This is a genomic window from Acinetobacter sp. S-1 (assembly GCF_059579785.1).
The window spans coordinates 1786135-1843326 of sequence record NZ_CM184207.1 but is presented as its reverse complement, the minus strand read 5'-3'; the positions used below and the strand labels follow the sequence as shown (position 1 = coordinate 1843326).

The 57192-nt window shown below is 37.2% G+C and carries 61 protein-coding genes (1 of these 61 only partly in view); 23 read left to right on the top strand and 38 right to left on the bottom strand.

All coding sequences use genetic code 11. The features are described 5' to 3' along the window. From AC52J8_RS08800 to gorA, 4 genes are all read left to right on the top strand, one after another. On the top strand, nt 1-314 hold the 3' portion of the coding sequence (locus AC52J8_RS08800) for an OsmC family protein (RefSeq protein WP_068556605.1). Its footprint begins 241 nt before the window's first position; 314 of the gene's 555 nt are visible here — the last part of the coding sequence; its start codon lies off the left edge, out of view; it ends in the stop codon at nt 312-314. A 96-nt stretch (nt 315-410) separates the two neighbouring features. Beyond that, on the top strand, nt 411-974 hold the full coding sequence (locus AC52J8_RS08795; RefSeq protein WP_086398747.1) for a TetR/AcrR family transcriptional regulator: 564 nt from the start codon (nt 411-413) through the stop codon (nt 972-974). A 238-nt stretch (nt 975-1212) separates the two neighbouring features. Further along, entirely contained in the window at nt 1213-2427 is a 1215-nt protein-coding gene (locus tag AC52J8_RS08790) for an MFS transporter (RefSeq protein WP_086398773.1), read from the top strand. Next, a complete protein-coding gene (gene gorA / locus AC52J8_RS08785) occupies nt 2420-3772 on the top strand; it encodes a glutathione-disulfide reductase (protein ID WP_086611558.1) in 1353 nt (450 codons plus the stop codon). The genes AC52J8_RS08790 and gorA overlap by 8 nt, the downstream gene beginning before the upstream one ends. A 128-nt stretch (nt 3773-3900) precedes the next feature. Here the strand turns inward: gorA and AC52J8_RS08780 are convergent, their stop codons facing one another. Beyond that, nucleotides 3901-4953, bottom strand: a complete 1053-nt coding sequence (locus AC52J8_RS08780; RefSeq protein ID WP_086398749.1) for an NAD(P)-dependent alcohol dehydrogenase — start codon at nt 4951-4953, stop codon at nt 3901-3903. 288 nt (nt 4954-5241) lie between these two features. Between AC52J8_RS08780 and AC52J8_RS08775 the strand changes: the two genes are divergently transcribed. Next, a complete protein-coding gene (locus AC52J8_RS08775) occupies nt 5242-6129 on the top strand; it encodes an AraC family transcriptional regulator (RefSeq protein WP_086398750.1) in 888 nt (295 codons plus the stop codon). A gap of 111 nt (nt 6130-6240) precedes the next feature. Here AC52J8_RS08775 and AC52J8_RS08770 read toward each other — a convergent pair whose 3' ends face one another. Further along, complete coding sequence (locus AC52J8_RS08770) at nt 6241-6468, bottom strand: tautomerase family protein (protein ID WP_004642882.1); 228 nt, start codon at nt 6466-6468, stop codon at nt 6241-6243. A 62-nt stretch (nt 6469-6530) separates the two neighbouring features. On the opposite strand from AC52J8_RS08770, the gene AC52J8_RS08765 reads away from it, so the two are divergent. Next, a complete protein-coding gene (locus tag AC52J8_RS08765) occupies nt 6531-7013 on the top strand; it encodes a winged helix-turn-helix transcriptional regulator (protein WP_086398751.1) in 483 nt (160 codons plus the stop codon). A gap of 42 nt (nt 7014-7055) precedes the next feature. Here AC52J8_RS08765 and AC52J8_RS08760 read toward each other — a convergent pair whose 3' ends face one another. From AC52J8_RS08760 to AC52J8_RS08750, 3 genes are all read right to left on the bottom strand, one after another. After that, nucleotides 7056-7265 carry a cold-shock protein gene (locus tag AC52J8_RS08760; protein ID WP_005040451.1) on the bottom strand — a complete coding sequence of 70 codons (210 nt, stop codon included), beginning with the start codon at nt 7263-7265 and terminating at the stop codon, nt 7056-7058. A 340-nt stretch (nt 7266-7605) separates the two neighbouring features. Beyond that, nucleotides 7606-8142, bottom strand: coding sequence for a DUF4468 domain-containing protein (locus AC52J8_RS08755; protein ID WP_086398752.1), 537 nt, complete (start codon nt 8140-8142; stop codon nt 7606-7608). A gap of 289 nt (nt 8143-8431) precedes the next feature. Continuing rightward, a complete protein-coding gene (locus AC52J8_RS08750) occupies nt 8432-9058 on the bottom strand; it encodes a TetR/AcrR family transcriptional regulator (protein ID WP_086398753.1) in 627 nt (208 codons plus the stop codon). Between the two features lie 166 nt (nt 9059-9224). Between AC52J8_RS08750 and AC52J8_RS08745 the strand changes: the two genes are divergently transcribed. After that, nucleotides 9225-10802 (top strand): MFS transporter, encoded by a 1578-nt coding sequence (locus AC52J8_RS08745; protein ID WP_086398754.1) that lies wholly within the window; start codon nt 9225-9227, stop codon nt 10800-10802. Then, a complete protein-coding gene (locus tag AC52J8_RS08740; RefSeq protein WP_086398755.1) occupies nt 10799-11884 on the top strand; it encodes an HlyD family secretion protein in 1086 nt (361 codons plus the stop codon). The genes AC52J8_RS08745 and AC52J8_RS08740 overlap by 4 nt, the downstream gene beginning before the upstream one ends. A gap of 78 nt (nt 11885-11962) precedes the next feature. On the opposite strand, the gene AC52J8_RS08735 is transcribed toward AC52J8_RS08740, so the two are convergent. The 6 genes from AC52J8_RS08735 to AC52J8_RS08710 all read right to left on the bottom strand — a co-directional run bounded on the left by AC52J8_RS08735 (nt 11963) and on the right by AC52J8_RS08710 (nt 18407). Continuing rightward, nucleotides 11963-13219, bottom strand: a complete 1257-nt coding sequence (locus AC52J8_RS08735) for an OprD family outer membrane porin (protein WP_086398756.1) — start codon at nt 13217-13219, stop codon at nt 11963-11965. Between the two features lie 78 nt (nt 13220-13297). Beyond that, on the bottom strand, nt 13298-14641 hold the full coding sequence (locus AC52J8_RS08730; protein WP_057075160.1) for an MFS transporter: 1344 nt from the start codon (nt 14639-14641) through the stop codon (nt 13298-13300). 111 nt (nt 14642-14752) lie between these two features. Then, a complete protein-coding gene (locus AC52J8_RS08725) occupies nt 14753-15454 on the bottom strand; it encodes a fumarylacetoacetate hydrolase family protein (protein WP_057075159.1) in 702 nt (233 codons plus the stop codon). A 32-nt stretch (nt 15455-15486) separates the two neighbouring features. After that, a complete protein-coding gene (gene maiA, locus AC52J8_RS08720) occupies nt 15487-16125 on the bottom strand; it encodes a maleylacetoacetate isomerase (protein ID WP_086398757.1) in 639 nt (212 codons plus the stop codon). Next, on the bottom strand, nt 16122-17342 hold the full coding sequence (locus AC52J8_RS08715; RefSeq protein WP_013197795.1) for a 3-hydroxybenzoate 6-monooxygenase: 1221 nt from the start codon (nt 17340-17342) through the stop codon (nt 16122-16124). Before AC52J8_RS08715 ends, maiA begins: the two co-directional genes overlap by 4 nt. Before the next feature lie 27 nt (nt 17343-17369). Beyond that, entirely contained in the window at nt 17370-18407 is a 1038-nt protein-coding gene (locus tag AC52J8_RS08710; protein WP_061875142.1) for a cupin domain-containing protein, read from the bottom strand. A gap of 154 nt (nt 18408-18561) precedes the next feature. On the opposite strand from AC52J8_RS08710, the gene AC52J8_RS08705 reads away from it, so the two are divergent. Next, the gene (locus tag AC52J8_RS08705; protein WP_086398758.1) at nt 18562-19455 is read left to right on the top strand and encodes a LysR family transcriptional regulator; all 894 of its coding nucleotides are present in this window, start codon (nt 18562-18564) and stop codon (nt 19453-19455) included. A gap of 100 nt (nt 19456-19555) precedes the next feature. Here AC52J8_RS08705 and AC52J8_RS08700 read toward each other — a convergent pair whose 3' ends face one another. From AC52J8_RS08700 to aptA, 3 genes are all read right to left on the bottom strand, one after another. Next, a complete protein-coding gene (locus AC52J8_RS08700) occupies nt 19556-20947 on the bottom strand; it encodes an amino acid permease (protein WP_086398759.1) in 1392 nt (463 codons plus the stop codon). 104 nt (nt 20948-21051) lie between these two features. Continuing rightward, nucleotides 21052-22620 (bottom strand): CoA-acylating methylmalonate-semialdehyde dehydrogenase, encoded by a 1569-nt coding sequence (locus tag AC52J8_RS08695; protein WP_024433626.1) that lies wholly within the window; start codon nt 22618-22620, stop codon nt 21052-21054. A gap of 110 nt (nt 22621-22730) precedes the next feature. Next, a complete protein-coding gene (aptA, locus tag AC52J8_RS08690; protein ID WP_086398760.1) occupies nt 22731-24113 on the bottom strand; it encodes an omega-aminotransferase AptA in 1383 nt (460 codons plus the stop codon). A 97-nt stretch (nt 24114-24210) separates the two neighbouring features. Here aptA and AC52J8_RS08685 point away from each other — a divergent pair, with 97 nt between their 5' ends. Next, nucleotides 24211-25128 (top strand): LysR family transcriptional regulator, encoded by a 918-nt coding sequence (locus AC52J8_RS08685; RefSeq protein WP_069035717.1) that lies wholly within the window; start codon nt 24211-24213, stop codon nt 25126-25128. On the opposite strand, the gene AC52J8_RS08680 is transcribed toward AC52J8_RS08685, so the two are convergent. From AC52J8_RS08680 to AC52J8_RS08670, 3 genes are all read right to left on the bottom strand, one after another. Next, a complete protein-coding gene (locus tag AC52J8_RS08680; protein WP_000435195.1) occupies nt 25125-25313 on the bottom strand; it encodes a type II toxin-antitoxin system Phd/YefM family antitoxin in 189 nt (62 codons plus the stop codon). The genes AC52J8_RS08685 and AC52J8_RS08680 overlap by 4 nt on opposite strands. Before the next feature lie 61 nt (nt 25314-25374). Further along, on the bottom strand, nt 25375-26643 hold the full coding sequence (locus AC52J8_RS08675) for a DcaP family trimeric outer membrane transporter (protein ID WP_069035716.1): 1269 nt from the start codon (nt 26641-26643) through the stop codon (nt 25375-25377). A 156-nt stretch (nt 26644-26799) separates the two neighbouring features. Next, entirely contained in the window at nt 26800-27477 is a 678-nt protein-coding gene (locus tag AC52J8_RS08670; RefSeq protein WP_086398761.1) for an RraA family protein, read from the bottom strand. Nucleotides 27478-27674: 197 nt separating this feature from the next. On the opposite strand from AC52J8_RS08670, the gene AC52J8_RS08665 reads away from it, so the two are divergent. After that, entirely contained in the window at nt 27675-28664 is a 990-nt protein-coding gene (locus tag AC52J8_RS08665) for a hydroxyacid dehydrogenase (protein WP_081310847.1), read from the top strand. Nucleotides 28665-28739: 75 nt separating this feature from the next. Then, complete coding sequence (locus tag AC52J8_RS08660; RefSeq protein WP_086398762.1) at nt 28740-30059, top strand: MFS transporter; 1320 nt, start codon at nt 28740-28742, stop codon at nt 30057-30059. Between the two features lie 59 nt (nt 30060-30118). Here the strand turns inward: AC52J8_RS08660 and AC52J8_RS08655 are convergent, their stop codons facing one another. The 3 genes from AC52J8_RS08655 to AC52J8_RS08645 all read right to left on the bottom strand — a co-directional run bounded on the left by AC52J8_RS08655 (nt 30119) and on the right by AC52J8_RS08645 (nt 31923). Then, entirely contained in the window at nt 30119-30817 is a 699-nt protein-coding gene (locus AC52J8_RS08655) for an IclR family transcriptional regulator (RefSeq protein WP_002113797.1), read from the bottom strand. A 203-nt stretch (nt 30818-31020) separates the two neighbouring features. Beyond that, the gene (locus AC52J8_RS08650) at nt 31021-31479 is read right to left on the bottom strand and encodes a DMT family transporter (protein ID WP_086398763.1); all 459 of its coding nucleotides are present in this window, start codon (nt 31477-31479) and stop codon (nt 31021-31023) included. Nucleotides 31480-31488: 9 nt separating this feature from the next. Beyond that, nucleotides 31489-31923, bottom strand: coding sequence for a DMT family transporter (locus AC52J8_RS08645; RefSeq protein ID WP_032063377.1), 435 nt, complete (start codon nt 31921-31923; stop codon nt 31489-31491). 99 nt (nt 31924-32022) lie between these two features. Between AC52J8_RS08645 and AC52J8_RS08640 the strand changes: the two genes are divergently transcribed. Continuing rightward, nucleotides 32023-32955 carry a LysR family transcriptional regulator gene (locus AC52J8_RS08640; RefSeq protein ID WP_086398764.1) on the top strand — a complete coding sequence of 311 codons (933 nt, stop codon included), beginning with the start codon at nt 32023-32025 and terminating at the stop codon, nt 32953-32955. A 29-nt stretch (nt 32956-32984) separates the two neighbouring features. Here the strand turns inward: AC52J8_RS08640 and AC52J8_RS08635 are convergent, their stop codons facing one another. Further along, entirely contained in the window at nt 32985-33344 is a 360-nt protein-coding gene (locus AC52J8_RS08635) for a hypothetical protein (RefSeq protein ID WP_171293751.1), read from the bottom strand. Nucleotides 33345-33588: 244 nt separating this feature from the next. Between AC52J8_RS08635 and AC52J8_RS08630 the strand changes: the two genes are divergently transcribed. Beyond that, nucleotides 33589-34053 (top strand): DoxX family protein, encoded by a 465-nt coding sequence (locus AC52J8_RS08630; protein ID WP_086398765.1) that lies wholly within the window; start codon nt 33589-33591, stop codon nt 34051-34053. A gap of 127 nt (nt 34054-34180) precedes the next feature. Here AC52J8_RS08630 and AC52J8_RS08625 read toward each other — a convergent pair whose 3' ends face one another. Next, nucleotides 34181-34396 carry a hypothetical protein gene (locus tag AC52J8_RS08625; RefSeq protein WP_068526816.1) on the bottom strand — a complete coding sequence of 72 codons (216 nt, stop codon included), beginning with the start codon at nt 34394-34396 and terminating at the stop codon, nt 34181-34183. Between the two features lie 351 nt (nt 34397-34747). On the opposite strand from AC52J8_RS08625, the gene AC52J8_RS08620 reads away from it, so the two are divergent. Continuing rightward, the gene (locus AC52J8_RS08620) at nt 34748-34924 is read left to right on the top strand and encodes a hypothetical protein (RefSeq protein ID WP_171071502.1); all 177 of its coding nucleotides are present in this window, start codon (nt 34748-34750) and stop codon (nt 34922-34924) included. A 254-nt stretch (nt 34925-35178) separates the two neighbouring features. Here the strand turns inward: AC52J8_RS08620 and AC52J8_RS08615 are convergent, their stop codons facing one another. From AC52J8_RS08615 to AC52J8_RS08605, 3 genes are all read right to left on the bottom strand, one after another. Beyond that, nucleotides 35179-35415, bottom strand: a complete 237-nt coding sequence (locus AC52J8_RS08615; protein WP_061875132.1) for a hypothetical protein — start codon at nt 35413-35415, stop codon at nt 35179-35181. Nucleotides 35416-35585: 170 nt separating this feature from the next. Then, entirely contained in the window at nt 35586-36299 is a 714-nt protein-coding gene (locus AC52J8_RS08610) for a DUF2314 domain-containing protein (RefSeq protein WP_086398775.1), read from the bottom strand. 91 nt (nt 36300-36390) lie between these two features. Next, the gene (locus AC52J8_RS08605) at nt 36391-36504 is read right to left on the bottom strand and encodes a hypothetical protein (protein ID WP_014206862.1); all 114 of its coding nucleotides are present in this window, start codon (nt 36502-36504) and stop codon (nt 36391-36393) included. Between the two features lie 83 nt (nt 36505-36587). Between AC52J8_RS08605 and AC52J8_RS08600 the strand changes: the two genes are divergently transcribed. After that, entirely contained in the window at nt 36588-36983 is a 396-nt protein-coding gene (locus tag AC52J8_RS08600) for a putative four-helix membrane protein (RefSeq protein WP_329958953.1), read from the top strand. Nucleotides 36984-37075: 92 nt separating this feature from the next. On the opposite strand, the gene AC52J8_RS08595 is transcribed toward AC52J8_RS08600, so the two are convergent. Continuing rightward, entirely contained in the window at nt 37076-37522 is a 447-nt protein-coding gene (locus tag AC52J8_RS08595; protein WP_057075146.1) for a hypothetical protein, read from the bottom strand. A 128-nt stretch (nt 37523-37650) separates the two neighbouring features. Then, entirely contained in the window at nt 37651-37791 is a 141-nt protein-coding gene (locus AC52J8_RS08590; RefSeq protein WP_000770264.1) for a hypothetical protein, read from the bottom strand. A 352-nt stretch (nt 37792-38143) separates the two neighbouring features. On the opposite strand from AC52J8_RS08590, the gene AC52J8_RS08585 reads away from it, so the two are divergent. From AC52J8_RS08585 to AC52J8_RS08570, 4 genes are read left to right on the top strand one after another with little or no spacing between them, the layout of a single operon-like run. Beyond that, nucleotides 38144-38878, top strand: a complete 735-nt coding sequence (locus AC52J8_RS08585; RefSeq protein ID WP_086398767.1) for a hypothetical protein — start codon at nt 38144-38146, stop codon at nt 38876-38878. A gap of 22 nt (nt 38879-38900) precedes the next feature. Then, a complete protein-coding gene (locus tag AC52J8_RS08580; protein ID WP_014206865.1) occupies nt 38901-39434 on the top strand; it encodes a PAAR domain-containing protein in 534 nt (177 codons plus the stop codon). 5 nt (nt 39435-39439) lie between these two features. Further along, the gene (locus AC52J8_RS08575) at nt 39440-40051 is read left to right on the top strand and encodes a hypothetical protein (RefSeq protein ID WP_014206866.1); all 612 of its coding nucleotides are present in this window, start codon (nt 39440-39442) and stop codon (nt 40049-40051) included. A gap of 1 nt (nt 40052) precedes the next feature. After that, nucleotides 40053-40523 carry a putative periplasmic lipoprotein gene (locus tag AC52J8_RS08570; RefSeq protein ID WP_086398768.1) on the top strand — a complete coding sequence of 157 codons (471 nt, stop codon included), beginning with the start codon at nt 40053-40055 and terminating at the stop codon, nt 40521-40523. A gap of 388 nt (nt 40524-40911) precedes the next feature. Here the strand turns inward: AC52J8_RS08570 and AC52J8_RS08565 are convergent, their stop codons facing one another. From AC52J8_RS08565 to AC52J8_RS08515, 11 genes are all read right to left on the bottom strand, one after another. After that, nucleotides 40912-41604, bottom strand: a complete 693-nt coding sequence (locus AC52J8_RS08565; RefSeq protein WP_086398776.1) for a DUF2290 domain-containing protein — start codon at nt 41602-41604, stop codon at nt 40912-40914. Further along, on the bottom strand, nt 41597-43696 hold the full coding sequence (locus AC52J8_RS08560) for a DEAD/DEAH box helicase (protein WP_086398769.1): 2100 nt from the start codon (nt 43694-43696) through the stop codon (nt 41597-41599). The genes AC52J8_RS08565 and AC52J8_RS08560 overlap by 8 nt, the downstream gene beginning before the upstream one ends. 128 nt (nt 43697-43824) lie before the next feature. Further along, nucleotides 43825-44391: a TetR/AcrR family transcriptional regulator gene (locus tag AC52J8_RS08555; RefSeq protein WP_214285113.1), complete on the bottom strand. Its 567-nt coding sequence runs from the start codon at nt 44389-44391 to the stop codon at nt 43825-43827. Nucleotides 44392-45156: 765 nt separating this feature from the next. After that, nucleotides 45157-46059 (bottom strand): bile acid:sodium symporter family protein, encoded by a 903-nt coding sequence (locus AC52J8_RS08550; RefSeq protein ID WP_014206870.1) that lies wholly within the window; start codon nt 46057-46059, stop codon nt 45157-45159. A gap of 74 nt (nt 46060-46133) precedes the next feature. After that, nucleotides 46134-47774, bottom strand: coding sequence for an AMP-binding protein (locus AC52J8_RS08545; protein WP_208753274.1), 1641 nt, complete (start codon nt 47772-47774; stop codon nt 46134-46136). Nucleotides 47775-47911: 137 nt separating this feature from the next. Further along, nucleotides 47912-49285, bottom strand: coding sequence for an outer membrane protein transport protein (locus AC52J8_RS08540; RefSeq protein WP_130172573.1), 1374 nt, complete (start codon nt 49283-49285; stop codon nt 47912-47914). Between the two features lie 156 nt (nt 49286-49441). After that, nucleotides 49442-51265: an acyl-CoA dehydrogenase gene (locus AC52J8_RS08535; RefSeq protein WP_208753275.1), complete on the bottom strand. Its 1824-nt coding sequence runs from the start codon at nt 51263-51265 to the stop codon at nt 49442-49444. Nucleotides 51266-51274: 9 nt separating this feature from the next. Further along, nucleotides 51275-51736, bottom strand: a complete 462-nt coding sequence (locus AC52J8_RS08530) for a MaoC family dehydratase (protein ID WP_336015683.1) — start codon at nt 51734-51736, stop codon at nt 51275-51277. 2 nt (nt 51737-51738) lie between these two features. Next, a complete protein-coding gene (locus AC52J8_RS08525; RefSeq protein ID WP_208753276.1) occupies nt 51739-52650 on the bottom strand; it encodes an SDR family NAD(P)-dependent oxidoreductase in 912 nt (303 codons plus the stop codon). Nucleotides 52651-52694: 44 nt separating this feature from the next. Continuing rightward, nucleotides 52695-53450 carry an SDR family NAD(P)-dependent oxidoreductase gene (locus AC52J8_RS08520; RefSeq protein ID WP_199993339.1) on the bottom strand — a complete coding sequence of 252 codons (756 nt, stop codon included), beginning with the start codon at nt 53448-53450 and terminating at the stop codon, nt 52695-52697. Nucleotides 53451-53462: 12 nt separating this feature from the next. Continuing rightward, nucleotides 53463-54227: an SDR family oxidoreductase gene (locus AC52J8_RS08515; protein ID WP_000190710.1), complete on the bottom strand. Its 765-nt coding sequence runs from the start codon at nt 54225-54227 to the stop codon at nt 53463-53465. Between the two features lie 179 nt (nt 54228-54406). On the opposite strand from AC52J8_RS08515, the gene AC52J8_RS08510 reads away from it, so the two are divergent. The 3 genes from AC52J8_RS08510 (at nt 54407) to AC52J8_RS08500 (ending at nt 57165) form a co-directional block, all read left to right on the top strand. Next, complete coding sequence (locus tag AC52J8_RS08510) at nt 54407-55342, top strand: LysR family transcriptional regulator (protein ID WP_208753277.1); 936 nt, start codon at nt 54407-54409, stop codon at nt 55340-55342. 93 nt (nt 55343-55435) lie between these two features. After that, on the top strand, nt 55436-56005 hold the full coding sequence (locus AC52J8_RS08505) for a TetR/AcrR family transcriptional regulator (RefSeq protein ID WP_101663354.1): 570 nt from the start codon (nt 55436-55438) through the stop codon (nt 56003-56005). A gap of 140 nt (nt 56006-56145) precedes the next feature. Beyond that, a complete protein-coding gene (locus AC52J8_RS08500; protein WP_208753278.1) occupies nt 56146-57165 on the top strand; it encodes an MBL fold metallo-hydrolase in 1020 nt (339 codons plus the stop codon). Nucleotides 57166-57192 lie beyond the last annotated feature (27 nt).

The following is a 57192-nucleotide window of genomic DNA, read 5'->3' as shown; positions in this document are numbered from 1 at the left end:
AAGAATTATTGATGGCTGCACTTAATGCATGTCTTACAGTTGCTTATGTAGCTATTGCTGCTACTAAAGGTGTCAAGATTAATTCATTAGAAATTGATACTTCTGGAGAGCTTGATCTTAGAGGTTTCTTAGGCTTAGATGAAAAAATTAATCCTGGATATGATGAAGTCCAATACACTGTAGTTATTGATACGGATGGGACACAAGAACAATTGGATGAAATCCATAGTGCTGTTCTAAAAACCTCACCAAATTTCGCCAATTTTTCACGATCAATTCGAATGAAACCGCAATTAGTGATTGCAAACAAATAATATGTGATGGGTGGCATACTTGTTTACCAGATGATTCATCTTTAACAACAATGCTATAGTATGCCGCCAAATCTCTCTAGTCTGGGAACTACGAATATGACCATTGATACTCGCCAAAGTTTAATTAACTCAGCAGAGCTTATGTTGAGATCAAGAGGTTATGCTGCTTTTAGTTATGCTGATTTAGAGAAGATTGTTGGTATTAAAAAAGCCAGTATTCATCATTATTTTCCCAAAAAAGAAGATTTAGGAATTTTAATAGTCGAAACATATATTGAACAGACTATTCAAGATTTTGAAAAAATTGAACGTGATTTTCCTAATGCATTCGGACGTCTTTGTGCCTTTGCTTCCTTATTTAGAAGCTCAATGTCTGAAGGAATGTTACCGTTATGTGGAGCTCTTGCTGCTGAAATGGCTGTTTTACCAGAGAGCATGCAAGAGTTGACCCGTAAATATTTTGAAATCCAATTATCTTGGATAGAAAAAATTATCCATTTAGGAGTAGAAAATGGAGAACTTGCCGAAGGTGATGAAAATCAGAAAGCCTTTCAATTATTAAGTTTAATGGAAGGAAGTAGTTTTGTAAGATGGGCAATGAATAATGGAACAGAACTTGATCCTAAGGTAATAGGAAAAATTGTTGGCGTGCGTTCTTAAGATTGGCTCGGATATTTAAATATTTCTAAACTCAAATATCTAATCTATTTCTAATAAAAGAAAATATAGGAATGCTTTAAATAAAGCATTCCCTTTATATTCGTCCATGTATAGCACCCACTATGACCATCTCAACAAAATTAGTTTAATTTTTATGTCAGGTGAAATATCCATCGGACAACCTCTAATTTTACGGTAGTACTTTAAATAGGTATCTACCTAAATGGGAGTGCCTTACATGGTAGGTTACAACATTCAAAATAATAAAAAAATTTATGGCTTACATGCCACTACTATTATTAGTTTGGCTCAACTATTAGGCACATCCTTGTGGTTTAGTGCAAATAGTGCAGCAATAGATTTAATGCAACAATGGCAGATAACAGTTGCAGATATTGGCTGGATTACCAACGCTGTTCAGGCTGGATTTATCATTGGAACTTTTGTATTTGCTTATACAGAAATAGCAGACCGCTTTAAAGCCAGTCATATTTTTGTTTGTTCAGCACTATTAGGCGCCTTTTTTAATTTCTGCTTTGCATGGTTCGCTCATGGACTTATGGATGCCCTTATATATCGTTTTCTCGTGGGATTATGTCTTGCAGGAATCTATCCAATCGGAATGAAACTTATCGTTCTATGGGCACCTCATCAGGCTGGGCGAGCACTAGCAAAATTAGTTGCTATGCTGACATTAGGCACGGCTCTTCCCTATTTTATTAATAGTTTCCCCACTCATTTTGCATGGCAAACAGTCATGATCTGTTCTTCAAGTCTTGCATTGATTGCAGCCTTGTTAATTTACCAGCTAGGAGACCCAACAGTCTCGCCAAAATCACAAAATATAGTGTCATCAGGTGGTACTTTTCAGGTTTTCAAAATTCGAAAATTTCGTGCAGCTGCTATAGGCTATTTTGGTCATATGTGGGAATTATATGCCTTTTGGACGATTATTCCTTTATTTATTGCTAAATCAGGTATTCCAGAAAAATTGGGATACAACAACATTTCGCTCCTTACTTTTTTTGTAATGGCATGTGGAGCAATTGGTTGCTTGGTGGGCGGATATCTTTCTAAATATATAGGTAATAGATATGTTGCTATAGGATCTTTATCTATCTCAGGTTTTAGTTGCTTGGTATTTGCTCTAGGCTGGCGTTTTTTACCTGCGTGGTTCTTATTGGTTTTATTTGCGATCTGGGGAGCATCTGTTATTGCAGACTCACCGCAATTCTCTGCGCTTTCCGCCCAATCTTGTCCCTCCGAAAAAGTTGGTGCGGCATTAGCTATTCAAAATTCAATTGGTTTTACACTGACTATCATATCTATTGCATTGACAACCTATGCCTTTGAAATAATTGGCTTGGATTCAGCATGGATATTATTGATTGGCCCCATTCTAGGTGTTGCTGGATTCTACTATTCAGCAAATAAAGGAGTTATCCATGTCTAAACATTACGATTATATTGCAATTGGTGGAGGTAGTGGCGGTATAGCCTCTGTAAATCGAGCAGCCATGTATGGAAAAAAATGTGCATTAATTGAAGCGGGAGATATTGGTGGCACATGCGTTAATGTTGGCTGTGTCCCTAAAAAAGTGATGTGGTACGCTGCTCATATTAGTGATGCAATTCGTCAATATGCGCCATCATATGGTTTTACTACGGAAGTAAAATCATTTGATTGGCAGAAACTCATTAGAAATAGACAGGCATATATCGAAAGAATTCATACCTCTTATAACAATGTCCTCAGTAAAAATAATGTTGATGTCATACATGGGTTTGCAAAATTTATTGATAAAAACACAATTGAAGTAAACGGAGATTTATTAACAGCTGATCACATTCTCATAGCTACTGGTACAGAAGCGAGTTGGCCTGCAATTGAAGGGGCTGAACATGGTATCGATTCAAATGGCTTTTTTGATTTAGAAGTACTACCAAAACGTACCGCTATTGTGGGTTCAGGATATATTGCAGTAGAAATAGCTGGTGTCCTTAAATCATTAGGTTCAGATGTCCAGCTTTTTATTCGACGTGAAAAACTCCTACGTAATCTAGATCAGTTCTTAGGAGAAGCATTATTAGAAATTATGCAGAGTGAGAATATTAAAATTCATAAAAATGCTGAAATCAGTAAAGTAACAAAATTAGAAGACAGTTCTATCATGTTGCATTTAAAAGATGGAACTCAACAAGTTGTAGATTGTCTTATTTGGGCTGTTGGAAGGAAACCCAATACCAAAGCTCTCCAACTTGAATTAACAAATGTAAAATTGGATGAACAAGGGTTTATCAAAGTTGATAAGTTCCAAAATACAACACGCGCTGGTATTTATGCAGTTGGAGATATTACTGGAAAGGTTGAATTAACACCTGTTGCAGTTGCTGCCGGACGTAGGCTCTCAGAACGGTTATTTAATAACAAGCCTAATGAATGCTTAGATTACAACAATATCCCCACTGTAGTATTTAGTCACCCGCCTATTGGAACAGTTGGATTAACCGAAGAACAGGCGATTGAAGAATTTGGCAAAGATATGGTTAAAGTATACAAATCTTCATTTACAGCAATGTATGACGCCGTGGCACAACATAAACAACTCACTAAAATGAAGCTTATATGTGTTGGTGTAGAGGAAAAAATTGTTGGTATCCATGGGATTGGTTTGAATATGGATGAAATTCTACAAGGCTTTGCAGTCGCTCTAAAGATGGGGGCAACTAAAAAGGACTTTGATAATACCGTTGCTATTCACCCTACATCATCTGAAGAATTCGTGACGATGCGTTGATTATTGCCTTAATTGAAAGAGCTTTAGATGGTAGTTCTTTATAAAAGCACATCTCAATATTTACATTTTGATTAAGGCTATAAGCTGTGCACCTTTTTAAAAAGATGCACAGCCCAGATCAAACCAGATTAATGATCAGCTAAAGTTTTCATATCAATCACAAAACGATATTTCACATCACTCTTTAACATGCGCTCAAAAGCTTCATTGATATTTTGCATATCAATCATCTCTACCTCAGAAACGATGTTATGTTCACCACAAAAATCGAGTAACTCTTGTGTTTCTTTAATTCCACCAATTACCGAGCCAGCAATTGATTTTCTACCCAAAATCATAGGTACTGAATTTGCGCTAATTTCACCCAAATATCCAACCAACACAATTGTTCCATTTAAAGCTAAAGTTGGAATATAAGGCTTCAAGTCATGGTTATAAGGTACAGTATCAATAATTAAATCAAACTGATTTGTGACTGACTGCATTTGGGTTTCATCGGTTGATAGCACAACATGATGCGCACCGAGTTGTTTTGCATCTTGTTCTTTGTTAGCTGAGCGAGTGAATAATGTCACTTCCGCACCTAGAGCATTTGCAAGTTTAATGGCCATGTGCCCTAAACCACCTAAACCAACGACTGCAACTTTACTGCCCTTTCCAATATTCCAATGGCGAAGTGGTGACCATGTGGTAATCCCGGCACAAAGTAACGGCGGTACAGCTTGAGCATCCAAATTTTCAGGTACTTTTAATACAAAATCTTCGCTACAAGTAATGGTTTGAGAATATCCACCATAAGTCGGTCGTTGGTCATGACGATCTACAGCGCCATAAGTCTGAGTGTTACCTTCTTCACAATATTGTTCTAGCCCTGAATGACAAGCAGAACAAGTACGGCATGAATCGACCATACAGCCAATGCCCACTAAATCACCGACCTTATATTTTGTGACTTTGGCACCGATTGAGGTGACACGACCTACAATTTCATGACCCGGCACTAACGGATAAGCACTGAATCCCCAATCGTTTTTAGCTTGATGTAAATCGGAATGGCAAACACCACAATATTCGATTTGAATGACAACATCATCTTCACGTGGAGTTCTACGTTCAAACTTAAACGGAACTAAAGGAGTTTCTGATGACAGCGCGGCATAACCTAAAACTTCAATTGTCATATTTTTTCTCTCATGTTTAATGTTTAAATAAAGACGATTTGTTCGTTGAACATTCATTGATGGCTATAGATTTTGAAAAGCCGTGAATACGTTGTGGAAACGGTGAATCAACAGGCTTTAATCAATCGACTTTTTTGCCATGTTCATCAGTATAAAAATGAAAACTGTAAGGTGTTGTTCTATTCCTCTCACAGATTTGCCTAATCCTCCGAATTGTTGCAATTCTCTCTATTTTTCTTATTTGAAATGCCTACAATAAAAATACAGATGACAATAGGTGAAATCTGAATGACGAATATGTCTCTAGGCAATAATGAAACACTGGCTCAACTTATCGATCAATGGACCCGTGAAAAAGGTACATTCGAAACGCCTATTATGGGACTGACTTTATTTCGTGCGGAAACACTGACCCAACCAAATAGCAGCATGATGGATGCCAGTCTCTGTATGGTTGCTCAAGGGAAAAAACAGGTGATTCTTAGCGAAGAAGCCTACACCTATGATTCAAATCATTTCCTTTTTACCGCAATTGATCTGCCTGTGATTGCTCAAGTTCTTGAAGCTTCGGTTGAACAACCTTATCTTTCAATAGTGCTACGACTAGACCCTTATGTGCTTGCCCAAATCATGCTTGAAGCCCATATTCCTTTTAAAGATACCAATACTGAAAAAAAAGGAATGGCTGTTGGGGTCGTAAATTCGGAACTGAATGATGCTTTTATACGGTTATTAAAACTACTAGACACACCACAAGACATTCCAATCTTGTCTCCCCTTATTATTAAGGAAATTTTTTATCGTTTATTGATGAGTCCACAAGGTGATCGGCTGAAACGAATTGTAGCGGCAGGAACTACGGGCCATCGAATTGTGAAAGCCATTGAATGGTTGAAAACAAATTTTGCAAAATCATTTAGCATTGAAGAACTTGCAAGCACAATGGGGATGAGCGCTTCAAGTTTTCATCAGCATTTTCGTGATATTACTTCAATGAGCCCCTTACAATATCAAAAAAGAATGAGACTGACCGAAGCACGGCGCTTATTAATCACTGAAGAATGCGATATTTCATCTACAAGCATGCAAGTAGGCTATGAAAGTTTGTCACAATTTTCTAGAGAATATAAACGCTTTTTTGGCGTTTCGCCGTCGGTAGATATAAAGAGCGTATAAAAATAGACAAGCATTTAGCAGATTAATTTTTTATAACCCGAATTACCCTAAAAATAATTCAGGTTTGTTATGTCGGTATTTCTACACCGAACACCATTGGAAGAATAATAGTTAGTTAGCTTTAGATATTATTTCAATCATCTCTTTTGTTGGTCGCAAGTGGCCTAATTGCCACTGCTCAGGAGGATACTCATCAATTCGTATCCAGACATGCTCCCGAAAAGCAGCATTTCCCTTTCCTTCGATCTCTACAAATAAATCTGCTATTCGCTTAAAAAGCTCAGCCTTACTTTCTTTATCTAGTAAGCCTTCTATTGTTTGTATATTTATAAATGGCATAATGCTACCTGAATTAACCCTAGGTCTAAATTGTAGACTCATGCTAATTGGAGCCCCACTGAATGTCAAATCAAATTATTCCAAATAATAAATTCTCGGCAGATGTGTGCGGAATTTTTCAAATTGCTGAAATATTGAATGACACGTGGACCATCCTCTTATTAAGAGAAGCTTTTTATGGGGTAACTAAATTTAATGAATTTTTAGAAAATACAGGCATATCAAAGCAAATTTTATCTAATCGACTAAAACATCTTATTCAATTAGAAATATTTGAATTATCTATTTATAAGGAAATCGGCGTTAGAGAGCGCAAAGAGTATTTACTCACACCAAAAGGTAGAAGCTTAAATATTGTATTACTTGCAATGCTTGAATCTGGCAGCAACTTTATTGAAGCTGATCAAGATGTAGTTAGAGTTTTCCACAAAAAAACAAATGATTTACTTAAACTAAAGCTGGTTGATTCAAATGATCAGGTCGTTAGCTTGGAAAATTTAGAATTAAGATTAATTCATCGTCAGGTAAAAGTTGATTCACAATAAATAAAAAAAGCCCTGATGATTCAGGGCTTTTTTTGTCGCTTATTACTGTGGAATAATATTCACAGCACTTGGACCTTTTTGGCCTTGAGCGATATTAAAAGTTACTTGCTGACCTTCATATAAAGTTTTGAAGCCAGAAGAAGCAATTTCTTTAAAATGGGCAAACACATCTGGACCAGATTCTTGTTGAATAAAACCAAAACCTTTAGTTTCGTTAAACCACTTTACTGTACCATTACTTGTATTAGACATAATATATCCTTTGATTTTAATAATTTGAGTCATTTTAAATGACAAATATAACTTTGAAAAAATAATAACGAATTGAGCTTAAGATCTGAAAAAAACGAAGGATTATGACTAAAACTGCGATACTTAAAGAAGATTTACTACAAGTCTTTTTTCTAGTTAAGTTAAGCATACAGGAAATTAACATTTATTCAAGATATTTATATGCAATATTTATTTTTTTTATATTAAAGAGATATACATCACCTACTTAGCAAAGATAAATGCCTATTTTAGTTAGACATTTATCTCTCATAGGCCTATCTGACTTTTTAACTATATTTTTATAAGCCAATGTAAAAAACTACATTGGACTCGCACCTTTAGGCTGAGCATTCGGATGTAAGATATGAAATTTATAGCCTTCCACAATGTTCTTTAACTGATTTTTTATGGCTGCATTTTTATCTTTATAAAAATGATTATTACGATTGTCACGAGGTTCTATATTGCTAAAAGTAAGCTTAGCTTGATGATCTTTAACTTCTATTTTCAAAATATAATTAAAGGAATCATCCGCGACCTTAATCATATTTCTGCTTAGACAGTCCATACAATTATCAAATTTTAGCCCTGCATGTCCTTTAATTGTCAGTACTTTATTATTGTCATCTGCCTGAATAATCTTTCGGCTTGAAACATAATCCACAACATTGTTTCGCCAGTTTTTAGAAGCATCATAAATTTGCGTTTGGCTTAAACCTTTGAATTTAACAATTTCTGAAAAATACTCGTTTTTCTTTTCAGCAGGTTTTTCATCAACTTTCTTAGGCAAAGAAAGACAACCTTGCAGACCTAGTACGGCAAAACTTAATGTAGCAGCTAAAATTACTCTTCTCACGTAACGCTCACTTTTTAAAGAGACTAGGAGTTAGAACCTCCAAATTTACACCAGCACATCGAATAATTTGGTTTATATAAAGTTAAAAATATAGCACTTGATTGTTAGGTTCTATCAAGTGCTGCTAGGTTGAAATCATTGCTAAAGGATACTTTAGCTTGAATTTTCTATGGGTCTCTATCTTAGATATTTTCAATTTTCTGGACGAGTAACAATGGGAAAACCATTGCTAGACTTTTTAAATAAAGAAAAGAACTTGCCAATTTTTCGACCAGAAGTACTTATAAAATTATTTTAACTTCTCATTGTAATTGATATTTTTCAGAAAAAAACCAACTGCATATTCAACCCAAGTACTAATTTCATTCTCTGATATTAAATAATCAGGATGCGTCAAACATTTTAGATGAGCATCACTTCTTAATAGCGATAAAAATATATTCGCAGCAACTTCTGAAGAAGAGCTTAATTCAATTTCGCCCTGTTTAACGGATTTTTTTAGATAGCCTGCAATGATATTTGCTAGACGCTGTGGACCCAATTCAAAGAATTTTTCAGATAACTCTGGGAACCTTACCGCTTCTGCAATACAAACCCTAAAAAACGCCAAGCCTGAATGCGATAATATAAAACACAGATAGGTCTTCCCTATTTCAGTTAGTGCTGAGCGTAAATTGTCGGCTTTTGTCTCAACTAAAATAATTTGTTTTTGCATGTTGGTACATTGACGTTCAATCACCGCTGCAAACATCGCTTCTTTATTCTTATAGCAACCATACATCGTTGCTTTTGAAACCCCTGCTTCCTTTTGAATCATGTCTGTCGTTGTGCCACTAAAGCCGTGGATCAAAAAAAACTTTGTTGCTGCATCCAGAATTTTTTGATCTTTTTCATGAGCTTTCGTTAAACCAGACATATTGACCTTATAAAAATTTTAGCGATTTCGTTCTAAGTGTAACTCATCGAAAAGTTCAAAATCGAGAATTGACGGAAATTTAATTAAAGAGTAGAGTACCGATCGGTACAGTTCAGTAAATATCTGCTCCGTGCAATGAATGGATGTTTAAGATTTAAGGTAAAAAATGAATACAAAACCACTCATCGGTTTAGCAGGTGCAATATTTGCTGCAATGACTGTTGAATTTAACAACCGAATCACCAGCATTACCTTAGTCGATATTCGAGGTGCAATGGGCATTAGTGTCGACTCGGGTTATTGGGTTAACAGTATTTACGCAAGTGCGATGATTATTGGAATGATCCTGTCTACGAGTTGGGCAGTCATTTTTTCTATGCGCAGAGTTCTTCTTTTTGCTATAGGACTTTGCCTCTTTTCTAGCGTTTTAATTCCTTTTAGTCCAAATATCGAAATATTTTATTTATTGCGTGGCTTACAAGGGCTCGCCAATGGTCTAACCATTCCTTTGCTCATGGCCTGTGCGCTTAGATTTTTAGGACCTGACATTCGGCTATGGGGTCTCGCCTGCTACGCATTAACAGCAACATTCTTTCCTAACCTAAGTGCTGCACTCTCTGCTTTTTATTTAGATGTAATTGGCTGGAAGATGATATTTTTCCAAACCATTCCTTTTTGTGCGTTAAGTGCTGCTCTGGTGTATTTCGGTATTCCTCAAGATCCATTGAATTATTCAAGAATAAAAACTTACGATTGGATGGGTGCCATTTTAGCGATTATTAGCTTAGCGAGCCTGAGCACCATATTATTGCATGGCAATCACTTAGATTGGTTCCATTCCCAATTAATTTGTGTATTAGCCTTAATTAGTGCGATTACTTTACCTTGGTTTTTTATACATGAATGGCGTTATCCGTCACCACTCATTAAACCGCAAATGCTCGAAATCAGAAATTTTGCTTATGCTGTTTTCGCACTCTTTTGCTTTGTCATTATTGGTATGTCCACCAGCACATTACCACTCAATTACTTAAGTGCAGTGCATAGCTATAAACCCACTCAGACCATGTGGATTGGCTTACAAATTGCGGCCCTGCAATTTATCTATATTCCTATTGTTGTGAAGCTTTTAAATCAAGCTTGGGTGGATAGCCGATATGTACACGGATTTGGTTTACTTCTGGTCATTGCGGGTTGCCTAGGTGCAAGTCAACTTGATACCACATGGAATCAAGACCAATTTTATTTTTGGCATGCAATCTCATGTCTGGGGCAAACCTGTGTCGTGCTCTCGCTCTTAATGATGGGGACAAACAGTGTTCACCCAACTATGGCAATTTATGCATCCCCTATGATTAATACCCCGCGTGCTATTAGCGGTGTACTGGGTGTTTGTATTTTGGACTGGGTCAATCGAGTTCGCGGTGAATACCATTCAACACGACTGATTGAAAATACTGCCCAACATGTTTTCCAAAATATTCAAGGTCCTGTTATTAACCCACTTACTCCACCTGTGCTCACGGCAAATGGCGCAGATCGTGTTTCAGGTGGTTTATCTGCCCTAAATTCTGCGATTCAAGCGCAACAATCAGTTTTAGTTATTAGCGATCAATATCTCATCTTAGCTGGCCTTACCGCTATTTTATTCATCGTGATGTTGATTTTGCCAGTTCGAACTTATCCGCCACGTATTGCTCTCATTAAGTTAATGAATAGTCATAACTCAGGAAAATCTTTATGAGTACTCTCGAAGCCCAAGACACCACCCATACCGAACCACCCAAGTTAACCAAGGTGCAATTTCTCAAAAAGCATTGGGTTATGGTTATTGCGTTTATTATTGTCTTAGCATCTATTTTGTGGGTTTTAAAACTTATATTTTTACCCTCTTCGGTTGTTGAAACAGACGATGCACGTGTAGATGTAGAGTACTCAACCATTGCCCCCAAAGTATCTGGAAACATTGAGGAAATTTACATTAAAGATCATCAGACCGTAAAAAAAGGCCAACTTTTAGCGCGGATTGATGCACGGGATTATCAAGCTGCTTTGGCAGAAGCTGAATCTAATTATGCAAAAGCGCAAGCTGACCTGAGTGAAGCAATGCTCGCAGTGGATAGACAACCCACTGTTATTCGAGAAACTGAAGCACAGCTGAGAAAAGTAGAAGCTGGAATTAAACTCACAAAAGATAATACGGCGCGTTATGAGCAACTACAGGCACTTGGAGCGGAATCTAGATTAATTACACAGCAATCTAAGACTACTTTGACTGAACAATATGCTGACTTAGACAGCAGTAAAGAAAAAGTGATTGATGCACAGTATCAGCTCAACCAATACAAGATTCAGGTACAAGCCAAACAAGCAGCCCTTAAACAAGCCCAAGCGGCGCTTGATAAAGCAAAACTGAATTTGAGCTATACAGAGGTTCGTGCACCTATTGATGGAATGATTGGTCAAAAGTCAGCTAATGTAGGTAACTTTGTGAGTGCTGGTAATCCACTCATGGTGGTTGTTCCTTTAGATCAGGTTTATGTAGAAGCCAACTTCCGTGAAATTGAGTTAAAAAAGATCAAGATCGGACAACCTGTTAATGTCTATGTAGATGCTTATAACGTTGAGCTAAAAGGTGTGGTAGACAGCTTCTCTCCTTCTACTGGCGCATTTTTCTCTCCGATCTCTGCAACCAATGCGACTGGTAACTTTACCAAGATTGTTCAACGCCTTCCTGTACGCATCAAGCTCATTGAAAATCAAAAAGATGTTAAATTATTACGTCCTGGTTTATCTGTTTTAGTATCAATAGATACGACTAAATAGTTAGTCTAAATCTTGGAACATGAGAGAAAAAAGAGACCTTTTATGGTCTCTTTTTTAATGATGAGTTTTAAAAAGTCTTTAAAACTTTTTGGTGTAGTTGACAAATAGACGATCTTCACCAAAGTCATTGCCATGTTTTACGTTGTAATCAATACGAATGTATTGAAGAGCGACGCCTTTTAAGAATGGCTGCTGAAACGCATAATTTAAAATCACATTCGACTCAGTTTCATGGTTTTTCTCACCATTGGCAGCTTTAAAGTCATGGCCGTAAACATATTTCACCATCGCATTTAGGCCCGGAACATAATCTTTAAAGTCATAGCCGTACATGACATGGTACGACTTTTCATCTTCTTTAAAGAAACCCGTTGCATTCCAGTTAATGAAATAGGTCTCTGGTAAGAAACCATCTGGTAATGGATAAGCCGACTCACCGATAATCTGCTGGTACCCCAAGCCAAAGGTATGGTTTTTTACTTTGAGCGTTTCTAGCACTCCAATGTTTTGAGCATCAATATCAAAAGTGTTGCCATCATCTTTTGCATTGAAGTACTTAAACTTAGATGTAAGCGCAAAGTTAGGCTGTTTCCAATTGTGCTCAAGTCCTACATAGTGTTTGTTGTAGAGGTCTTCTAAATTACCAAAGTAATATTCACCTTTTAAAGACGGCGTAAATTGATAACGCAGATCTATGTAATTTAAGCCATCAGATTCTTTGGTAATGCCGTTCGCTGTGAAAGAAAACTTTTTAAAATCTTCTTCATTTCGTGGAGAGACTTTTTCAACCCGTCCAATTTCGGCATAGAGTTGATCTGAAAGTTGCGACTTAAGATTGGTTCCCCAATAAGAGGCAAGTAATTGTCGGCTGGCATCCACAGCCGTTACAGGCAGGTCTAACCAGAGTTCACCGACACTTAAAAGGGTTTTGTCATAACCTAGTTTTAAAGTTGCGCCGTATTTTAAGAAGTCGGATGCTTGTGACTGAGTTTCTTTATTAAAAGGCAAAACCGTGTCCGCAACATGTTTGTCTGAACTCAAGCGCACGGCGTATTGTACAGAAGCATCTGCACCAATCGTAATGGACTTGTCTGCAATTTGCAGAGGGGTGTCATGCATTTTCGATTTATAAAATAGCGATGCTGCCTGAGACCAACTGCCAGTATCTTTTAAGGCATCACTATCAAAATTACGGTTGATATAGGCATTCTTTAGCGTGAACTTCCATTCGTCTTCGCTTTGTTGAGAGATATCTGCTGCCCACAACAACGAATAACCACTACAGATAAATAAAAGAGTAGAAAACTTTAAATATGGGGTTTTTAAATATTTCATGAAATAAATCATCCTTTAATTATTTTCTGCGCCATCCTTTGGCACAGACATATATTTGTTCGGTGCGATAGCCTTATCTCAATTCGAAGCGACTAAAACTTGAGACCGATTTTTCTTTAAACGTTTAATGAGTAACAACGAAACCGCGGCACAAAATGCAGGTATCGCTAAAATACTTAAAATTTCAAAACTAGAGAGATTTAATGACATTAACCAGCCGCCCATAATTGATCCCACAATCGAACCTGAGCGCCCTACTGCATTGGCCCAACTTACCCCTGTTGCACGGCAATGTGTTGGATAAAAACTAGATGCAAAAGCATTTGCTCCCACTTGCGAACCACTAATTCCTGCACCTACCCCAAACATGGCAAACATCAATAAAGCCGTATTTGCCTGTTCAATTCCAAACCCTAAACAAATCAGGAAGAATCCGCCAAAAACATAAGCCGTACTTAAAATTTTGGTTGCATCCATCTTATCCATTAGCAGGCCTAAGACAATGGCACCAATCGTTCCCCCTATTTGGAAAATTGAAGTCAGCCATGATGCGTTGGATAAATTAAAGCCCTCATTGGTTAATAAAGTAGGCATCCAACTTGAAATCATATAAATAATGAGAAGGCTCATAAAAAAGGTAAACCAAATCAAAAAAGTACCCAAAGCAAAGCCTTTATTAAACAAATCTTTCAAACTTGATTTTTCAACTTCATTGACTGTTGGAACCAAAGTTGGCGTGCTATTTAAATGCGGTGCAATACGGTGAATAATCTTTTCAATTTTCTGGGTGCTCTTCTTTTTAAGCACTAAAAATCGAATAGACTCAGGTAATAAAAAATATAAGAAAGGTACAGTCGCTAAAGGTAATATTCCCCCAATGAGCAAAATACCGTGCCAACCAATATGAGGAAGTAGCTGAGCTGAAAAAATGCCACCAAGAGCAGAACCAATGGTAAAACCACAGAACATCATGGTTACAAGATTAGAACGGCGAGATGTAGGCGCATATTCAGAGGTCAAAGTAATTGCATTAGGTAAAGCCCCACCTAAGCCCAAACCAGTGAGAAATCTCCAAATAATCAGAGTTTGTAAATCTGCTGAAAAAGAGGCAAAGACACTAGCAATTCCAAACATAATGACTGAACCAATCAAAATCGGTTTACGGCCTAATTTATCGGACAGTGGTCCGAAAATGAGTGCGCCTGCCATTAGTCCAAATAAGCCAGCACCAAATAAAGGTGCCAAATCTGTTGCTTGCAACCCCCATTCTGCCTTTAAAGCAGGTGCAATAAATCCAACTGCTGCGGTATCAAACCCATCAATCGCAACGATCAAAAAACACAACCACATGATTAATTTTTGCAAAGACGATAGCGGTATTTCATCAATGAAACTTTGTACGTCTATAGAGTTTTGAGACATGAGAGCTCCTTTCGCCAATACATTGGCGTATATGCAATCCTTAGCAAAGGTGCCCAACTGTATTTTTTATTTAGGTTGAGCACCTATTTCGATAAATCAGATCAATTTGATTTATTTCACATTCACTGTAATTCCAGTAAGTCCGGTAATGTCTGCACGCATAACATCCCCTTTCACTACCGCACCCACGCCTTCTGGAGTTCCTGTAAAAATCAAATCACCTGCTTTTAGTTCAAATAACGTAGATAAATTGGCAATCGTTTCGGCCACAGACCAAATCAGGTGACTGACATCGCTGTGCTGTTCGGTTTTACCATTTACCGTTAAATGAATATCGGCATTATTGATTTCACCCGTTTGAGTAATCGGATGAATTGGGCCAACTGGTGCAGAAAAATCAAAAGCCTTACCGATTTCCCATGGTCGACCTTTTTCACGCATTGCCATCTGTAAATCACGGCGTGTCATATCTAAACCAACTGCATAGCCATAGATATAGTTCACTGCCTCCTCAACCGAGACATTTTTGGCATCTTTACCAATTGCAACAACCAACTCGATTTCATAATGAAAATTTGAAGTTTCAGATGGATATGGAATATCAACCGCATCTGTATTTACCGGAACAATCGATTCAAGGTCATTTGGTTTACAAAAGAAAAATGGTGGTTCACGGTCTGGATCAAAACCCATTTCACGGGCATGAGCAGCATAGTTACGGCCAACACAATACACACGGCGTACTGGAAATTTATGCGCTGAGCCGTGAATAAATAGACCCGCAGTGGTCATTGGTTCAAAAATAAATGACATATATGAATTCCTTCTATTAAGTTAATCACGACTTAAAATGCATCGGCCTGCTGTTCAGGTGCTGCTTTTTGAAATGCTTCTAAGGTCATGCAATGTTGGTAAATTTCATTAATGTTTGGATAAGCCGAAAAATCGACTTTAAAACGCTCGGCAGAAACTACTTGTGGAACTAAATAAGCATCTGCAATGGTCGGTTGCTTGCCATAGCAGAATTTTTCGCGATTCTGGTCTTGTTCCAAAATATGTTCTAAAGCAGCAAATCCATCTTGAATCCACTTGGTACACCATGCATTGATTTGTGCATCATCCAGCCCTAAATTCTGGCGTAAATATTCAAGAACACGCTTGTTGTTTAAGGGGTGAACATCACATCCAACTAAAGCAGCAATGGCACGAACTTTTTCACGACCCAATGCATCTGTAGGCAATAAAGCGGGTTCGGGATATTGTTCTTCTAGCCATTCGATAATGGCTGGACTTTGCAATAAGTTTCCAGATTCAGTTTCAAGTACGGGTACAAATCCTTGCGGATTTAAAGCTTTAAAAGCAGCTTGATGGTGTTCGTTTTTAGCGAGCGAGATATAAGTTGCTTCGTAAGCCAAACCCTTTAGGTTCAACACAATACGAGTTCGATGCGATGTACCGCTACGAAAAAAGCTATAAAGTTTCATGCTACATTCCCTTGATAGTTTTTCACTGCATCAAGGCAGTTATTGACATTCCAGCCATATAACCATTCCATTGCATCATAAAAACGTTCAGTAGGACGTCCACGCCACAAATCGTTGCGAACCAAGCGTTGCACACCTTTGGCATGGTAAATTTTGCCCATTTCACGTGAAGACAAAACAATGCGTGCTGTACGTGCCACACGTGCTTTTTGATAAATATCAAAAGCTTTTAAAATGTCATGGTCGGTAACACGTAACGCTTCACCTAAAGTGACGGCGTCTTCCATCGCCATACATGCACCTTGCGCCATATATTGTGTGGTTGGATGTGCTGCATCACCAAGTAATGTCACACGGCCAAAAGTCCATGTTTCAATCGGCTCACGGTCTGCGGTTGCCCAGCGGCGCCAGCTTTTAGGTAACTCAATCAATTGACGAGCTTTCGGGCAAATTCCTTGAAAATAAGACAGCACTTCTTCTTTAGAGCCGTCGGTTACACCCCACTGTTCTTGCTCACGACTATGGAACGTCACCACAACGTTATATTCCTTTCCGCCGCGTAGTGGATAGTGCACAAGGTGACAATTTGGTCCGACCCAAATACTGGCTGCATTCCATTTCAAGTCTTCAGGAAACTCGCTTTCAGGTACAACAGCACGGTAAACCACATGACCTGTAACCAATGCAGGGTCACCCACATAGGTATCACGCACAACGGATTTAACCCCGTCAGCACCAATAAGTGCCTGACCATGATATTGCTTACCATGTTGATCGGTAATCGTTACGCCAGCATCATCTTGGTCAACTTTTTGAATATGACAATTAGTGATAATTTCCAAGTTCCCGTATTGTTTTGCACCTTCCACCAATGAACCATGAATATCAGCACGGTGAATCACCGCATATGGGTTACCAAAACGTTCACGGAATTTTTCATCGGTTGGAATTTTGCCGACTTGATATTCATCAATCGCATCATGCATAACCATATAGTCGGTATAGACCGCTTTACTGCGAGCAATCTCACCAATTCCTAGCGCATCAAAGGCATGAAAAGCATTCGGCCCTAGTTGAATTCCTGCACCGATCTCACCAATTTCAGGCGCTTGTTCAAAAACCTGTACCTTAAAGCCTTGTTTTGCTAAAGCGAGTGCTGCTGCAAACCCGCCAATGCCGCCACCAGCAATTAATATCGGTTGTTGAGTATTTGACATGATTTATATCCTTATAAAATATTCTATTTACTGGCGCTCACGCACAGAGTACAAACCCAGTTTCCGTTGTAAGGGTGCTTCATCTGCAATAAACAAATAACATGGTTGATCTGAGGTATTGATTAAATCAATATGAGAAAAACATGGCGCACATGCCGTATCAGCTTTATTTAAATTGAAATCTTTCTGATCAATTTTGACTTGGAGCTGACCATCAATCACATGAAAAATTTGGGCAGTAGAGCGCGGTTGGAGCTGTAAAGTTTCATTTGGTCTGAGCATTAAAGCGGAGTAACCAATAATATTTTGGCAGTCATCACCAGTTTCAGGATTGATGTAAGTCACCTGAATTGGGGCTTGATGGTTTTTATCATCGGCAAGCGCATGCAAAACTTTTTTGGTTTCTTTCCAAGAGTAGCGCATGATCGGATACGAGGCATTTTCACGGGTAAAATGTGCTGTTGGTACAATGCCCGTTCCATAATGATGAGCATTTCCAGCACTGGTCACTTTTTGGATTTCACCCGGTTGTACATAAGAAGCTTCCATGTAATAAACCAAAGGTAAATCCAGCACATCTAACCAGATCACAGGCTCATTGCCATCATGTCCATGTTCATGCCAAAGCCCTGATGGCGTAAGGATTAAATCTCCATGCTCCATCATGCATTTTTGACCTTCAACCGTCGTATAAGCCCCTTCACCTTCAACAATCAGACGCACTGCATTTGGGGTATGCCGATGTGATGGTGCCCACTCTTTTGGTAATAAAAGCTGCATGCCAAGATACATGACCGAACTGGCTTTCATATTTTCCAGACCATGTCCGGGATTTGCTAAAACCAATACACGGCGTTCAGCTTTTTCAATTGGTGTTAACTCACCTGCTTCGAGTAATAAAGGTTTAATATTCTGAAAATACCAAGCGGTTGCTACGGTCTGCGGCATCGGTTTATGCGGAGGTAATACATTGCGCAAACTTGGCCATAAAGGGACTAAATTTGATTCTTCAAGTTGACCAAGATAACGTTTCGGTAAGTCATCTAGCGTTGCTAACTGTTCCATTTCAGATCCTCTATTTAAGGCCAATTTGTACAAGAATGCTTTGTACTTTTACGGCCTATTCTTCCTTGATCATCAATGTAACAATCGAAAATTGTTGAATCCATGCACAAAAAACAATAGTCTGTATTGATAAAATCAATACAAGGGAATTAAAGTGTTTGATCTTGATACTCGGCTTTTACAAATTTTCTTTGAAATTTATAAACATAGTAGTGTGTCTAAAGCTGCCGAACAGCTTGCAATTGGACAACCAACTTTAAGTATTGCGTTAAATAAATTACGTGAGCATTTTCAGGACCCACTTTTTGTCCGTATTGAAAATAAGATGCAACCTACTGAGTTATCTAAACAAATATATCCGCTGATTGTAGAAATTCTGAACCGACTAAAACTGGTTCAAAACTACAATATTGAATTTGATCCACAGACTTCAAATTATCAATTTAAAATCAGTATGACTGATATTAGCCATCTGGTTTTATTACCTAAACTGATCAATTATTTACGTGCCAATGCTCCCAATATTCGCTTAGAAATTGTCCCTATTGATGCCAATACGCCAGTCATGATGTCAAATGGAGACATTGATTTAGCCATTGGTTTTTTGCCTCAGCTTGAAGCAGGTTTTTATCAGCAAACGCTTTTCCAGCAACGTTACATTTGTATTGCCAGTAAAGAACATCCGAGGCTTACAGGCACAACGCTTTCAGACCAAGAATTTCGCCAAGAACTACATGTTGATATTTTCGCAACGGGTGGGCACTACGTGCTGGAGCATGAGTTACAAAAACTGGGAGTAAACCGAAATATTCTAGTTCGCTTGCCAAGCTATTTAGGGGTTGGCTTGGTTGTTCAAGACACAGATGCGATTGCGACCATTCCTCATTATTTAAGTCAGGTGCTTTTAGTCAGAGGTGGCTTAAAAGTTTTAGAACCGCCTTATCATTTTCCGACTTATAGCGTAAAGCAGCACTGGCATGCACGAGTTCATCAAACACCAAGCAACCAATGGTTAAGAAGAGTATGTTTTGAACTTTTTTCTGAATAGAAAATTTAAACAGACACTATTAAAATCTAATAAAAATAAAAAGACTTTGCATAGGTGAATAAGATTTCACTACACAAAGCCTTTATAAAATCTTTTTTAATTAATCTAAATTCATGGCAACCGCTCTGGTTGCTTTACGCTTTCGCGTGACGAACAACCCACAGACCACCACAAGCGAAGTTACCACTAAAGATAAAGTCGTTTCATAACTATATGCTGGCGAGAAGAACATATAAGCCAACACACTTAAAATAATAATAATCACAAACCAAGTAAGCCACGGGAATAACCACATTTTAAATGGAATTTCCGCTCCAGCTGCCTCGAGCTTATGTCTTAAACGTAGTTGTGAAAACGCAATAACCAAGTACACCAGTAAAGCAATTGACCCTGTGCTTGAAAGCAATAAGCCAAATACTTTTCCGGGGAATACATAGTTAATAACACAACACACTAAACCAATAAAAGTTGAAGAAAACACTGCAATTGCAGGTACGCCCGCATAATTGATTTTAGTTACTGCTTGTGGCGCTTCACTACGAGTGCCCAAACGAAATAGCATACGAGAAGACGTATAAATTGCGGCATTCATACAACTCGCAACGGCGATAAATACAACCGTATCAATGATGAGTTTAGTACCCGGTACGTTCAAGCTCATTAAAACGTATTGGAATGTCCCGTACTTCTGTAAATCTGGTGAACGCCAATCGACAAGTGAAACAGCAATGAACATGGAAACTACAAAGAAAAGGATAATACGGTACAACACCAAATTAGTGGCGCGTCTGATTTTCTGTTTAGGATTTGACGATTCCGCTGCTGCAATTGAGACAATTTCTACACCAAAGAATGAAAATGCCGTAATTAAAATTGCCGATAAAATGCCTCCCATACCGTGCGGCATAAAACCAGCGTTGTTATATAAATTAGCAACGCCGCTAACATTTTTAGCTAAAGGCCAAATACCTGAAATTGCCAAAATACCAATAATAATGAAACCGATAATGGCCACTACTTTGACCAAAGAAAACCAGAACTCAAACTCACCAAAACTTTTGGTACTAAAAAAGTTGGCCAAGCTTAAGAACACAATAAAACAGAATGCATAGATAGAAACTGAAACGTTCGGGAACCATGAGTGTAAAATTTCAGCACCTGCAATGGCTTCTACAGGAATTGCAAGCACCCAAAACCACCAATATAACCAGCCTATTGTAAAGCCTGCCCACGGGCCAATCGCTTTACGGGCATATGTAGAAAATGAACCAGTGTCCGGCTCTAAAACGGCCATTTCACCCAACATTCGCATGACCAGAAATACCATAATACTGGTAATCAGGTATGCAAGAATCACCGCTGGGCCGGCCTTGGCAATTGCAGAAGATGAACCGACAAATAAACCTGCACCAATAACACCGCCAATACTAATCATTGTGATATGGCGATTTGAAAGTCCTTCGCCTAATTTTTTTGTTGTATCATTATTCATATTTCAATCCTTAAAAATATATCTATAAAAACAATCTATTACATGTTTAAAATCCTACGGTAATGAAAAAGGGAAAACTTATTATTTTCCCCTTGTTGCAATAATTAATTTAAAGTTGGCATTGAAAATTGTTTTGCTTCACGGACCTGAGCAGACGGCCAACGTTGCGTAATAGTTTTACGGCGTGTGTAGAAACGGACACCATCTGGGCCATAAGCATGTAAATCACCAAATAATGAACGCTTCCACCCACCAAAACTATGATAAGCAACAGGTACCGGTAAAGGCACATTAATACCCACCATACCAACTTGAATATGACTGCTAAAATAACGTGCTGCTTCCCCATCACGGGTATAGATACAAGTACCATTACCATATTCATGGTCATTAATGAGTTGCATGGCTTCTTGCATAGTATTCACACGCATAACTTGCAACACAGGACCAAAAATTTCTTGTTGGTAGCTGGTCATGTTCGGCGTGACTTGGTCAATTAAAGTTGGCCCAACAAAGAAACCTTTTTCGTAACCTGCCGGTTTTGCATCACGGCCATCGACCACAATTTTTGCGCCTTGTTGTTCTGCACTTTGAATATAGGCTTGTACCTTGTCTTTATGTGCTTGGGTAATAAGTGGCCCAAAGTCGTTGCTTGCATCTGCATAGTTGCCGAACTTCAATTTTTTCATTTCTTGAGTCAGCTTATCAATGACTACATCGGCAACTTCATCACCAATAGCAACTGCTACTGACAATGCCATACAACGTTCACCTGAAGAACCAAAAGCTGCGCCTAACAATGAAGTTACTACGTTATCAATATCGGCATCAGGCATAATGATCGCATGATTTTTTGCACCGCCTAATGCTTGGCAACGTTTACCTGTTGAGGTTGCGGTACGGTAAATATATTCAGCAATTGGTGTTGAACCCACAAAGCTGACTGCCTGAATACGAGGATGATGCAATAAGGCATCTACCGCCTCTTTGTCACCATTCACCACATTAAACACGCCGTCAGGTAAACCTGCCTGTTTTAAAAGTTCAGCAAGGAATAAAACCACAGAAGGCGCTTTTTCAGAAGGTTTTAAAATAAAGCAGTTACCGCAAACCAGTGCCATTGGGAACATCCATAACGCCACCATGGCCGGGAAGTTAAACGGTGTAATTCCAGCAACAACACCTAGCGGTTGGAACTCACTCCATGAGTCGATATCTGGTCCGACATTTTTTGAAAACTCCCCTTTTAAAAGCTCTGGTGCGCCGCAAGCATATTCAACATTTTCAATACCACGTTGCAGTTCGCCTTGAGCATCATGAGAAATTTTACCGTGCTCTTGCCCAATCAAAGCGCAAATCTTTTCGGCATTTTGCTCTAATAATTGTTTGAACTTAAACATGACACGTGCACGTTTAATGACCGGTGTATCTCGCCATGCAGGAAATGCTTGTTCGGCCGCCTGAACTGCTTCATTTACCGTTTGTGCATCTGCAATTTCGACTTCTTTACTAATTTCACCCGTCGCAGGATTGTAAACTGGCTGTTTTCTTGCCGTTTTAGATACAATTCTTCCTTGAATAAAATGCCCTAGCACTTTTTTGGCTTGTTCACTATGCGTACTATTTTCAGTTGAAACTTCTTCATAGCTAAAATCTTCTAGGCCATTTGTCATTGTTGTTACTCCTTACTACAATTAGTTTTCAAATCAAACTGCATTTTTCATTTAGATTTTGAAGATGGGTCTGTTGGCATTACAGACCTCGGTAAAATACCTAATAAATCTTAATTCACTTGATAAAGCGCATCGCCCACAGCATTCATTAAGCGGTCAATATCTGCTTCTGTACTGTTAAACATTGGACCGAACTGAAGCGTGTCGCCTCCAAAGCGGACATAGAAACCTTCTTTCCAGAGTTTCATACCAAGCTCAAAGCCTCGGATGGTGGCATCGCCATCACGCGGAGCTAACTGCAAAGCACCAATCAAGCCACAGTTGCGAATATCTAAAATATGCGGTGCGCCTTTTAAACCATGCAGCATTTTTTCAAAACTTGGTGCCAATGCTGCCGATTGAGCCAACAGGTTTTTCTTCTCTAAAATTTCAAGGGCAGCTAAAGCGGCAGCACAAGCAACCGGATGTGCCGAATAGGTATAGCCGTGGGTAAATTCAATGGCATGCTCTGGTAAGTCTTGCTGCATAAAGGCAGAGTAAATTTCATGGCTTGCCACCACACCACCTAAAGGAATAGCACCATTGGTCACCTGTTTCGCAAAATTCAAAATATCTGGTGTTACCCCAAAATATTCTGCCGCCGTCCACGTTCCTAAACGGCCAAAGCCTGTAATCACCTCATCAAAAATTAACAAAATGTCATGCTGATCACAGATCTCTCTTAAACGTTGTAAATAGCCTGTTGGCGGCACAATACAACCCGCAGAACCAGAAATAGGCTCCACAATGACGGCTGCAATATTTGAAGCATCGTGTAGCTCAATTAACTTAAGCATTTCATTGGCAAGTTCTACCCCGCCTGTTTCTGCACAGCCTTTGGTAAAAGTTAAATCAGGTTGCAAAGTATGAGGTAAATGGTCTACATCCATAAGTTGTCCAAACATTTTACGGTTGCCGCCAATCCCACCTAAACTTGTCCCTGCAACGTTTACACCATGATAGCCACGGGCACGGCCAATCAATTTAGTTTTGCTTGGTTTACCTTTAATACGCCAATACGCACGTGCCATTTTGATGGCAGTATCTGCTGACTCTGAACCCGAGTTGGTAAAGAAAACATGTTGTAATTTTTCAGGCATATGCTGAACAATTTTATCTGCCAGCTTAAAAGACAACGGATGACCAAACTGAAAAGCTGGTGAGTAGTCAAGCTGACCTAATTGTGCACTTACCGCTTGTTGAATTTCAGCCAAAGTATGACCAGCACCACAGGTCCATAGACCTGAGAGTGAGTCGTAAATTTCACGTCCTGAATCATCAATTAAGTACGACCCTTTTGCACCCACAATCATGCGCGGATCTTTAGCAAAGTTTCGATTTGCAGAGAAAGGCATCCAGTGTGCCTGATAATTTATATGCATATTATTATTGGTTTGAACCGCATCCAAGGTATGCTCAGAGTCGCTAAATTTATCCGTATCAAACATAACCATTCCTGTTTATTTTCAAATTATGGTTTGAGTGTACATAGCGTGATAAGTTTGATAAATTCAAATTATCTTGAGTTTAGATTTAAAAAAACAAAACTAAATGAAACCTAAAAAATTAAATCAAGTCACTGATTTTGATATTAAATTACTTAAAATATTTAAAACGGTCTGCGACTGTCACAGCTTTACATCTGCCGAAAGTATTTTAGGTATTAGCCGCTCTGCAATTAGTTTGCATATGAGCGATTTAGAAAATCGTTTAGGCATTCGACTATGCCAACGTGGTCGCGCAGGTTTTGCCCTGACCGATGAAGGACGGGAAATTTTAGAATATATCGAAGTACTCACAGCAGCGATTGAAGACTTCCGTTCTAAAGTTAACCAAATGCATAATCGTCTTAAGGGTGAGTTTAATATCGGTATTATTAATAACCTTGTGACTATGCCTAGAGGTTATATCACCAATACCTTGACACAACTTGCTGAAGAGCACTCCGAAGTGATTATTAACATTAGTATGAGCACCCTGTCAGATATTGAGTGCCGCGTGCTCGATAACCGCTTACATGCAGGTGTTATTCCACTTGTTACGCCTTTGTCTGGTCTAGACTATTTCGATTTATATAGTGAAAGTTCATTTTTGTACTGCGGCAAAAATCATCCGTTGTTTAGCCAGTGCAGCAATATGAATCTAGATGAGTTAAAAACATGGCAAGCGGTTCTCCCTAATTATGCCATCACACCAGAAGCAGCAAAGTTGCATCAGCTTTTAGACTGTAAAGCGACAGCAAGTGACCGTGAAGGCATCGCATTTCTGATTTTAACTGGAAAATTCTTGGGTTTTTTACCCGACCATTACGCAAAAAAATGGGTTGAAGATGGTTTTATGCAAGCTGTTTCAAAAGAAAAAATGCATTACAGCACACCCATTTGTTTAATTACTCACAAGGGCAAAAACCACAATATTATTTTAAAAACCTTTATGGAAATGCTTGAGAAGCGGATTGTTGGGGGTTAAAAATCTTTGTTTTTTAATTTATTGAGCTCAAACATTGCATTTTTATATTCAAGGTATGCCTTTTCACTGATTAGAACCACAGCATCTTTCTCTTTTCGTGTAATTTTTACGGCGTAACCTAACAGCACTCTTTCCATGACCTTTGAAAATTGTGATCTTGCATTGGCATAATTAATTTGTTCCATAATATTAGCCCTTCTCAGATAAAAGAAAGCCACTTCTGATATTAAAGTGGCTGTGATTACATTAAAAATTGTATCGACCTAATAAGTTGATTCGAGATAATTTCCCTTCTAAATCTGAAAATGTTTCTCTCTTCCCATAGGTGTATTCAACACCAAGATCGACTTTCTCAACAGGCGTCCAAAATAAATTGACGCTTGCATTGATTAGCCTTTTATTTTGATCAGGGTTATTTTCTGAAAAATTTGAATCTTTATAGATAAGACTACCAGCAGACAAAGAAGAGCGTAAATTTTCATTCCATTTACGCATATACCCTAACTCGACAGAATCAAATTCACTTAAATACATCCGATTTTGATCAAAGTAGAAGGCATCATTATCTTTTGAATAAAGCATATAACGATTATCACCAGCTATGTGATAGTAATTAAACACAACTGAGTCATTTTCAGAAAGCTTATACTTTGTGCCTAATCCAGCACCCCAAGCAAGTTTAGTTTGTTCCTCATTCGCATTAGAAATTGCTCGTTTTTCATGAAGCATACCGTGCAATTGAACCAAGAAATCTGGATTCTTAAATTCATATCGCATGGTTAATGCAGGAAAACGGCTTCCACCTTCTACATTTTTATTTTCAACATCACCGCCTTCCAAAGCGACTAATAGTTTTTGTTTGGCATCAACGATATGCTGATAACGGACCTGTATATTACGCTGAGTTCCCGTGCCCATCGCACCTGTAAAATCAACCAAACTTGGAGCTGTATCACTATTCACAAAAGGTGAAGTCGTCTGGCCAATCAACCAATTTCCTAGTGAAATATAAGCGTGTCTAACCCGAACCGAACCATTACCGTTATCTCCACCACTTCCCATGAAATCGGCTTCTAACTTTCCAACCAAATCTCCTTTCGAGGTCGGCTTAACGATATCCACCCCTACACGTGAAGTCGCAGCAGAGACATTTAATAATTTACTTGTTGAGTTTGAATTGTCTAATGGTATTGACCCTGTTTTATTCGCAATTGAACGCGTTGAACCTTCAAAATCATATGCAGCATCAACACGTATATTTCCATAAAATTTAATTTTAGTCTGATCAGCCGAAACAGGCTTATAAGCGTTTGATGTTTTGTTTTGGCTCAAGTCAGGTACTTTGTTTAATCCATTATTTTTATTTAGATTTTGCTGCTCCATCAGATAATCTATTTGCTGTTGTAATTTAATTATTTTTTCATTTAGCGCCGAGTTATCTTCGCTTTCAGCTTTGGCTTGCTGCAAAGTCATACTCATTAATAATGATAAAGAAATTATCCCTTTATATTTCATGTCTTTTTCCTTTAGACGAAATCACATAGACCAAATTGAAATTTCCTATTTTTCAATCAGTAAAATAATGATTATTGAATTAACTTTAGATAGGCTAACGAAGCTCAATCATTGACTTCGCTAGTTCCCGTCGAACTTAAATGGTTTTGAATAACCTTATTCCGGTAATTCACATCCCTTTTGTTTTAAGCTGTTAATCACCCAGCTACGGTCATTTTCACCTACGGCGATTTGCTCTAATTGCTTTTGTTCAGCGGCATGTTTGGCGCTTGCTTTCAGATAAACTTCTTCGACATCTGCATACGGCACGCTTAAAAGCCCATCCTCATCCCCTAAAATTAAGTCTCCCGGTTCAATTACCATTCCATTAATTGCGATAGGGACATTAATTTCCCCCGGTCCGTCTTTATAAGGTCCTCGATGTGAAATTCCTGCTGCAAAAAGTGGAAAATCTCCCTCTCCAATGACAACCGAATCACGAATCGCGCCATTAATAACGATGCCGGCTATACCTTTCTTAATGGCATACGCAACCATCATCTCTCCAATTAATGCATTGGTTAGATCGCCACCAGCATCAACCACAATGACGTCTCCCGGTTGGGCGATATCAATAGCATAGTGCAACATCAAGTTATCACCCGGACGAGCCTTAACTGTAATGGCAGGCCCACAAAGATATCCCTTTTTATGCATTGGTCTTAATTGAGCCCCACCTGAAGTCATTCGATTCATTGAGTCACTGACATTAGCGACTGGTAGATCTCGATATTGCTCAATCCATTTTTGCTCAACTTTTCTGTCGTTTTTTAGCACTCTAAAACCAATTGCCATAACTTTCCCCTTAGATCAGTTTTCTTGTGCAAATTAATATGACAGCATTTTTTGAAATGTCATTTCATTTTTAATTAAATTTAAACTAAAATTTACTCAATTTTTAAATTTATTTTTACTATTGACTATTTTTTTGAAATGTCGTTTTAATAATATGGATTATTAAGGACGTATTTTGCTCAAAATACTTAAATGGAGTGCAAGTCAAAATGAAACGTAAAGTTCTTATCACGGGGCCAACATTAACTTCAGATGCGTTACTGTATGCTCAGTCTCATGATATTCAGTTGATTCCAACTGAACCCTACATGGCAAAAGATGAAATGGAAAAACTCATCCATGATGAACAACCTGATGCAATCATTGTTCGAACAGGCAAACTTTCTAGAGATATGATTTTTGCTTCTGATAATTTAAAAGTGATTGCAAAACATGGTGTTGGGTTTGACACAATCGACACTCAAGCTGCTGCTGAACGAAAAATTCCTGTCACTATTGCAGTAGGCGCGAATGCACAATCTGTTGCCGAACACGCTTTTGCACTCATGTTTAATGTTGCTCGACAAGTCACATGGTTAGACCAACGTATTCGAGAAGGTCATTGGGACAAAGCAAGTGCAAATGGTGTGGAGCTTTATGGCAAAACGTTGGGCTTAATTGGTTTAGGGGCAATCGGTAGCATACTCATGAAGTTAGTGGCTCCCTTAAACATGAAAGTAAAAGTATATGATCCGTTTTTACAAAATTTGCCAGAGCTCGATTATGTAGAACAGGAACACGACTTTGAAAAACTTTTAGAAACCAGTGACATTATTAGCCTACATTGCCCACTCACAGCTGAGAATAGACACTTATTTTCTCATACCCAATTTAAAAAGATGAAACGCTCAAGCATCTTAATCAATACAGCACGTGGTGAATTAATTGATCAAGCTGCATTAGTTGATGCACTAAAAAATAATAAAATTGCTGGTGCAGGTTTAGATACCTTTTCTTCAGAACCACCAGAAAAAGATAATCCACTATGGGAATTACCTAACTTGGTTGTGACTCCTCACATAGGAGCAAACACAACAGATTCACGTAATCGCGTCGGTCTTTTAGCACTTGAACAGATTGTGAGTATTTGGGATGGCCAATTACTAAACCCACGAGCTATCGCTAACTGGAAGTTACTCAATAGCTAATCATGGAACTCAATTGTTTCTAAGCTTTTAGATGCGAGAACAATTAAAATACTGAATATAAAAAAGGATTTTTTTATGTCTACAGAATACTCTCAACCGAGTGCGATTGAACGCGAAACGATGCGCAAGGTGGCGTGGCGATTACTGCCTTTTTTAACAATTTGTTATGTCATCGCTATTATTGACCGTGGCAATATTGGTATGGCTTCATTACAAATGAATGAAGACCTTGGATTAACAGCTACTGCTTTTGGTTTTGCCAGTAGCTTATTTTTCTTTGCATATTTTCTATTTGAAGTACCCAGCAACCTCGCTATGCAAAAATTTGGAGCAAAAGTATGGATTGCCCGAATTATGGTGACATGGGGGGTAATATCATCCGCAACTGCATTCGTTGAAAGCTCCACATCATTATATATTATGCGGTTCTTACTCGGCGCTGCCGAAGCAGGCTTTTTCCCTGGTGTAATTTTATATTTAACCTATTGGTTGCCTGCAAACTATAGAGCCAGAATGGTCGCAATATTTATGGTGGCAATTCCGGGTGCAAACTTTATCGGTTCACCACTATCTGGACTTTTATTATCGCTAGATGGCTGGATGGGCATGCGTGGGTGGCATTGGCTATTTATTTTAGAAGGTATCCCTGCCATTTTATTAGGTATTGCCTGCCTATTTGCACTGACAGATCGACCAGAACAAGCAAAATGGCTCAATAGCGAACAAAAAGCTTGGTTAGTTGAAAGATTACAGTTTGAACGCCAACAAAAAACCCCAATTGGCCATATTTCACTATGGCAACTTTTAAAGAATAAATATATTTGGTCTATGATCATTATTTATTCTGGTGCTTCTGCTGCTGGAAGTACAATGAGTGTTTGGGCACCACAATTAATTAAATCATTTGGTTTGAGTAATTTAGAAATCGGTTTAGTAAATGCGATTCCTTATGGCTTAGCTTCTATTGCAATGATTTTTTGGGGTCGTAGTTCTGATCGTAAAAATGAACGCCGTTGGCATACAGCAATCACACTATTGATGATCTCATTTGGTTTATTAATTGCTTTGTTCACGTCTTCACTTATTGGCACAATCTTTTTACTCAGTGTCGTATTAATTGGTGCTTATTCTATGAAAGGTCCTTTCTGGGCTTTAGCATCCTCATGGATGTCACCGACTACAACGGCGGCAGGTCTAGCAGCCATTGGTGCATGTGCTAATTTAATTGGTGGCGGCATGATGGTGAATATCTATGGCGCAATTCATGATGCAACAGGAAGCCACGCTATTGCCTTACTTCCACTTGCAGCCTTAAATCTCGTGTCGGCTATCATGGTTTTCGTTATGTCTAGAAAAAAAGCTGTTTTGTTTAGCCAACCACAAAGTACTTCATAAACAATATACATAAAAAGGGGCTAACGATTTAGCCCCTTTTTATATCTACAATATTAGAATTAATTACGAATACTCTTACCACCTAAACTTTTTGTTAAATCATCTGCAATTTTGAAGAAAAAATCCCCCACAGATTTTGCAATTTCCGCAGTAAAACGACTTGATGGCCCCGAAACGACTAATGCTCCAACTACATCATTTTGAGCGTCAAATACTGGCAATGCCATTGAAGCAGCATGTGGCTCCGTTACACCCGTTGAATAAAAAGGTTCAGTTCTCGCTAAAACTTGTTCGTGTGTTGATCGCAATGCTTGAGCGCCTGCTGCCCCATCCATTGGTCGAACTTCGCCCGGCTGAATATGAACACGCAGTCGATGGGTAGAGTTCACTCTGTATTGGCAAAGACGATATGCCCCATGTTTAACGTAAAATGAAGCAGTTTCACCAGTTTCATCAACAAGTTGCTGTAAACACGGAACCACATGCCTCTCTAGATCTAAAGCATCTTGATAAATTGTATTTAAACGCATAACTTCGCTGGCAAGCGTATATCTGCCATCCGAAAGACGGTTAACAAAACCAAAATCTTCTAGCGAAACAATTAAGCGCATGATAGTTGCTTTATTTAATTCTGTTCGTTCTGCGAGTTCTGCTAGGGTTAAAGATTTATCACCTATTCTAAAAGCAGTTAACAAAGTTAAAAGGCGATCAGCCGATGCATTTCCGCTTGTTGCTGGGTGAGGTTTAATTTTAACCATGTTTTTCCTACAATAGCTTGATATCAATTTTAATGTATTGAATTAGGTTTTTAACTTTACCATATTTCTTATATTTTAATTCTATCTCTCGACAGCAACTTCTTTCATTTATCAAAGTACTTAAAATATGAAGTATAGCCTCATTATTAGTATGCTTTACGACTAACAATGAGAGCTATATTAATTTCAATTTTAAGCGTGTATTACGCCTCTATCTTTTTGTCTTTACTACTTGAATAGATAAAATATAAAGCAATCCCTAGGCAGATTAGCGCTCCTAATCGATACGGTGAAAAAGAGAGCATTTCATTACCAAACCAGCCAAAGTTATCAATCAAGATACTCATCAAAAGTTGTCCAAAAATTACAGCTACCGTAGCTACGGCAGCTCCAATTCTTTGCACGGCCATTACCATAATGACAATATACGGCACTCCACACATAGCACCCAACAACTGCCATTTGGGAACATCTAACAAGGTTAAGGTTTGTTTTGGTTCAAAGTAAAAAATAAGGAGCGCCGTAATTAAAGCACCGACTGAGAAAGTCAAAAAAGCACTACGAAATACACCAACTTTTGCTCCAAGTTGACCATTAATTGCGGCCTGTACACTCAATAAAGCACCACCAATGACGGCGAGAAGAATCATTAAAATTGTCATGCGGGTCTCCTATGCTTTTGCGACAAGTACAAGTGCAGCAACAATAAAGATGAGTGCCAAAATTCGTTTACGGTCTACTTTCCGATGTGGAGTTCCTAGTAAACCATAGTGGTCGATGATCAGGCTTTTAGATACCTGTCCCGCTAAAATGCCTATCATTGTCATGGCAATACCGATAACTGGAGTAGTAATGGTCAAAATAATGACGTAAGCAGGACCCAAAACCCCACCCAGTAATTGCCAAGATGGAAGTGTAAAAAATGAAGGACTATTACGTGGACTAAAAAACAACATGAGTAAAAAGGTAAGTGCTGCACCCACACCAAAAATACTAAAGGTGGCCCACAACTCACCCACTTCCTTTCCTAACGGCCCTAAAAGCCCTGCTTCGACCGACAGCCCCATTCCCCCTAAAATGGTTAGGAGTAGTAATAGAATTTGCATCTACATTGCCTCTTCTGTATCTAGGCAACCAATACTAAGGTAGCCAATTCATCAGAAAAACAGCATAATTCATGAATCACTTTTGCAGAAATTGCACAAATGGATTTAACAAATTCGATTGATATCCGCACGCTTCGGTTCTTTATTAGTGTTTACAATGCTCAAAACTTTTCGAATGTAGCGCGTAAAGAAGATGTGTCTGCATCTATGATTTCTCGAACCATCCAACAGCTTGAGGATGCGTTGGGACAGCAACTTTTCTACCGTAATACGCGAGCAATCACACCGACCGAATCGGGCAAATTATTTTTTGAATATGCAAAAAGAATTACTGAACAATTTGATGAAGCACAAAAGGCTTTACAAGATAAAACCATAGAGCCATCGGGACTCGTCCGCATCAATGCTCCTGTATTTTTTGGTCAACGGCATATCGCGCCGTGGTTGGCGGGTTTATCAGAACGTTATCCAAGACTTTTAATAGAGCTAATTCAAACCGACGAATTTATAGATCCATTACGCGAAAGCACCGATTTAATATTTCGCATTGGAACGCTAACTGATTCATCATTTCATGCACGTATTTTTGCTACACAAAAGTATCATTTGGCCGCCTCTCCTCAGTATGTTGCTAAATACGGTACGCTTGATCACCCAGCAGAACTTAATCAACACAAATGTCTAGTCTATAAAGGTTTTGAAGGGCCTAACCGTTGGTTAGTGCGGAAGCCCAATGAAGAATGGATACATTATCCAATTACCCCCTTACTTTCTTCAAACAATGCCGAGAGCTTAATGACAGCTGCGCTTCATGGTATGGGGATTGTTCTATTTCCTGATTGGCTGATTGGTGAAGCTTTAAAACAAGGATATTTAATCAAGCTTTTACCTGAATATGAATTCGCGATTAAATCCCAGCCACAACATATTGCAGCCATTTATCCAAATGTCCGCCATCCTCCCTTAAATATTCGAGTGGTAATAGATTATTTTGCTGAAATCTATGGAGACACACCGTATTGGCAGAATTAATTTTTTATTTATAACAAATCTATAAAGACTTATCCGCACATACTAGCAACTATTCTTTTAGTTTCTGGGTTGATTACTATAGTGACTCTGTCGGGGCGAAATTCTTCTGTAACTGGCTCCTCAATGTAAGCACTTCGATAGACTCTTGCATTAGTCATCGATAGGATCTGCTTTTCTGTTAAATCAGTTTTACCTATGAGATTCTTAGCTTTAACTGGATCACAATCAAAAGACGCATCCCATTCTTTACTTGTGCTAGGCACTACAGGCTTAGATTCTATCTCTTGTTGTTGTCCTTGAGCTGGTTTAGGAGCTTCTGCGTTTAATACATTATTTGAACAAGCTGAAAGCAGGCTTATCATAAGCCCCCAAAGAGCATACTTTTTCATATTTCTAAATACTAATTATCTATTTAAAACTAATATATCATAAATTAGAAAGGTAACCCCCGCCCACAGCCCATATAGCATAGGGCTTACCGCATTGTGATAATCTATTAATTTTTAAAATAAAATCAGTTGATTGCTTTTTAGCGTAGAGAATTGGAAGACAAATATCATACATCACGAAACTTGCTTAAGCGTGAACACTTCATCCATATTTCTAGAATATTTCTCCACTTTTTCCCGCTCTATGTTGAAAATATTTTTCCATAATCCCCTCTACTCACCACAATTTAGTAATTTTTCCGTAGCCTTAATAAGAATATCAGTTGGTCTATTCTTTTTAACAACTGGATACAACAAGCTTTTTGTAGAAAAGAATCAGCAAATTATGTTGGATACCATAATTCATGCAGGAATACCATTTCCTGAATTCATGGCAGTCTTTGTGTCTCTTTGTGAGTTTGTACTAGGACTAATGCTTATCATCGGGCTTTTTACTCAACTTTCTTGTTTGATCTTAATCTTTATTTGTTTTATTGCATTCATCACAGTAGGCATCTATACAATTCCATCAGGACTAGATTTAATAACTTGGACAAGTTGGTTTTTTTATATTCATGATCTGCTTTATATATTTATTCTAACTTTTATTCTTTCCAAAAAGCCTGATCCTTTAACTCTTGATCATTTGTTATTTAAAAAGTATATGTAAATAAAAGTTCTGCTAACAATAAATCTTTAGCAGGACTTCGTATAGCTAAACATGTTCGACTAATAGAGACCAATTAACTGGTCTTTTTATATATAAGATCACTCATTAAAAAACCCACCGAAGTAGGTCATTTATATTCTATATAATAGCTGTTGCCATCAGAACTGTTGAAAACCATATTTAAAGTAGGGTAAATAAATTCACCTCTTAATAAAATATATTCAACTTTAGTTCTCTGAACTCTAGATGAATGTTTGATTTTATTAGTATTTTCCTCTGTATAGTTTGCCTGTGCCCTTGTTTCTTTTCCTTGGTAATCAATAATTGTAATGTCTTTTAGCATTTATATGCTCCAATTTAATTAGACATATTATGCTTAACAAAATTTTTATACTATCAATATTTTGTAGGCAACTAATTTAAATTAATTTTTAAAATTTAATCATCTGTACATTGAGAAAATTTATATATGTGTGCTTTATGTACCCCTACTTGAAATTGAGATAGGATAATTTCTAGTTTTAAAGGATAAGACTCAACAGGTTACATATAATTGATTTTATTTACGAAATATACAGTCGAAATAAAGTCCATTTCTATGACATATCAACACATATCAATCTTAAAACAACCGTAATGTAAAGTGATTTAAAGCGTAGTATGAACTTTCCCTAGTGAAGATAAGAAGATAAAAATGTCAGGTTTTAAAAGTTTTTCTCAAAATACAACTAACAACGCTAATGTCATTAAAGCCCAAATGAATAAGCATTCTGCAACACAACCACCTACCGAAACTCAACCATCAGAAGTTCCTGGCACCGTAAAAGATCTGCCAGAGAATAATGATCAACCTGATCCAAATAACAAATAATTTCTTATTAACAGTGCCTTGGAAGTTATTTTGAGGTCCTGCTACTACTAAGAATAAATTAGTGCACTGATTTATTATACTATTAACTACTTTTATCAATTTGATTTGTTTAGTTATTTTAAGAAATTGCAGCCATTCATTCCAGAAAATTGATATGACTAGTCTCTCAGATATGAGGGGCTTTTTTAATTGTATTTCTACTTAACCAGTACTTACCCACTCATTAAAAAGAGCACCTAAGTGCTCTCTCATCCTTATTGATTTTTGTATAAGGCAAAATTTATTGCCCTATCATATGCCTGTTCCTGTAACTCCGTATATACATAAAAGTGCTGTTCTGCTTTGGTAACAGGGTTAATAAGTTTCATTGGTTCATAACTATGAGTATTTAAATCATTAGGGTCAACATCAAAAGCTTCTAATTGCTGCTCTCTCCATTCTCCACTTAGTACACCACCTACACAAAGCCATTTCGTTGTATTGTCTGACATATCTAATCCATATTTTGGAGGTGTTTACATACCATAACACGCCGTTCTTTGAGCTGTATTATTTTTTCATGACTAAAAAATCGATCATCTAATTAGATGGCTTCTTCAGTAAAGTAATTTTAGGATCCATCACAACAAAAAAGCCCTCCATTAGAGGGCTAGATTCAAAGCTACTTAAGTAAACTTACAATATTGGTCCAACCCATCTTATGAGCCAAATCTAAAGGAGTCATTGATTGATTATTTACCTCCAACTTATTCGTATTCAACCTTAAAAGCTCTTGAACAAATAAATAATTACCCGCTATAACTTCACGATGTAATAATTGATTACCACTTTCATCTTTTTCAGTAATGATTGCAGGGTCTGTCTTTATAATATTTATGAACTGATCCAAAATATTCTTACACATGGGGTGTTCATCTAGGTTTTCGGGACAATTTTTCTGCTCATAAACTAGAAAAATTTCATCAGGATTACCAAAATCAATCCCCCATGCCTCATCATATTCTTTACGATCTGATGCATTTAAGGTCTTACGATGTTCTTGAATCGTAAACCCACCATGAACAGTGCCATTAGATAAGAACATCCAATCGACTATAGACTCAAATTGAAGCCTTACTGTTTCACCAGCTTGCACATTATCAATAATATAAGGTTCGTTTAACAAAGTTCCTGAAATTATACTGCCATCAAAATCAACTTGATCAATCCACATATACTCAATTAAAGGTTGATTTTTATCTTCAAGGTTTTCTTGGATAAATGCACACTTCACATAAGCCAGTTCTAAAGCTGGAACAATCCGTCGATATTCCCAATAAAGTTCACGCCAAAAATATTTAAATGTACTTATAGCACTCTCAAAAGCTAGAATCATTTCTGGAGATTCATTCTTATGCAATTTATTCATATAATCCATATTACAGTTAATTAATATTGAACTTGCTTATAATAACACTATGATAAATTTAAATATCTTTAAATTTCTTAACAATGACACTAATATTTATAAAAAAATAACGGCCAAGGCTAAGACCAAGCCAAAGTAAGATTCTTGAGAAAAAACCTCTAGCAAAGCCCATTCAAACAGGTTACCTTTTATATAAATTAAATTTTGCAGTTAGTTAATTTCCTAAAGTTTAGGTTTAGTTCAGTTATATTTATTATGATCAAAAAATTAAGTACATTATTAATATTATTGTCTCTATCACTTCATGGATTAGCTGCAATACATATGAGTCCAAGAATAGGAAGCTCCTCTTATAGTGGCCCCCTCGACACACTTATATTAATGATTGTGGGGATTGGAGCTTTATATTTTTATTATAAGTCATTCTTAAAATGGATTAAACGAAAATCAACTGGTGAAAAACCAGAACGTAAACTTGGTCTTGATGACTGGGGCATTACACTTGCAGGATATGTAATGGTATCAATATTTGCATGTGGACCTATATTTGAAATACTACAAAGTATAGGCGACTATCAACTTGTAAGAGACACTTGGTATATTGTATTTATATTTTGTTTTGGATTATTGTTTTTTTTAAGAAGAACCTAAGAAGCTATCTAATATATAAATTAAAAATCCCAATAATAATCAATATTTAGTGGGATTTATATAGCGAAACATGTTCGACTAACTTAGATACTTCAGTACTGATACTTATAATTAAGATATAGAAAATAGAGAGCGTACAATACTCCCGCGACAATGAGAGTAAGAAAGAATGAAACTAAACATATGATTTTCATTTCAAATGATATATTCGCTTTAATTCCTGTCTCTTGCTCTCTTCTTTTTATAGAAAGATAACCTTTCATATTCCAAAAAGTGAAAAATATAATCGTAATAATTATGAGACAAAGCAAAAGATAGTATTCTGATGTGAAAGGATTATTGATAGCGTCATTGCATTTTTGCTTTTCTATTATTTCTGCTTGAGTTAATTCAGTTTTCACTGAAACACCCCATTTCTGACTATCAGGTAGAAAATACTTATATTCACAATAATCTATAAATTTTTCTTTCTGATCACGTCCGTCTCCTCTAGTGCCAGAAGATGAGGTGTGATTAAGCCTTACTGTAGTAGTTGTCATTTGCCATTAGTATTTAAAAATTTGGTGCAATTATAAATACCGACTAGCTCTAAACTCAATAAACACCACTACAACAAAAAAGCCCATCTTCCGATGAGCTTTTTATTTAATTAAGATTATTAAATGCATTAGGCTTTAAATTCTGCTAATACAAAGTTTTTTACTATTTCATCAAAATTAGGTTTCAGAAGAGTTGGCTTGCTATCTTTTATAGTTTTATACCAATAACTCGCTGCAACTCCCATACTAATCAAAGCTAACAATTTCATTGCTCACCTCACTTATTGGGAAGAGTGAAACTTAAAGTATCATTCGCGTTTGTAGCGTTCCAACTCGTTTAAGAGAGTTTTCTGTATATTTTTTAAGCAATGTGTAATAAAAAAGGCCCATATCTTGGTGAGTTTTTTTCCTTTAACACTATGTATTTATACTAAGAATAATTAATGATCATCATTGAATTTTAAGATAAAATTAAATTCTTTAAATATTTTTCATTTTTCATAGTAAGTTAAAATTATCGCAAAAAACAATTAAAATGTGATTTAAATAACATTTTATGATTGCTGTTTATTATATTCTTTGTCAAAATAAAGATATTTCAAATATTAATAATTTTTAGATATGGCAAATCAATTAAATAGTTTTGTAGAATTATTAGATAGGCTGGGTTTACCTGAAGAAATTAAGAAAACTTGTATAATTATTATCGCATTTATTTTAATTGTATCAATGCTTATTACTATCCTAGAGAAAATTGGAATTTTAAAACTCTTCTCTATCTTTTTTTCTAAAATTTTTACTAGTCCAAATACAACCGAAGACGATATTAAAGCATTAAATGAGCTAATAGACTTTGAACCATTAAAAGCAGACCAAGCCAAGAATAAACCCTACGCTTTATATGCCAACTCTCTTAAAGAATTAGCACTTTTGAATAGCTACTTTAAGAGTAATTTAATCGATATTTTTACACTAAAATATTTATTTACTCGCAAAGATCCTAAGCGAGCCAAAAGACTATATTCTCTGAGACTTGACAAATATTTAGAAAAATCTGGAGACAGATATATTCTAAAAAAATGGGTAAATTTCTGGGTAGTATATATTCCACTTTGCATATGGCTATTCATTTATTGTTACTTAGCTTTTATATTCTTAAAAGCTCTATTCTTATCAAAAGAATTCCAAAATAATGAACCTATTGCTCTATGGTATTATTTCTTGATTGTTGTTGTAGTTCTTGGAACTGGATGGTTAACAAGTTTTCTCCTACAACCTTGGCAAGCCAAAACTTTTACTAAACTTAAAAGTAATAATCCACAATTAAGATTACAAAGAAAAGGTTATAAAAAATAATTATTTATTTTAGGAGTTATTAATGAAACCAGCAATTGTTATCGGCAATACCACTGATCACGGTGGCATAGTTAGTACTGGAGATAGTACATATCTAATTGATGGTAAGGCCGCCCATGTCGAGGGCATGACTCATTTTTGCCCTAAATGTAAAGTTACTGTCACTGCTCTCTCAAGTAGCCCGCTTGTTGTGATTAATGGTCGTGCAATAATTGTCGCTGGTGATAAAACTAGCTGTGGTGCAACCTTTTTACCAAGTCAGAATTTATTAGTTCGTGATCAAGGCAGTTCAAGCGGATCTGGAAGCTCTACAACAAACGATAGCTTGGTTCAAAATACAGAAAAAGAAAATAGTGTCATTTTCAAATTTAAAGATCCAAATACAGGTAAACCATTAACCGATTTTCCATATATTCTTACTCTTCCAAATGGTGAACAGATAGAAGGTAAAACTAATAAAGCAGGAAAAACGGAACTTACTGTGACCGGCGTAAAACCTGAACAAGTCAAAATCGAAACCTTAGATCTTTCAGAACCAATGCCACCTTTGGAGTAAGAATTATGGGTAATCAGCCAATTACTAAGAATATTCCCCCTAATAGCAAAGCTTGGGATGGCTATCCTTCTAAAGTTGAAAGCTGTAATGTTCCTAAGCCATTCTGTTATTTACAATTTGATCGACCAATTGCGATGCCTTACACCTTCATGATGTCTTTACAACAATGGGAATATGTAGAAAGAAGGAATAAATTAGAGTTTTTATTGGCAGTACGATTTGGCATGGAATATGACATTGCCAAATTAAACGAAGACGTTTTAATTTCTACGGGCTTTCATACTGGAATGTATGTAAAGTTTCAAAATTATTTAAGAAAACATTATGAAAAAGATGCAGCTGTTTTAATGGCAGTTTTCCAAAGTAATGCTTTCACTACCCGATTTGGAACATCTTTTGCGATTGAAGATTTAGTTGGTCTAAAAGGTGCTATCGATGATTTACGGATTGACGATATCATGACTGGGGCACATATGATTTCACGAAAAAATGGTTATGCTACACAAATTAATAGAAAGATGTATCGACAAAACTTTAACCAAGACTACAATCCTACTATGTTAAAAACCTTAGCTGCTCAAGGATTATATCCTGATGAAATCGAAGGAATCTTCTAGAATGAAGAAATATTTATTAATTTGCCTTTTACCTATTTTTACTACTGCTTGTAGTGCCAAACCAACCCCACAAGAAGAACTAGATATTCAAGCTACCTTTTTGCCTACTGTATTCAATCTTGATGCCGGTACTTATGCTTTAGCTCCAAAACAAGCTCCTACTGCTTTAAGCAAACAATTGTACGATGATGCTTTATTTAAGCTTGGTTTATTAAAAAGATATGATGACCAAGCAAGTGCAGAGTCTAAACTTGAAAAGTCTGTAAGACCTGTTGCTTTAAATACTTTATGTTTAATGAGTAAGTTTGTTAATAACCCAACTTATGTAAAAGCTGTAAAGCATAGTATTGAGCAAGAGCCTGATTTAAATAAATGGCTCAAAGAAAAACAACCAAAATGGCAAGAAGCTTTGAGAAAGGAAAATCCAGAAATTTTTGACTATCCATGTAATATAACCATAAAGCCGCTTTAAGCGGCTTTTTATATTTATGAATAGATCTTAAAAAATGGATTTGAGCATTATATTTATTATTTATTGTTTTGATGGATTTTATAGTCTAATTTAATATCTGTTTTAGCTCCTAGTTCTTTTCTCAAACTATGTGTTATTGGTAAAGTTAAATCATTAACTTCATCCAACATTTCTCTAAGTTGGGTATGACATTCTTTTTTTCTTAGTAAAAGTATCAATTTCTTAATCTGAGATTAATTTTTCTAATTTTTCACTTTCATTCAAATATTTATCAATAAATTTAGAATTTCAATTAAATTCTAAATTTATCTATACCCCTTTAAACAACTATCTAAATGATTAATTAGATTTAAGTTAAAAATTACATCTAATTAATCATTTTAAAAAATTAAAATATAATTAAACGTTTATTATCTTCTTTTCCCAAATAATCTATAGGAACATTATAACTCTCAGCTTTATAACGTTCATAAAGATCATTTAATGTATTTTCATCATAATTAAATTTCTCCCTCCAAACATCTCCATAATATAATGAGATAATTTTAACAAAAAAAACTAAAGGATTTAAAACTCTAGCAACTGGCCATCGATTATCAGAATGAAATCCTATATGAAAATGAGAAGCAGGATGAAACTTATCATCATATTGACTAGGGGAGTAATCATATCTAATTAGTGGAATATCAAAAATAAAGTCAGCTTCATTAATAAGCTGCTGATACTCAAGCTCAGTTAATTCCCCGCTATCGAATAATTCTTGAATAGACTTAACTTCTTCTTTTAAATCTATGAATTGATATGGATTAGGATAGTACGCATACCTTAATTCTTGTTCACCATTACTATTTCTGGATTCAGAAAATTGAAAACAACCTTGATCTTTTAAAGATATATTATACTGATTATAATCAATAATATAATTATATATTTCCGTATAATATGGAGATGTTTTACATAACTTCTTTAAATCATTAGAAACATTTAATGAAGTTCTAGAACCATGGTGTGAATCAATATCCAAATCTCTCGCTAGGGATGCCACCTTTCTAATATAGAAGCTTAAATCTATATCAGTCATTATCATATCCCCCGAGAAGTCTTTGCATTTCCTCCTCAATTTCATCAATTGAAAAGCCATTTCCTTTAAGTTTATTTACTTCATCTCGAAATTTTATTTTCAATTGCTCTTTTTCACTTAAATCACGCTGAATATAATCTAAAGTTGCTTTATTAGGTACATTGAACTCTAAATTAGGTGATTTTTCTAAGCTTTCATCAATTTCTTTTTTAAAATGATTTGCTTCTTCTCCAACTCCTGTAATTCTTAACCATGCTTTAGTTCTTGTAAATGCAGTAAAAATTTTATTCCGTGTTTGTCTTAATTTCTTTAATGAATAAAGTGAATCAATTCCTAAAACAAATACGCATGCAGCTTCATTTCCCTTTGCTCTATGTACAGTAGTAAGAGTAATCATATTATCTAAAATAAATGGGGGGTTTTCAGAACTAGAAGCTAAAATATTATTTGTTAATATGTTTAAATCACTTAATTTATAAGAAATCTTCTTAAAGTAAGCTTTAGCATGCCTATCATCAAGTGATATAATCATGATATCGGAAGGTCTTAACCCTTGCTCAATAAAATGCTGGATTTCTTTAATTATATAGTTAATTTCTTGGTCCATTGAAAAAGCAATAAATGTTTTTATAATTTCATTTTTGCTTTGATACTTTGATATTGATAATGGACTATTTTCAGGATTCCTTCTAATAACTACATTTTCACCTTCTTCATACTTACCCTTAATTAGTTCATATCCAACATCTTTCCAATGATCTATATTTTCTAAAATTTGAACAGGTTCATCATATAATCCAAAACCTAAAGCATGAGCTGTTACTAAAACATCTAGAGGGTTTCTATAACACTTATGTAATACAATATCATTAGATTGTCCCCAAGTTAGATGTGATGAAAATAAAGTCAAATCTACTAAAGGATTTCCCTCATTATCACTTCCAAAAAGCTCTAATGGAGTTCTAGTATAAATATTAAAGATAGTTTGAAGATCATCATATGCCCATACAATATTTTTATCTTTACCCGTATTGCCTGTAGCTAATTTATAGCATAATCGAAAGAATTCATCTGGCAAATCTTGTGCCTCATCAATTAATATATAATCATACTTACTATTAATTTTTCTTTTCGCTAAATCAGCACAAACAAATTCAAATGGATCATTTTTATTTTGAACATCTCTATAAGATAATGGATTATATCCATTATCTATTGCCGCATTAAAATAAACACCGTCAACCTTATACCCACCCCATGCATGAAGTACATCAATATTTTCCCAGTTCGGCTCTCCACCCGAGAAATGTCTATAGAAATTACTAATAACTTTATAAATTAAACTATATAAGCTCTTTGTGTAAAACGTAAACAATATTTTCTTTTCAGGATATTGTAAATGGATATAGGCAGCTTTCATTGCTAAAATAATTGTTTTTCCTGAGCCAGCTAAACCCCTAATTCTTTGAGGACCATTGATGAGATTTATTGCAGCCTTCCTCTGTTCGGAGTCAAAATTAATGATCTCATCTTCTAGTTTTATTAAAATATTTAATTTATTTTCTTTATCTTCAACTAATGACTTTCTTTGAGTAGGTTTAGATAAAGCTTTCGCACCTTCTAATATTGATCGAATTTCATCTATTTGTTCTTGTGTGAGATCAACGTCCTGTTCAATTAAAAAATTATTTAAATCTTGTATAGATGAAAGCAGATCCTCATCATCTTTAGTACTGGCTGGTGAAAATAATTTTGTTTCAATATCAAAAGAAAGATTTTTCCTTTTTCGTAAAATTGAACTTTTAATTAGTAAACTATTGACGTGACTATATGTATCATTTAAAGACTCAAATTTATCATCAATAAATTTTTCACTAGCAGTAGCAAATAAAACAACCCCAACTTTTTTCGAAATTAATAAAAAATTGGTCTTGACAGTGTTATCCTCATATCCTTTAAACACAGGATAGCCATAATATAAAATACCATCTTGGATTCCTATTTCAGAATCATAAGCGTTTAGATGATCAATAAGTTGATTATCTAATCCATGTGGCTCTAATTCGGTTGCTATGATTGTTTCAATGGCCACTTTACTTCCCTTAAGTACTAAAATTTTATTATTTTACACTAACCTTATCTAAATAAAATAATCTATCCATATAAAGTCTATTGTAAAATTATCCTCGGCGTATTGTATATGAATGTAATATTTTAAGATTAGCAGTCTAACTTAAGTTCACCCCCCAAAAACCTCCCCACCACCACATCCCTTTCCTCCAAACTCTTTGAGCTTAAAATCTGTAACATCAAGCCATCAATTAGGTTTAAAACCATGTCAGCACTTGGTTTTAACGCATGAGTTTCCAAACTAAAAACCAGATCAAAAAGTTCTTTAAGTAGCCATTTTCTATATTCAAGCGCTATACGGTAGGCCTGCGGGTAAATCTGTTTAGTTTCAAAAATGGCTTTAAGTAATAGATAGTACAGGCTATTAAAATTGACATGTAAAACAATAATCTCTTTGAGTTTATCGCTTGAGGTTCGGTAACGGCTTGAGTAGATAATTGCCAGCACTTCTTCTTTGAGTTTGCTTTTTTGAAAGCATATGCACATTTCAATAAGTCGCTGTTTTGAGTGAAAGTAGTTATAAAAAGTGGCTTTAGGAATTTTGGATTTTTTGACGATTAAGTCCACGCCCGTATTGTGAAATCCATAGATATTAAACAGCTCTATTGCTGTATGAATAATCTGTAATTTTTTGGAAGATCTTTCTAAAGTTGGCATCGTTTTACCGTTATAAATTCTTGTTGTTGCTAAAAGAGATAAAAAAGCCTGTGCCTTTTCTGGGAGAAAAAAAGGCACAGCAAAGCCGTAAAGACTGTGCTTGGCACATCTCAAGTTTTATTGTTGCTAAGTTTTAGACGTAATGATTTAAAGCCTGAAAAGCCTATGGCCCATCAAACTGCTTTAAATTGATTTAAGTTGTGTCGAGATAGATTTTGACAGTGACTGCCGATAATTTATGAATGTGCATAGCCAACTCCTTCTTTTGGGAGTTCTGCCAAAGCATTATAAATTATGGTGGCAGAACGGAAGCAGGTTGACGGACTGGGTTCGACATCCAGCACACCCGAAGGTGTCCCACTCCCGTCCTACCGCTACGGGAGGGAACGAGGTGTGCACACAAGACTATTCCTCAGAAGAAATAATCCTGATGTGGTCGATCATCGGTCCGTCAAAACCGACTGGCAATGTAGGCCAGCCTGCAAATGGTAATCTTCAATATTTGAGCTGTCAATGTGAAATTGGCTAGAAATTATTTAATTAAATTATTGTTTTTCATTTAATTACATAATTAAGGAAAACCTTAAATATTGGCTTAACAATTTGCTTTTATAACAGCACTCTAACGCTTTCTTTTTATTGTGACTGCGCTTACTCGGCCATAAATATTTTAAATTTTGAGACTAAAAAAGGAGGTATTAGCCTCCTCTTTTAATTCAAACTATAAACGTTTGGTGGTAGTTAAATACCTTTATCTGCCAGATATTACTGAAGATTCTTTGAGTACGTTTTAGGTGATATTTGTGTGATCTCTTTCTTTTCTAGACGATTTAACAATGTGCCAAAGATTGCAGCAACAATGTACATAAATAATGAATAAACTGCTGCTGGCATAGCGGCCATACTGCTTGCCATTACTGTAAAAGCAATAGTCATGGCTAAGGTACTGTTATGAATTCCTATTTCAAACGCGCAAGCTTTTGCCTGAAAGCTATTTACACCTAATAATCGTGGAACAAAATAGCCAACCATTAAACTACATACGCAAAACAGCAAAGTTGCCAATCCAATTTGCCCAATATACGTCATCAGATTTTGATAATCTCGTGCAACTGCCAATATGATGATTGATACGAGAAAAACGATAGCAAAGATACGCACAGGTTTATTGAGCTTTTCGGCCGTATGCGGCGCAAAATGACGGACTAACATCCCGATCCCAACGGGCACTAAAATAATAAGAAAAACCTGTATGATTTTAGAGAATTGCAAACCTACATTTTGTCCATTTTCCATAAAGTGTTGTATTGCAAAATTCACAATTAACGGAAGTGTAAAGGCAGCGATGACCGAATTTATAGCCGTTAAAGTAATATTTAAAGCAATATCACCTTTATAGAGATAACTAAATAAATTAGCTGTTGGCCCGCCCGGTGACGCAGAAAGGAGCATCAATCCAACAGCAAGCATTGGTGGTAAAGCAAGAACCTTACAAATAATAAAAGCAATACCGACTAAAATAACCAGTTGGCAAAATAATGCGATAAATACGGCTTTTGGATGTTGTCGCACGCGTTTAAAGTCATTTATGGTCAACTCTAGACCCAAACCAGCCATAATAATTGCGAGTGCAATTGGTAAAAATACGGTAATTAATCCTGAACCCATAATCTCATTCCTTTTTTCATTTATTTATGGAGCTTCTAGTCCCATACGCTTATGTTTTTAATTAAAAGTTCTTATTAAACTTTTAGTTCTTTTCTTAAAATTTTACCCACATTCGACTTGGGTAATTCATTGATAAATTGAATATAGCGTGGTTGTTTGTAGCCAGTCAGGTTTTCTTTTGCATAGATTTGGATTTCTTCAACCGATAAAGAATCATCCTTTTTGACAATAAAGGCTTTAGGCACTTCACCCGATTTTTCATCTGCAATGCCAACCACGGCGACTTCTAAAATTTTTGGATGTTGGGCTAAAACTTCTTCAATTTCGTTCGGAAAAACATTAAAGCCTGATACTAAAATCATGTCTTTTTTACGGTCAATAATTTTGGTATAGCCTTTTTCATTCATAAAGCCAATATCACCTGTTCTAAAGAAACCATCAGCAGTCATGACCGCTTTCGTTTCTTCAGGTAAATTCCAATAACCTTTCATAACCTGCGGGCCACGAATCGCAATTTCTCCAGTTTCACCGGGTGCTAATTGATGACCTTCATCATCCAAAATAGCAATATCCGTGCTCGGTACAGGAATACCGATTGTGCCACTAAAAGTATTAGAGATTGGCGGGTTAAAAGTCGCAACAGGCGAAGTTTCTGATAAGCCATACCCTTCACGGATAATACGTCCTGTCAGTTTTTCCCATCCATCGGCCGTGGATTTCAAAATTGCCATACCGCCGCCTGTGGTAATTTCTAAACGGCTATGGTCCAATTTATTAAAGCCTTCATGATTAATCAGCGCATTAAATAAAGTATTTACAGCAGGAAAAACCGTAGGACGATATTTTTCAAAACAATGTACGAGAGCGTCTAAATCACGCGGGTTTGGAACCAAAACAGTGGCATAACCTTTATTCATTGCACTGTGCAATAAACAGACAGTAAAACCAAAAATATGATAAAGCGGTAAGGCACAGATCGCTATTTCATCTTCGAAAGCATCTCGGTCACCAAAGTAGCTTTTAAAAACCACATTATTTTGTAATAAGTTGGCGACAATATTTTTATGGGTTAATTCTGCGCCCTTGGATACACCTGTTGTTCCGCCCGTATATTGCAAAAGCACAGTATCCTCAAGAACAAGCTTAGGACGTATATAGTCTTGGGCATTTGCCTTCAATAAGATTTGCTTAAAAACGTATTTTTTAGAATCTAAGGTGTCTAATTCAGTAGGTTGCTCGACCAACATTTCAGTCATGGTGGTGGTAATAATTTGTTCAACCGCCACTTGCTCTTTGACAGCGTCATAAACAGGTAAAAGTTGTTCTAATATAAATAAGACTTTTGCGCCTGCATCATTTAATTGATGCTTTAACTCGCGGGCTGTATAGAGGGGGTTAATATTGACCAGAATGTAACCTGCACGAATGACGGCAAGTGAAATAATTGGGTACTGAATAATATTGGGCATCATCACGGCAACACGTGTACCTTTTTCTAGCCCTAAACTTTGCAAGAAAGTTGCTACTTGTCGACTATATAAATCGATTTCAGCATAAGAAAAAGATTGATCTGCAAATATAAAAGCCTTTCTTTGCTGGAACTTATTAAAACTGTTGTCCCAAAAATCGAGAAGTGAAGTTTGTTCATCCGGCAATGTAATCGTGCTTTCTATATTCCATTGCTTATATTCATCTAACCAGATCTGATTTGTCATCTTATTGTCCTTTTATGAGAGGGAGAAATGGAACTGTTCCTACTCCACTTTTTATATTTTCTTTAATCTTTTAATCTGCTTACTCTCGTGCAGAAATAAACTGTTTATATAACTAAGCGATCCATCAAATAGTTGAATTAAAATTTATAACCAATTTTCAAACCGTAACCGATTGAATAGTTATTTTTATATTCACCCACATAATATTCACTGCCTGCCTGAGCACCAAGCTGACCTTTGGCGTCACCAAGCCATAGATACTTCATTCCACCTGAAATAAAGTATTTTGAAGTTGGACTATATTGCGCACCAAGACCAACACTGTAATAACCTTTAGCTGGCCCACCTGTGGACACGCGCTCACCTGCTCCCGAGTCCCAGCCTACAGAAACTGAACCTGACCATTTATCGCTTAGGCGTTGTCCAATTCCAAGATTGGCAGACCATTGATCATCATAATAACGAACCAGATTAAAACCATTTGGACGACTTGGCGTTGATAGAACCCCAACAACTTCTGAGATTTCGCCAAAACGATAGGGTTTAAACTCAAAATCATTCCAGTGAACCCAACGTACGTTACCGAACAATAAAGTCCCTTTGCGTAATCCAGTCTGAAATTCCAAATTCACTGACTCTGGCGCTCTAAACTTAGTTGAGCCTGATGTGCCTGCTTCGGGTAAGCCCGCAACAATATGATTGAGTGCCTCCTTACGCGATTCAGTGAGTTGTCCTATAGAAACCATATACGCCAAATGCTGATCAAGAAAATCACGGCCTTGCTGCGTACTCAACATATCAACCAATGGCGCATTTTCATTGGCAGTCACTTCATGCATAATTTCTGAACGATAGGTTAATGAGGCTTTTATGGCTTTTTCGGGAATTTGATAACCAAATCCTGCCAGCCATCCCCAATCTCCAACTTCTTTGGCATTAAAGTCATAGCCATTATATAAACTGAAAACTTGACCTCTTAAATTGACGTTACTTTTAAATGTCTGATAAACAGGACCTGCATAAAAATTCCAGTTCTTATCCGGTTGATAACCCAATATCAGACTAAAATTTTGCATAACAAAATTCGATTTGGTGTTCCCTGTTACGACTTCTCCACCGGTCTTTTGGGCAAGTGTTGCTGAATCAATGCCCGGTACTAAAATCGTATCACTCGGCTTAGCAACAAAGCTGTTATTTCCATAATATTCTGAGTCGGAAGTAAAGGGCTGATCGTAAAGAAAACCAAATGAAAACTGAGGTGCTAACTGTAATTTCAAAGCTGCACTGGGACGATAATCAGAGTTTGCAATATCAGAAATACTATTACGTGTTGGGTTTGTACCCGCTTCTTGTCCTTCTAACGAAGTGTCTGAAACAGATAAACTTGCCTCAAAATAATTACCAGGTTGTAGAAATGCAGAAATTGATTGTCCTGTTCGATCAAATGCTGCTGCATAGAGTGGGCTCGTACAAAATGAAGCCATGACCATGACTAATGTTTTCTTTTTCATCTTTTAATCCGTCCTAGATTTTTATTTTTACTTATTAGGGCGCTCTTTACTGAACGCCTGATGTTTGTTTTACATAGTGATTCTTATTAGGTATTTTCTATAAATTCGGGTTGTTCTCCTTTCCTTTCAAACAGCGCGGTTAAGGAATGGTTCTTATTAGAACCATTCTTCTGACATATTGAGTGGAGTTGTCTCTACCGGATCAAGTACCGCTAACCAACTCATAATTTTCGGCATTTCCCAGCCAAAGAAATAATCACACGCGGCAAGCTTCCCACGCAGAAAATCAGGATCTGTTGAGTTCGGCATGAGTTTATGAATGACTACCGCTTGATCAAGCCATAACCACCCCACCACAAGATGTCCAAAAGCTTCCAAATAATTGGCGGCATTTGCCAGTTGAAGTTCTACATCAGTTAAAGCATGCAATTTCTCTGTTACATTTCGGATGAGTTGCCATTTTTGGTCTAATTGATCTGCATGATCTTTTAAAGAAGGCTCTGCTTTGGCTTGCGCGATCGTATTCATGATTTTTTCATGTAATAGCTTCATCGACAGTCCATGATTAAGACGAGTTTTTCTTCCTAATAAATCGAGCGCCTGAATGCCAAATGTTCCTTCATGAATCGGGTTGAGTCGATTGTCCCGATAAAACTGTTCAACATTATATTCACGGGTATAACCGTAGCCGCCATGAACTTGAATGGCTAAATCATTTGCCACCAGCCCCCATTCAGAAGACCAGCTTTTCACCACTGGTGTTAATAGATCAAGTAATTGATGGGCTTGATCGCGTTGCTCGGCATCTTCAAGCGAGTGAATATCATCGGTTAATCGAGCTGCATATAGGCACAGTGCTAATGCGCCTGAGACATATGCTTTTTGCGCCAAGAGCATACGGCGAACATCAGCATGTTGAATGAGCGGGATTTGTGGAGAACTTGGATTGCGTTCACTACGAGAACGGCCTTGTACTCGAGTTTTTGCATAATCTAAAGCATGAAGATAACCAGTATATCCCAATGCTGCTGCCCCAAGTCCAACCGAAATTCGGGCTTCATTCATCATATGGAACATATAGGCCAGCCCTTTACCAGCTTCGCCGACTAGTTCACCAATTGCGCCTGCTTCTCCTTCGGGTGTGAAACGGCCTTCCCCAAAATTCAGCACACAATTCACTGTTCCCCGATAACCCATCTTGTGGTTAATTCCAGCTAATACCACATCATTACGTTCACTTGGCTGTCCATTTTCATCGAGTAATTTGCGCGGTACAGTAAACAGAGAAATACCTTGCACACCTGCTGGTAATTGTCCATTTTCATCTGGAATTTTTGCCAAAACCAAATGAACAATATTGTCAGAAATATCGTGCTCGCCACCTGAAATCCACATTTTGTTTCCAAACAAACGATAACGACCATCTTTTGTTTTAATCGCACGTGTACGAATATCAGCCAGACTTGAACCTGCTTGCGGTTCAGATAAACACATCGTTCCGAAGCATTTGCCTTCTATCATGGCGTTGACATAGGGTTTAACTTTTTCAGGTTCTCCATGAGCCATTAATAAATTTGCATTACCAATGGTTAAAAAGGCGTAGCCCGCTGTTCCTGAATTGGCACCGAGTAGATATGCCATACCTGCACGCTCGATGGTATTGGGTAAGTTCATCCCATTCCAATCTGACGGAAACGCTGCACTCATCAAACCTGCGTCAGCAAAGGCCTTTAGTGCTACCCCGACTTCAGGATTGACAGTTACACGCTCCCCATCAAAAACAGGTTCGTTACTGTCATTTTTTTTATTATGTGGAGCAAATAAATCGGTTGCCAAAGCCTCGTAAACGTTTAAAACAGACGTATATTCAAAACGGTCCTGTCCTGCAAAAGTATCGCGTTGGCTGAGTTCTTCGACTTTTAGCCAATCGAATAGCAAAAAATCGACATCACGGCGAGATAGAATTAATTCATTGCTCATGGTTTATTCCTATACATTTACAAGTGTAAGCCACTCTGTCACAAGTGCCGGTTTTGTCTGATCTTCGATTTCAATCGTGACTTCCATGATCAACTGATAACTTCCCTTATTTTTTTGGGAAACATTTTTTAAGTGAAAATTTCCACGCACCCGCCTACCGCTATGTACAGGATTAATAAAACGCAAATTATTGATGCCATAATTCACGCCAGATTTCTGCCCCTGTACAGTCGGCAACACCTGAGCGGCCATCGCTGAAAGTAAAGAGAGTGTTAAAAAACCATGGGCAATCGTGCCACCAAAAGGTGTCTGACGAGCAGCTTCTTCATCCACATGAATAAATTGATGATCTTGTGTGACATCTGCAAAGGTATTAATCATGCTTTGATCAATGGTCATCCATTGCGAGCTACCTAATGCTTGGCCTTGCAACTCAACCAGTTGGTCGATGCTTAATGTATTTTTTGTCAAAATTATTCTCCTGCCATTGATGAAGCTTTTTTCAGCTCAAGCTCACCCTGAGCGCCTCCTCTGACAGGAACAAACTCATCTGTTCGGTCTGAAACATCAGCTAAACGTTGTGCTAAAACATGCGGAACTTGTTCATCCGTACCTAAATAAATTCCTTGCGTAAGGGTAATGTGGGCAGCTTCAAAACTACCTGCGCCAGCACAAAGAATCATACGGGTAGGTGCATCTTCGCTAACCAAAGTCGCGATTGCAGGACTGACCGCACTTGGAGCAAGAGCTTTAAGGGCTTCTTCGGGTAATAATCCTTCAAGCATACGAGTTGCAGCTGTTGGTGCTAGACAGTTCACCCGAACATTAGATTTTTCACCCTCTAAAGCCAGTGTCTGCATGAGTCCAACCAATGCCATTTTTGCAGCACTGTAGTTGGACTGCCCAAAATTGCCATATAGACCAGAGGATGAAGTCGTCATAACGATACGACCATATTTTTGCTCGCGCATGATATCCCATACCGCTTTAGTGCAATTTACTGCCCCCATTAAGTGGACATCAATCACGGTACGGAAGTCATCTAGTGACATTTTGCTAAAAGTTTTATCTCGGAGAATTCCAGCGTTATTAATTAAAATATCTACACGTCCCCAACGGGCAATTGTTTCATCTACCATCTGTTGAACTTGTTCAATATCAGTGACTGAAGCACCATTTGCCATCGCCTCGCCACCAGCCGCAATAATTTCATCCACGACTTTTTGGGCCGCCATGGTTGAGCCACCTTTTCCGTTCACATCGCTACCAAGATCATTCACGACCACTTTTGCACCCAAACGAGCCAGTAACAATGCATGTTCCCGCCCTAGACCTGCGCCTGCACCTGTAACAATAGCCACTCGATTGCTTAAATTAATTGTCATGATTTTTTCCTAAATATATGAATAAGATGTATTTAATACATGTTTTAATAAGCCGTCACGCCGCCATCAATTGCAATGGCTTGACCTGTGAGATATGAGTTTTCTTTGGCACACATCATCAGCATCATTGCCACCACTTCGCTTGGATGGCCAAGACGCTTCATTGGCGAGGCCTGGGCTAAAAAGTCTTGTTTCTCTTTGAGTTCACTGTCGACCACCATCGGAGTGGTTGTATAAAATGGACAAATTGCATTAACTCGAATGCCTTTATTTGCATATTCAATCGCTGCTGTTTTGGTTAATCCCACCACAGCATGCTTTGCCGCAGAATAGGCAGCCAATTTGGGAGCCGCACCTAAACCTGCAACAGAAGCAACATTCAGAATAATGCCACCCCCTTGTTGCAACATCTGACGAATTTGATGCTTCATACCAAAGAACACACCTTTGGCATTGACGGCAAAACTCAAATCCAGATCTGCTTCATCGGTATCAATAAAGCTTTTCATAGGCGGACTCATACCTGCATTATTGATCCCGACATCAATTCTACCAAACTGAGTAACTGCACTTTGCACCAAAGCCTGTACATCCGCTTCAGAGCTGACATCACACACTTGCGCAACCACCTCCACTCCTGCTTGGCGTAACGGTTCAACTACAGTATTTAACCCTTCAATATTCAAGTCACCCAACACTAATTTTGCACCATACTTCGCCAGTTGCTCTGCCAGCAATGCACCAAATCCACTCGCCGCACCTGTGATTAAGACCACTTGACCTGAATAATGTTCGTACATTGCTATTCCTCCCTAAATAGTTAAACCGCCATCAACCACAATACATTCACCATTCGTATAGCTCGCAGCATCTGACACTAAATAAAGTACAGTTCCAGCCATTTCACGTGGTTCTGCGTGACGGCGTAATGGAATTGTGTCCATCCAGCTTTTATAAATATCTTCATTTTCAAATAGTGCCGAAGCAAATTTGGTCTTGGTAAGACCCGGCAATAAAGCATTCACTCGAATGCCCAATGGTCCACATTCTTTTGCAAAGGCTTTGGTCATATTCACCACCGCAGCTTTGGTAATAGAATAAATACCTTGTCGATCTCCGGGTTGCAGGGCATTTACAGATGCGGTATTAACAATTGCACCGCCACCCTGTTCTTTCATTAATTTACCTGCCTCAACAGACATGAAGAAATATCCACGAATGTTGACTTCAACCGTTTTGTTATAGGCCCCAATATCTGTATCTAGAATATGACCAAAATAAGGGTTGGCAGCTGCATTATTGACTAAAATATCTAAACGACCGTGTTCTTTACGAATATATTCAAAAATTGCTGCAATATCTTCGAGTTTACCTACATGACAAGCGGCTGCCTCCGCTTTACCATTTGCTGCAATAATTTCATTAGCAACGCGTTGGCAATCTTCAATCTTGCGACTAGATACAATTACATGTGCACCTTGTTCTGCTAAAAGTTTGGCAATTTCCTCACCAATACCACGGCTTGCACCTGTAACTAAGGCTATTTTTCCAGTCAAATCAAATAAATGTGTTGCCATATCATTTCCTTATGTTCATAGGTTTTATAAAAATTAGTTGTAATCAACGCTTTCTAAATGCTGTTACCACAAGCGCTACATTCAAAATTCACAGTATTAATCACTCTATTTCTTATGCTATTTCCTGACCATATCTAACTTGTTACAATGAATAAAATGAATTGTTTGAATAACAAACTATGAATGAAATGAATAATAATATTGCCTCTCTTGCTCGTATTGACCTGAATTTATTTCGTGTATTTGTGGCAATTTATAAAGAAAAAAATCTAACACGGGCTAGTGAACAACTTTTTCTAAGTCAACCTGCTGTTAGCCATGCATTAGCTCGTTTACGTGATCATTTTAATGACCCATTATTTATTCGAGATGGACACGGTGTTGTTCCATCACCTTTAGCCAAACGTTTATGGCCTAAAATTGAACAGTCATTACAACTTATGCATCAAGCAATTCAAAGCACGCATGACTTTGTACCAGCACGAGATTTAAAGCATCTCACAATTGCTATGAATGATGAGTATGAAGGAATTTTTTTACCCTCTATTATTCAGCACTTAACTCAATTTAATCCTAATTTACAGTTAAATAGCGTACGCATTGATCGTAAAAACTTAAGACATGAGCTTTCTACGGGAAAAATCGATTTTGCGATTGATGTTCAACATTCGGTTGAAGATAGCATTGGTTATGAATGTCTTACTAAAGATCAATTTGTAGTAATAAGTCGCGAGCAGCATCCTTTATTATCCAAAACGAACCTAACCAAAGAAATTTATTTAGAAGCTAAGCACATTACAGTGTCCTCTCGTCCTACAGGTCGTGTCTTTGAAGATTTTTTCTTATCTAAACAAGGTATCAAAAGAACGATTAGTTTCCGCTGCCAACAATATGAAACGGCAATCCGATTAATTACACAAATGGACCATTTACTCACGATTCCTCAATGTCAAATTGCTCATTTTAAAGATACTTACCCTCAAATTAAGGTGCATCCGCTACCGATAGATATTGTTGGATATCAGATGAATTTATATTGGGATCAACAAAAGTCCCATGAACACCAAATCGTATGGTGTAAGAGTCAAATATTGCAGCTTATGAATAGTTTATAAAATAGTAAATTTATGACAGTAAAATTCTATTTCGCTTGCACTGCTCATATTTTTATGTATGATTGAGTAATCACTCAATTAATATTTTTGTATATGGCTCGTCCTCGTAGTGAAGATAAACGTAATGCAATTTTAAGTGCTGCTATCGAAACATTGGCAGAGCTTGGCGAGCGTGCGTCTACCTCAAAAATTGCCAAAGTTGCTGGCGTGGCAGAAGGTACTTTATTTACCTATTTTAGTAATAAAGAAGAACTGCTGAACCAGTTATATCTTTCGCTAAAGGCCGAACTGCGTCAGGTGATGATGCTTAGTTACCCGACTAACGCTGACCTGCAAACACAAATGTCGCATATCTGGCAAAGCTATTTGGACTGGAGTTTAGAAGCTCCCCTTAAACGTAAAGTAATGGCGCAGCTTTCAACATCGGAACAAATTACTGAGCAAAGTAAACAAATTGGTATGCAAACCTTTTGTGACCTGACTCAAAACATTCAAGAATGTATTAATGACGGAAAATTAAGAGATTACCCACCGTTATTTATTGCTTCAATTTTAGGTGCGCTTGCCGAAGTTACACTCAATTTTATTGCCCAAGACCCTTCTCAAACCGAGCGTTATCGAAAATCTGGTTTTGAAGCGTTTTGGCATGCAGTTTCAATATAGATAAAAATAAGGATGCAAGACGTCCTTATTTTTGAATGAATTAATGAGTGAGTAAATACTCATTTAAATAAATCTAAATAAGCACTTAGCCCAAGTTCTTTATTTGTACATATAGGTTTGTTCCAATAAGGAAAAACAAAATGACTATTTCAAACACAACAGACTTGCCTGCTCCCTTAATGCCATCTCAACAACACAATGGCAAATTTAGAAATACGCGTCCAAATCAACACAAGCCTTCTTTTGGTAAAACGCTTCAGCTCATGTGGAAGTTTTTATTTAATAAACCAAAAGACACAGTTCCGAACAAAGAAATTCCTGTTTTAAGTTTGTCGAAAGAACAGTTATTAAGTGCGCCCGATCGCTCTCTATTTCGTTTGGGCCACTCAACCATCTTGTTAAAACTGCAAAATGAATTTTGGTTAACCGACCCAGTGTTTTCAGAGCGTGCTTCGCCTTTTCAATGGCTTGGACCAAAACGTTTCCACCAGCCACCAATTAGCATTGCGAACTTACCACCTATTAAAGGCGTGATTTTGTCGCATAACCACTACGACCACCTAGACTACCATGCAGTGATGCAACTTCACGATAAAGTTGAGCATTTCTTAACACCGCTTGGTGTGGGTGACACACTCATTAAATGGGGAATTCCAGCAGAAAAAGTTCAACAACTTGATTGGTGGGATACTACCCATGTAGATGGACTAAAATTGGTGGCTACCCCTGCTCATCATTTTTCAGGCCGTGGTATGGGCGATAGCAATGCGACACTTTGGGCATCGTGGGTGATTATTGATAATGACTTACGTGTATTTTTTAGTGGAGATACGGGCTATTTTGACGGGTTTAAAGAGATCGGTCATCGTTATGGCCCTTTCGATCTAACCATGTTAGAAACGGGTGCTTACGACCCCGAATGGCCTGATGTTCACATGCAACCAGAGCAAACTTTACAAGCTCATATCGATTTAAAAGGCCGTCATTTGTTGCCTATCCATAACGGTACTTTCGACTTGGCGCTTCATGCTTGGGACGACCCTTTTGATCGTATCGTCGCTTTGGCTCAACAAAATAATTTAGCAATTAGCACACCGCAAATGGGTGAATTATTGAACTTAAACTCGCCAAATGTTGAAAATTATTGGTGGCGTTCGTAGTTTAATATAAATAAGCCAAACATTCAT

What these genes read in the sequence shown, in the direction of transcription:
- AC52J8_RS08645 (WP_032063377.1), bottom strand. Translation starts at nt 31,923, where the DNA reads ATGCAAATTCTATTACTACTCCTAACCATTTTAGGGGGAATGGGGCTG.
- AC52J8_RS08525 (WP_208753276.1), bottom strand. Translation starts at nt 52,650, where the DNA reads ATGACAATTAATTTAAGCAATCGAGTGGCTATTGTTACAGGTGCAGGC.
- AC52J8_RS08740 (WP_086398755.1), top strand. Translation starts at nt 10,799, where the DNA reads ATGAGTACTCTCGAAGCCCAAGACACCACCCATACCGAACCACCCAAG.
- AC52J8_RS08590 (WP_000770264.1), bottom strand. Translation starts at nt 37,791, where the DNA reads ATGAAATTGTTAGCTTTGATTAGTATGGGAGTTGCAGCGAGTTATTGG.
- AC52J8_RS08655 (WP_002113797.1), bottom strand. Translation starts at nt 30,817, where the DNA reads ATGGTTAAAATTAAACCTCACCCAGCAACAAGCGGAAATGCATCGGCT.
- AC52J8_RS08630 (WP_086398765.1), top strand. Translation starts at nt 33,589, where the DNA reads ATGTTGAAAATATTTTTCCATAATCCCCTCTACTCACCACAATTTAGT.
- AC52J8_RS08505 (WP_101663354.1), top strand. Translation starts at nt 55,436, where the DNA reads ATGGCTCGTCCTCGTAGTGAAGATAAACGTAATGCAATTTTAAGTGCT.
- AC52J8_RS08670 (WP_086398761.1), bottom strand. Translation starts at nt 27,477, where the DNA reads ATGGCAATTGGTTTTAGAGTGCTAAAAAACGACAGAAAAGTTGAGCAA.
- AC52J8_RS08515 (WP_000190710.1), bottom strand. Translation starts at nt 54,227, where the DNA reads ATGGCAACACATTTATTTGATTTGACTGGAAAAATAGCCTTAGTTACA.
- AC52J8_RS08610 (WP_086398775.1), bottom strand. Translation starts at nt 36,299, where the DNA reads ATGATTCTAGCTTTTGAGAGTGCTATAAGTACATTTAAATATTTTTGG.
- AC52J8_RS08730 (WP_057075160.1), bottom strand. Translation starts at nt 14,641, where the DNA reads ATGTCTCAAAACTCTATAGACGTACAAAGTTTCATTGATGAAATACCG.
- maiA (WP_086398757.1), bottom strand. Translation starts at nt 16,125, where the DNA reads ATGAAACTTTATAGCTTTTTTCGTAGCGGTACATCGCATCGAACTCGT.
- AC52J8_RS08650 (WP_086398763.1), bottom strand. Translation starts at nt 31,479, where the DNA reads ATGACAATTTTAATGATTCTTCTCGCCGTCATTGGTGGTGCTTTATTG.
- AC52J8_RS08735 (WP_086398756.1), bottom strand. Translation starts at nt 13,219, where the DNA reads ATGAAATATTTAAAAACCCCATATTTAAAGTTTTCTACTCTTTTATTT.
- AC52J8_RS08535 (WP_208753275.1), bottom strand. Translation starts at nt 51,265, where the DNA reads ATGAGCAATGAATTAATTCTATCTCGCCGTGATGTCGATTTTTTGCTA.
- AC52J8_RS08615 (WP_061875132.1), bottom strand. Translation starts at nt 35,415, where the DNA reads ATGTCAGACAATACAACGAAATGGCTTTGTGTAGGTGGTGTACTAAGT.
- AC52J8_RS08725 (WP_057075159.1), bottom strand. Translation starts at nt 15,454, where the DNA reads ATGTCATTTATTTTTGAACCAATGACCACTGCGGGTCTATTTATTCAC.
- AC52J8_RS08595 (WP_057075146.1), bottom strand. Translation starts at nt 37,522, where the DNA reads ATGACAACTACTACAGTAAGGCTTAATCACACCTCATCTTCTGGCACT.
- AC52J8_RS08605 (WP_014206862.1), bottom strand. Translation starts at nt 36,504, where the DNA reads ATGGGCTTTGCTAGAGGTTTTTTCTCAAGAATCTTACTTTGGCTTGGT.
- AC52J8_RS08700 (WP_086398759.1), bottom strand. Translation starts at nt 20,947, where the DNA reads ATGAATAATGATACAACAAAAAAATTAGGCGAAGGACTTTCAAATCGC.
- AC52J8_RS08790 (WP_086398773.1), top strand. Translation starts at nt 1,213, where the DNA reads ATGGTAGGTTACAACATTCAAAATAATAAAAAAATTTATGGCTTACAT.
- AC52J8_RS08685 (WP_069035717.1), top strand. Translation starts at nt 24,211, where the DNA reads ATGAAACCTAAAAAATTAAATCAAGTCACTGATTTTGATATTAAATTA.
- AC52J8_RS08765 (WP_086398751.1), top strand. Translation starts at nt 6,531, where the DNA reads ATGTCAAATCAAATTATTCCAAATAATAAATTCTCGGCAGATGTGTGC.
- AC52J8_RS08520 (WP_199993339.1), bottom strand. Translation starts at nt 53,450, where the DNA reads ATGTACGAACATTATTCAGGTCAAGTGGTCTTAATCACAGGTGCGGCG.
- AC52J8_RS08580 (WP_014206865.1), top strand. Translation starts at nt 38,901, where the DNA reads ATGAAACCAGCAATTGTTATCGGCAATACCACTGATCACGGTGGCATA.
- AC52J8_RS08775 (WP_086398750.1), top strand. Translation starts at nt 5,242, where the DNA reads ATGACGAATATGTCTCTAGGCAATAATGAAACACTGGCTCAACTTATC.
- AC52J8_RS08760 (WP_005040451.1), bottom strand. Translation starts at nt 7,265, where the DNA reads ATGTCTAATACAAGTAATGGTACAGTAAAGTGGTTTAACGAAACTAAA.
- AC52J8_RS08575 (WP_014206866.1), top strand. Translation starts at nt 39,440, where the DNA reads ATGGGTAATCAGCCAATTACTAAGAATATTCCCCCTAATAGCAAAGCT.
- AC52J8_RS08680 (WP_000435195.1), bottom strand. Translation starts at nt 25,313, where the DNA reads ATGGAACAAATTAATTATGCCAATGCAAGATCACAATTTTCAAAGGTC.
- gorA (WP_086611558.1), top strand. Translation starts at nt 2,420, where the DNA reads ATGTCTAAACATTACGATTATATTGCAATTGGTGGAGGTAGTGGCGGT.
- AC52J8_RS08745 (WP_086398754.1), top strand. Translation starts at nt 9,225, where the DNA reads ATGAATACAAAACCACTCATCGGTTTAGCAGGTGCAATATTTGCTGCA.
- aptA (WP_086398760.1), bottom strand. Translation starts at nt 24,113, where the DNA reads ATGGTTATGTTTGATACGGATAAATTTAGCGACTCTGAGCATACCTTG.
- AC52J8_RS08510 (WP_208753277.1), top strand. Translation starts at nt 54,407, where the DNA reads ATGAATGAAATGAATAATAATATTGCCTCTCTTGCTCGTATTGACCTG.
- AC52J8_RS08565 (WP_086398776.1), bottom strand. Translation starts at nt 41,604, where the DNA reads ATGACTGATATAGATTTAAGCTTCTATATTAGAAAGGTGGCATCCCTA.
- AC52J8_RS08695 (WP_024433626.1), bottom strand. Translation starts at nt 22,620, where the DNA reads ATGACAAATGGCCTAGAAGATTTTAGCTATGAAGAAGTTTCAACTGAA.
- AC52J8_RS08550 (WP_014206870.1), bottom strand. Translation starts at nt 46,059, where the DNA reads ATGGGTTCAGGATTAATTACCGTATTTTTACCAATTGCACTCGCAATT.
- AC52J8_RS08585 (WP_086398767.1), top strand. Translation starts at nt 38,144, where the DNA reads ATGGCAAATCAATTAAATAGTTTTGTAGAATTATTAGATAGGCTGGGT.
- AC52J8_RS08600 (WP_329958953.1), top strand. Translation starts at nt 36,588, where the DNA reads ATGATCAAAAAATTAAGTACATTATTAATATTATTGTCTCTATCACTT.
- AC52J8_RS08640 (WP_086398764.1), top strand. Translation starts at nt 32,023, where the DNA reads ATGGATTTAACAAATTCGATTGATATCCGCACGCTTCGGTTCTTTATT.
- AC52J8_RS08540 (WP_130172573.1), bottom strand. Translation starts at nt 49,285, where the DNA reads ATGAAAAAGAAAACATTAGTCATGGTCATGGCTTCATTTTGTACGAGC.
- AC52J8_RS08715 (WP_013197795.1), bottom strand. Translation starts at nt 17,342, where the DNA reads ATGTCAAATACTCAACAACCGATATTAATTGCTGGTGGCGGCATTGGC.
- AC52J8_RS08780 (WP_086398749.1), bottom strand. Translation starts at nt 4,953, where the DNA reads ATGACAATTGAAGTTTTAGGTTATGCCGCGCTGTCATCAGAAACTCCT.
- AC52J8_RS08625 (WP_068526816.1), bottom strand. Translation starts at nt 34,396, where the DNA reads ATGCTAAAAGACATTACAATTATTGATTACCAAGGAAAAGAAACAAGG.
- AC52J8_RS08635 (WP_171293751.1), bottom strand. Translation starts at nt 33,344, where the DNA reads ATGAAAAAGTATGCTCTTTGGGGGCTTATGATAAGCCTGCTTTCAGCT.
- AC52J8_RS08620 (WP_171071502.1), top strand. Translation starts at nt 34,748, where the DNA reads ATGTCAGGTTTTAAAAGTTTTTCTCAAAATACAACTAACAACGCTAAT.
- AC52J8_RS08545 (WP_208753274.1), bottom strand. Translation starts at nt 47,774, where the DNA reads ATGACAAATCAGATCTGGTTAGATGAATATAAGCAATGGAATATAGAA.
- AC52J8_RS08710 (WP_061875142.1), bottom strand. Translation starts at nt 18,407, where the DNA reads ATGGAACAGTTAGCAACGCTAGATGACTTACCGAAACGTTATCTTGGT.
- AC52J8_RS08555 (WP_214285113.1), bottom strand. Translation starts at nt 44,391, where the DNA reads ATGCCAACTTTAGAAAGATCTTCCAAAAAATTACAGATTATTCATACA.
- AC52J8_RS08770 (WP_004642882.1), bottom strand. Translation starts at nt 6,468, where the DNA reads ATGCCATTTATAAATATACAAACAATAGAAGGCTTACTAGATAAAGAA.
- AC52J8_RS08675 (WP_069035716.1), bottom strand. Translation starts at nt 26,643, where the DNA reads ATGAAATATAAAGGGATAATTTCTTTATCATTATTAATGAGTATGACT.
- AC52J8_RS08570 (WP_086398768.1), top strand. Translation starts at nt 40,053, where the DNA reads ATGAAGAAATATTTATTAATTTGCCTTTTACCTATTTTTACTACTGCT.
- AC52J8_RS08660 (WP_086398762.1), top strand. Translation starts at nt 28,740, where the DNA reads ATGTCTACAGAATACTCTCAACCGAGTGCGATTGAACGCGAAACGATG.
- AC52J8_RS08795 (WP_086398747.1), top strand. Translation starts at nt 411, where the DNA reads ATGACCATTGATACTCGCCAAAGTTTAATTAACTCAGCAGAGCTTATG.
- AC52J8_RS08500 (WP_208753278.1), top strand. Translation starts at nt 56,146, where the DNA reads ATGACTATTTCAAACACAACAGACTTGCCTGCTCCCTTAATGCCATCT.
- AC52J8_RS08750 (WP_086398753.1), bottom strand. Translation starts at nt 9,058, where the DNA reads ATGTCTGGTTTAACGAAAGCTCATGAAAAAGATCAAAAAATTCTGGAT.